Source organism: Nocardiopsis sp. iso_238, from assembly GCF_056173325.1.
In genome coordinates this window covers 3,649,764-3,700,636 of record NZ_CM149668.1, presented here as the reverse complement: position 1 = coordinate 3,700,636, position 50,873 = coordinate 3,649,764, and the positions used below count along the sequence as shown (strand labels likewise).

At 68.8% G+C, this 50,873-nt stretch carries 88 protein-coding genes (2 of these 88 cut by a window edge); 79 read left to right on the top strand and 9 right to left on the bottom strand.

The window, feature by feature from the left end; genetic code table 11:
- Both AC0VYL_RS16885 and AC0VYL_RS16880 read right to left on the bottom strand, forming a co-directional pair.
- Positions 1-402, bottom strand: partial view of a hypothetical protein gene (locus tag AC0VYL_RS16885; protein ID WP_475480786.1) — the 5' portion only. The gene continues 72 nt to the left of window position 1, outside the view; only the first 402 of its 474 coding nucleotides appear in the window; the start codon lies at positions 400-402; its stop codon lies off the left edge, out of view.
- Between the two features lie 32 nt (positions 403-434).
- On the bottom strand, positions 435-1,790 hold the full coding sequence (locus AC0VYL_RS16880; protein ID WP_475483528.1) for a helix-turn-helix domain-containing protein: 1,356 nt from the start codon (positions 1,788-1,790) through the stop codon (positions 435-437).
- 226 nt (positions 1,791-2,016) lie between these two features.
- On the opposite strand from AC0VYL_RS16880, the gene AC0VYL_RS16875 reads away from it, so the two are divergent.
- Positions 2,017-2,427, top strand: coding sequence for a hypothetical protein (locus tag AC0VYL_RS16875; protein ID WP_475453921.1), 411 nt, complete (start codon positions 2,017-2,019; stop codon positions 2,425-2,427).
- A gap of 281 nt (positions 2,428-2,708) precedes the next feature.
- Here AC0VYL_RS16875 and ppgK read toward each other — a convergent pair whose 3' ends face one another.
- Positions 2,709-3,464, bottom strand: coding sequence for a polyphosphate--glucose phosphotransferase (gene ppgK, locus AC0VYL_RS16870; protein WP_475453919.1), 756 nt, complete (start codon positions 3,462-3,464; stop codon positions 2,709-2,711).
- A 197-nt stretch (positions 3,465-3,661) separates the two neighbouring features.
- Between ppgK and AC0VYL_RS16865 the strand changes: the two genes are divergently transcribed.
- Together AC0VYL_RS16865 and arc are read left to right on the top strand one after the other, a co-directional pair.
- On the top strand, positions 3,662-4,624 hold the full coding sequence (locus AC0VYL_RS16865; RefSeq protein WP_475480785.1) for a tRNA (adenine-N1)-methyltransferase: 963 nt from the start codon (positions 3,662-3,664) through the stop codon (positions 4,622-4,624).
- A 299-nt stretch (positions 4,625-4,923) separates the two neighbouring features.
- On the top strand, positions 4,924-6,693 hold the full coding sequence (gene arc, locus AC0VYL_RS16860; RefSeq protein ID WP_475453915.1) for a proteasome ATPase: 1,770 nt from the start codon (positions 4,924-4,926) through the stop codon (positions 6,691-6,693).
- Between the two features lie 222 nt (positions 6,694-6,915).
- On the opposite strand, the gene AC0VYL_RS16855 is transcribed toward arc, so the two are convergent.
- On the bottom strand, positions 6,916-7,200 hold the full coding sequence (locus tag AC0VYL_RS16855; protein ID WP_475480784.1) for a hypothetical protein: 285 nt from the start codon (positions 7,198-7,200) through the stop codon (positions 6,916-6,918).
- A 209-nt stretch (positions 7,201-7,409) separates the two neighbouring features.
- Entirely contained in the window at positions 7,410-8,135 is a 726-nt protein-coding gene (locus AC0VYL_RS16850; protein ID WP_475480783.1) for a helix-turn-helix domain-containing protein, read from the bottom strand.
- A gap of 186 nt (positions 8,136-8,321) precedes the next feature.
- Between AC0VYL_RS16850 and AC0VYL_RS16845 the strand changes: the two genes are divergently transcribed.
- From AC0VYL_RS16845 to AC0VYL_RS16805, 9 genes are all read left to right on the top strand, one after another.
- A complete protein-coding gene (locus AC0VYL_RS16845) occupies positions 8,322-8,609 on the top strand; it encodes a hypothetical protein (protein ID WP_475480782.1) in 288 nt (95 codons plus the stop codon).
- Positions 8,599-8,763 carry a hypothetical protein gene (locus tag AC0VYL_RS16840; protein WP_475480781.1) on the top strand — a complete coding sequence of 55 codons (165 nt, stop codon included), beginning with the start codon at positions 8,599-8,601 and terminating at the stop codon, positions 8,761-8,763. Before AC0VYL_RS16845 ends, AC0VYL_RS16840 begins: the two co-directional genes overlap by 11 nt.
- Positions 8,753-9,001, top strand: a complete 249-nt coding sequence (locus AC0VYL_RS16835; protein ID WP_475480780.1) for a hypothetical protein — start codon at positions 8,753-8,755, stop codon at positions 8,999-9,001. Before AC0VYL_RS16840 ends, AC0VYL_RS16835 begins: the two co-directional genes overlap by 11 nt.
- A 10-nt stretch (positions 9,002-9,011) precedes the next feature.
- The gene (locus tag AC0VYL_RS16830; protein WP_475480779.1) at positions 9,012-9,293 is read left to right on the top strand and encodes a hypothetical protein; all 282 of its coding nucleotides are present in this window, start codon (positions 9,012-9,014) and stop codon (positions 9,291-9,293) included.
- A 37-nt stretch (positions 9,294-9,330) separates the two neighbouring features.
- Positions 9,331-10,149 (top strand): hypothetical protein, encoded by an 819-nt coding sequence (locus AC0VYL_RS16825; RefSeq protein ID WP_475480778.1) that lies wholly within the window; start codon positions 9,331-9,333, stop codon positions 10,147-10,149.
- Positions 10,150-10,224: 75 nt separating this feature from the next.
- Entirely contained in the window at positions 10,225-10,575 is a 351-nt protein-coding gene (locus AC0VYL_RS16820) for a hypothetical protein (RefSeq protein ID WP_475480777.1), read from the top strand.
- Between the two features lie 150 nt (positions 10,576-10,725).
- Positions 10,726-11,076, top strand: coding sequence for a hypothetical protein (locus AC0VYL_RS16815; protein WP_475480776.1), 351 nt, complete (start codon positions 10,726-10,728; stop codon positions 11,074-11,076).
- 38 nt (positions 11,077-11,114) lie between these two features.
- The gene (locus tag AC0VYL_RS16810) at positions 11,115-11,564 is read left to right on the top strand and encodes a hypothetical protein (RefSeq protein ID WP_475480775.1); all 450 of its coding nucleotides are present in this window, start codon (positions 11,115-11,117) and stop codon (positions 11,562-11,564) included.
- Positions 11,561-11,875, top strand: coding sequence for a hypothetical protein (locus tag AC0VYL_RS16805; RefSeq protein WP_475480774.1), 315 nt, complete (start codon positions 11,561-11,563; stop codon positions 11,873-11,875). Before AC0VYL_RS16810 ends, AC0VYL_RS16805 begins: the two co-directional genes overlap by 4 nt.
- A 2-nt stretch (positions 11,876-11,877) precedes the next feature.
- Here AC0VYL_RS16805 and AC0VYL_RS16800 read toward each other — a convergent pair whose 3' ends face one another.
- A complete protein-coding gene (locus AC0VYL_RS16800) occupies positions 11,878-12,102 on the bottom strand; it encodes a hypothetical protein (RefSeq protein ID WP_475480773.1) in 225 nt (74 codons plus the stop codon).
- Between the two features lie 144 nt (positions 12,103-12,246).
- Here AC0VYL_RS16800 and AC0VYL_RS16795 point away from each other — a divergent pair, with 144 nt between their 5' ends.
- The 15 genes from AC0VYL_RS16795 to AC0VYL_RS16725 all read left to right on the top strand — a co-directional run bounded on the left by AC0VYL_RS16795 (position 12,247) and on the right by AC0VYL_RS16725 (position 22,507).
- A complete protein-coding gene (locus AC0VYL_RS16795; RefSeq protein WP_475480772.1) occupies positions 12,247-13,284 on the top strand; it encodes a hypothetical protein in 1,038 nt (345 codons plus the stop codon).
- A gap of 87 nt (positions 13,285-13,371) precedes the next feature.
- Positions 13,372-13,959, top strand: a complete 588-nt coding sequence (locus AC0VYL_RS16790; protein ID WP_475480771.1) for a hypothetical protein — start codon at positions 13,372-13,374, stop codon at positions 13,957-13,959.
- A 74-nt stretch (positions 13,960-14,033) separates the two neighbouring features.
- Positions 14,034-14,495, top strand: coding sequence for a hypothetical protein (locus AC0VYL_RS16785; protein ID WP_475480770.1), 462 nt, complete (start codon positions 14,034-14,036; stop codon positions 14,493-14,495).
- Between the two features lie 54 nt (positions 14,496-14,549).
- Positions 14,550-14,789, top strand: a complete 240-nt coding sequence (locus AC0VYL_RS16780) for a hypothetical protein (RefSeq protein WP_475480769.1) — start codon at positions 14,550-14,552, stop codon at positions 14,787-14,789.
- Between the two features lie 70 nt (positions 14,790-14,859).
- Entirely contained in the window at positions 14,860-15,816 is a 957-nt protein-coding gene (locus AC0VYL_RS16775; RefSeq protein WP_475480768.1) for a hypothetical protein, read from the top strand.
- Positions 15,816-16,403, top strand: coding sequence for an ATP-binding protein (locus AC0VYL_RS16770; protein ID WP_475480767.1), 588 nt, complete (start codon positions 15,816-15,818; stop codon positions 16,401-16,403). Before AC0VYL_RS16775 ends, AC0VYL_RS16770 begins: the two co-directional genes overlap by 1 nt.
- On the top strand, positions 16,400-17,743 hold the full coding sequence (gene dnaB, locus AC0VYL_RS16765; protein ID WP_475480766.1) for a replicative DNA helicase: 1,344 nt from the start codon (positions 16,400-16,402) through the stop codon (positions 17,741-17,743). The genes AC0VYL_RS16770 and dnaB overlap by 4 nt, the downstream gene beginning before the upstream one ends.
- Positions 17,743-18,561, top strand: a complete 819-nt coding sequence (locus AC0VYL_RS16760) for a hypothetical protein (protein WP_475480765.1) — start codon at positions 17,743-17,745, stop codon at positions 18,559-18,561. The genes dnaB and AC0VYL_RS16760 overlap by 1 nt, the downstream gene beginning before the upstream one ends.
- A gap of 113 nt (positions 18,562-18,674) precedes the next feature.
- Complete coding sequence (locus AC0VYL_RS16755) at positions 18,675-18,935, top strand: hypothetical protein (protein WP_475480764.1); 261 nt, start codon at positions 18,675-18,677, stop codon at positions 18,933-18,935.
- A gap of 169 nt (positions 18,936-19,104) precedes the next feature.
- Positions 19,105-19,623, top strand: coding sequence for a single-stranded DNA-binding protein (locus AC0VYL_RS16750; RefSeq protein WP_475480763.1), 519 nt, complete (start codon positions 19,105-19,107; stop codon positions 19,621-19,623).
- Between the two features lie 100 nt (positions 19,624-19,723).
- Complete coding sequence (locus AC0VYL_RS16745; RefSeq protein WP_475480762.1) at positions 19,724-20,221, top strand: hypothetical protein; 498 nt, start codon at positions 19,724-19,726, stop codon at positions 20,219-20,221.
- Between the two features lie 70 nt (positions 20,222-20,291).
- The gene (locus AC0VYL_RS16740; protein ID WP_475480761.1) at positions 20,292-20,597 is read left to right on the top strand and encodes a hypothetical protein; all 306 of its coding nucleotides are present in this window, start codon (positions 20,292-20,294) and stop codon (positions 20,595-20,597) included.
- A 90-nt stretch (positions 20,598-20,687) separates the two neighbouring features.
- The gene (locus AC0VYL_RS16735) at positions 20,688-21,206 is read left to right on the top strand and encodes a hypothetical protein (protein WP_475480760.1); all 519 of its coding nucleotides are present in this window, start codon (positions 20,688-20,690) and stop codon (positions 21,204-21,206) included.
- Positions 21,207-21,328: 122 nt separating this feature from the next.
- Positions 21,329-21,598, top strand: a complete 270-nt coding sequence (locus AC0VYL_RS16730; RefSeq protein ID WP_475480759.1) for a hypothetical protein — start codon at positions 21,329-21,331, stop codon at positions 21,596-21,598.
- A 63-nt stretch (positions 21,599-21,661) separates the two neighbouring features.
- On the top strand, positions 21,662-22,507 hold the full coding sequence (locus AC0VYL_RS16725) for a hypothetical protein (protein ID WP_475480758.1): 846 nt from the start codon (positions 21,662-21,664) through the stop codon (positions 22,505-22,507).
- A 295-nt stretch (positions 22,508-22,802) separates the two neighbouring features.
- On the opposite strand, the gene AC0VYL_RS16720 is transcribed toward AC0VYL_RS16725, so the two are convergent.
- Positions 22,803-23,192, bottom strand: a complete 390-nt coding sequence (locus tag AC0VYL_RS16720) for a hypothetical protein (protein ID WP_475480757.1) — start codon at positions 23,190-23,192, stop codon at positions 22,803-22,805.
- 48 nt (positions 23,193-23,240) lie between these two features.
- Entirely contained in the window at positions 23,241-23,579 is a 339-nt protein-coding gene (locus tag AC0VYL_RS16715; RefSeq protein WP_475480756.1) for an SHOCT domain-containing protein, read from the bottom strand.
- A 139-nt stretch (positions 23,580-23,718) separates the two neighbouring features.
- Here AC0VYL_RS16715 and AC0VYL_RS16710 point away from each other — a divergent pair, with 139 nt between their 5' ends.
- The 30 genes from AC0VYL_RS16710 to AC0VYL_RS16565 all read left to right on the top strand — a co-directional run bounded on the left by AC0VYL_RS16710 (position 23,719) and on the right by AC0VYL_RS16565 (position 38,466).
- Positions 23,719-23,940, top strand: coding sequence for a hypothetical protein (locus AC0VYL_RS16710; protein ID WP_475480755.1), 222 nt, complete (start codon positions 23,719-23,721; stop codon positions 23,938-23,940).
- An 80-nt stretch (positions 23,941-24,020) separates the two neighbouring features.
- A complete protein-coding gene (locus tag AC0VYL_RS16705; RefSeq protein WP_475480754.1) occupies positions 24,021-24,929 on the top strand; it encodes an ATP-binding protein in 909 nt (302 codons plus the stop codon).
- On the top strand, positions 24,913-25,506 hold the full coding sequence (locus tag AC0VYL_RS16700; protein ID WP_475480753.1) for a hypothetical protein: 594 nt from the start codon (positions 24,913-24,915) through the stop codon (positions 25,504-25,506). The genes AC0VYL_RS16705 and AC0VYL_RS16700 overlap by 17 nt, the downstream gene beginning before the upstream one ends.
- Positions 25,507-25,636: 130 nt before the next feature.
- On the top strand, positions 25,637-25,837 hold the full coding sequence (locus AC0VYL_RS16695) for a hypothetical protein (RefSeq protein WP_475480752.1): 201 nt from the start codon (positions 25,637-25,639) through the stop codon (positions 25,835-25,837).
- A gap of 88 nt (positions 25,838-25,925) precedes the next feature.
- Positions 25,926-26,390 carry a hypothetical protein gene (locus AC0VYL_RS16690; protein WP_475480751.1) on the top strand — a complete coding sequence of 155 codons (465 nt, stop codon included), beginning with the start codon at positions 25,926-25,928 and terminating at the stop codon, positions 26,388-26,390.
- 67 nt (positions 26,391-26,457) lie between these two features.
- Complete coding sequence (locus AC0VYL_RS16685; protein WP_475480750.1) at positions 26,458-26,784, top strand: hypothetical protein; 327 nt, start codon at positions 26,458-26,460, stop codon at positions 26,782-26,784.
- Positions 26,785-27,005: 221 nt separating this feature from the next.
- Positions 27,006-27,317 carry a hypothetical protein gene (locus AC0VYL_RS16680; RefSeq protein WP_475480749.1) on the top strand — a complete coding sequence of 104 codons (312 nt, stop codon included), beginning with the start codon at positions 27,006-27,008 and terminating at the stop codon, positions 27,315-27,317.
- Positions 27,304-27,726, top strand: coding sequence for a hypothetical protein (locus AC0VYL_RS16675; protein ID WP_475480748.1), 423 nt, complete (start codon positions 27,304-27,306; stop codon positions 27,724-27,726). Before AC0VYL_RS16680 ends, AC0VYL_RS16675 begins: the two co-directional genes overlap by 14 nt.
- Entirely contained in the window at positions 27,723-28,013 is a 291-nt protein-coding gene (locus tag AC0VYL_RS16670; protein ID WP_475480747.1) for a hypothetical protein, read from the top strand. Before AC0VYL_RS16675 ends, AC0VYL_RS16670 begins: the two co-directional genes overlap by 4 nt.
- Before the next feature lie 753 nt (positions 28,014-28,766).
- On the top strand, positions 28,767-29,192 hold the full coding sequence (locus AC0VYL_RS16665) for a hypothetical protein (protein ID WP_475480746.1): 426 nt from the start codon (positions 28,767-28,769) through the stop codon (positions 29,190-29,192).
- A gap of 64 nt (positions 29,193-29,256) precedes the next feature.
- Positions 29,257-29,526 (top strand): hypothetical protein, encoded by a 270-nt coding sequence (locus tag AC0VYL_RS16660; RefSeq protein ID WP_475480745.1) that lies wholly within the window; start codon positions 29,257-29,259, stop codon positions 29,524-29,526.
- On the top strand, positions 29,523-29,759 hold the full coding sequence (locus AC0VYL_RS16655) for a hypothetical protein (protein WP_475480744.1): 237 nt from the start codon (positions 29,523-29,525) through the stop codon (positions 29,757-29,759). The genes AC0VYL_RS16660 and AC0VYL_RS16655 overlap by 4 nt, the downstream gene beginning before the upstream one ends.
- Complete coding sequence (locus AC0VYL_RS16650) at positions 29,756-30,112, top strand: DUF2493 domain-containing protein (RefSeq protein ID WP_475480743.1); 357 nt, start codon at positions 29,756-29,758, stop codon at positions 30,110-30,112. The genes AC0VYL_RS16655 and AC0VYL_RS16650 overlap by 4 nt, the downstream gene beginning before the upstream one ends.
- A 129-nt stretch (positions 30,113-30,241) precedes the next feature.
- The gene (locus tag AC0VYL_RS16645; RefSeq protein ID WP_475480742.1) at positions 30,242-31,030 is read left to right on the top strand and encodes an RNA ligase family protein; all 789 of its coding nucleotides are present in this window, start codon (positions 30,242-30,244) and stop codon (positions 31,028-31,030) included.
- Positions 31,031-31,094: 64 nt separating this feature from the next.
- Positions 31,095-31,679 (top strand): 3'-5' exonuclease, encoded by a 585-nt coding sequence (locus AC0VYL_RS16640; protein WP_475480741.1) that lies wholly within the window; start codon positions 31,095-31,097, stop codon positions 31,677-31,679.
- Positions 31,676-31,870 carry a hypothetical protein gene (locus AC0VYL_RS16635; protein ID WP_475480740.1) on the top strand — a complete coding sequence of 65 codons (195 nt, stop codon included), beginning with the start codon at positions 31,676-31,678 and terminating at the stop codon, positions 31,868-31,870. Before AC0VYL_RS16640 ends, AC0VYL_RS16635 begins: the two co-directional genes overlap by 4 nt.
- Positions 31,863-32,111, top strand: a complete 249-nt coding sequence (locus tag AC0VYL_RS16630; protein WP_475480739.1) for a hypothetical protein — start codon at positions 31,863-31,865, stop codon at positions 32,109-32,111. The genes AC0VYL_RS16635 and AC0VYL_RS16630 overlap by 8 nt, the downstream gene beginning before the upstream one ends.
- Positions 32,111-32,692, top strand: coding sequence for a hypothetical protein (locus tag AC0VYL_RS16625; protein ID WP_475480738.1), 582 nt, complete (start codon positions 32,111-32,113; stop codon positions 32,690-32,692). The genes AC0VYL_RS16630 and AC0VYL_RS16625 overlap by 1 nt, the downstream gene beginning before the upstream one ends.
- Positions 32,637-33,107 (top strand): helix-turn-helix domain-containing protein, encoded by a 471-nt coding sequence (locus AC0VYL_RS16620; RefSeq protein WP_475480737.1) that lies wholly within the window; start codon positions 32,637-32,639, stop codon positions 33,105-33,107. The genes AC0VYL_RS16625 and AC0VYL_RS16620 overlap by 56 nt, the downstream gene beginning before the upstream one ends.
- The gene (locus AC0VYL_RS16615; protein ID WP_475480736.1) at positions 33,097-33,444 is read left to right on the top strand and encodes a hypothetical protein; all 348 of its coding nucleotides are present in this window, start codon (positions 33,097-33,099) and stop codon (positions 33,442-33,444) included. The genes AC0VYL_RS16620 and AC0VYL_RS16615 overlap by 11 nt, the downstream gene beginning before the upstream one ends.
- Positions 33,444-33,728, top strand: coding sequence for a hypothetical protein (locus AC0VYL_RS16610; RefSeq protein WP_475480735.1), 285 nt, complete (start codon positions 33,444-33,446; stop codon positions 33,726-33,728). Before AC0VYL_RS16615 ends, AC0VYL_RS16610 begins: the two co-directional genes overlap by 1 nt.
- A gap of 370 nt (positions 33,729-34,098) precedes the next feature.
- Positions 34,099-34,611: a hypothetical protein gene (locus AC0VYL_RS16605; protein WP_475480734.1), complete on the top strand. Its 513-nt coding sequence runs from the start codon at positions 34,099-34,101 to the stop codon at positions 34,609-34,611.
- A complete protein-coding gene (locus tag AC0VYL_RS16600) occupies positions 34,608-34,877 on the top strand; it encodes a hypothetical protein (RefSeq protein ID WP_475480733.1) in 270 nt (89 codons plus the stop codon). The genes AC0VYL_RS16605 and AC0VYL_RS16600 overlap by 4 nt, the downstream gene beginning before the upstream one ends.
- 62 nt (positions 34,878-34,939) lie before the next feature.
- Positions 34,940-35,200 carry a hypothetical protein gene (locus AC0VYL_RS16595; RefSeq protein WP_475480732.1) on the top strand — a complete coding sequence of 87 codons (261 nt, stop codon included), beginning with the start codon at positions 34,940-34,942 and terminating at the stop codon, positions 35,198-35,200.
- Positions 35,201-35,266: 66 nt separating this feature from the next.
- Positions 35,267-35,656: a hypothetical protein gene (locus AC0VYL_RS16590; RefSeq protein WP_475480731.1), complete on the top strand. Its 390-nt coding sequence runs from the start codon at positions 35,267-35,269 to the stop codon at positions 35,654-35,656.
- Positions 35,649-36,917, top strand: coding sequence for a hypothetical protein (locus tag AC0VYL_RS16585; RefSeq protein ID WP_475480730.1), 1,269 nt, complete (start codon positions 35,649-35,651; stop codon positions 36,915-36,917). Before AC0VYL_RS16590 ends, AC0VYL_RS16585 begins: the two co-directional genes overlap by 8 nt.
- Positions 36,917-37,207, top strand: a complete 291-nt coding sequence (locus tag AC0VYL_RS16580) for a hypothetical protein (RefSeq protein ID WP_475480729.1) — start codon at positions 36,917-36,919, stop codon at positions 37,205-37,207. The genes AC0VYL_RS16585 and AC0VYL_RS16580 overlap by 1 nt, the downstream gene beginning before the upstream one ends.
- Positions 37,208-37,285: 78 nt before the next feature.
- Entirely contained in the window at positions 37,286-37,504 is a 219-nt protein-coding gene (locus AC0VYL_RS16575; RefSeq protein WP_475480728.1) for a hypothetical protein, read from the top strand.
- 31 nt (positions 37,505-37,535) lie between these two features.
- Entirely contained in the window at positions 37,536-37,730 is a 195-nt protein-coding gene (locus AC0VYL_RS16570; protein ID WP_475480727.1) for a hypothetical protein, read from the top strand.
- A 19-nt stretch (positions 37,731-37,749) separates the two neighbouring features.
- Positions 37,750-38,466, top strand: a complete 717-nt coding sequence (locus AC0VYL_RS16565; protein ID WP_475480726.1) for a hypothetical protein — start codon at positions 37,750-37,752, stop codon at positions 38,464-38,466.
- Positions 38,467-38,473: 7 nt separating this feature from the next.
- Here the strand turns inward: AC0VYL_RS16565 and AC0VYL_RS16560 are convergent, their stop codons facing one another.
- Positions 38,474-39,388, bottom strand: coding sequence for a hypothetical protein (locus AC0VYL_RS16560; protein ID WP_475480725.1), 915 nt, complete (start codon positions 39,386-39,388; stop codon positions 38,474-38,476).
- Between the two features lie 181 nt (positions 39,389-39,569).
- Here AC0VYL_RS16560 and AC0VYL_RS16555 point away from each other — a divergent pair, with 181 nt between their 5' ends.
- The 22 genes from AC0VYL_RS16555 to AC0VYL_RS16450 form a co-directional block, all read left to right on the top strand.
- A complete protein-coding gene (locus tag AC0VYL_RS16555) occupies positions 39,570-40,238 on the top strand; it encodes an N-acetyltransferase family protein (protein ID WP_475480724.1) in 669 nt (222 codons plus the stop codon).
- 235 nt (positions 40,239-40,473) lie between these two features.
- Positions 40,474-40,656: a DUF6221 family protein gene (locus AC0VYL_RS16550; protein ID WP_475480723.1), complete on the top strand. Its 183-nt coding sequence runs from the start codon at positions 40,474-40,476 to the stop codon at positions 40,654-40,656.
- Between the two features lie 10 nt (positions 40,657-40,666).
- Positions 40,667-41,281: a hypothetical protein gene (locus tag AC0VYL_RS16545; RefSeq protein WP_475480722.1), complete on the top strand. Its 615-nt coding sequence runs from the start codon at positions 40,667-40,669 to the stop codon at positions 41,279-41,281.
- Between the two features lie 460 nt (positions 41,282-41,741).
- Positions 41,742-42,605: an endonuclease domain-containing protein gene (locus tag AC0VYL_RS16540; protein ID WP_475480721.1), complete on the top strand. Its 864-nt coding sequence runs from the start codon at positions 41,742-41,744 to the stop codon at positions 42,603-42,605.
- Between the two features lie 57 nt (positions 42,606-42,662).
- A complete protein-coding gene (locus tag AC0VYL_RS16535; RefSeq protein WP_475480720.1) occupies positions 42,663-43,052 on the top strand; it encodes a hypothetical protein in 390 nt (129 codons plus the stop codon).
- A gap of 36 nt (positions 43,053-43,088) precedes the next feature.
- Positions 43,089-43,298, top strand: a complete 210-nt coding sequence (locus AC0VYL_RS16530) for a hypothetical protein (RefSeq protein ID WP_475480719.1) — start codon at positions 43,089-43,091, stop codon at positions 43,296-43,298.
- An 87-nt stretch (positions 43,299-43,385) separates the two neighbouring features.
- On the top strand, positions 43,386-43,754 hold the full coding sequence (locus AC0VYL_RS16525; protein ID WP_475480718.1) for a hypothetical protein: 369 nt from the start codon (positions 43,386-43,388) through the stop codon (positions 43,752-43,754).
- 117 nt (positions 43,755-43,871) lie between these two features.
- The gene (locus tag AC0VYL_RS16520) at positions 43,872-44,279 is read left to right on the top strand and encodes a hypothetical protein (RefSeq protein ID WP_475480717.1); all 408 of its coding nucleotides are present in this window, start codon (positions 43,872-43,874) and stop codon (positions 44,277-44,279) included.
- A 181-nt stretch (positions 44,280-44,460) separates the two neighbouring features.
- Positions 44,461-45,036 carry a hypothetical protein gene (locus AC0VYL_RS16515; RefSeq protein ID WP_475480716.1) on the top strand — a complete coding sequence of 192 codons (576 nt, stop codon included), beginning with the start codon at positions 44,461-44,463 and terminating at the stop codon, positions 45,034-45,036.
- A gap of 143 nt (positions 45,037-45,179) precedes the next feature.
- On the top strand, positions 45,180-45,536 hold the full coding sequence (locus tag AC0VYL_RS16510; RefSeq protein ID WP_475480715.1) for a hypothetical protein: 357 nt from the start codon (positions 45,180-45,182) through the stop codon (positions 45,534-45,536).
- Positions 45,537-45,660: 124 nt separating this feature from the next.
- Positions 45,661-45,852: a hypothetical protein gene (locus tag AC0VYL_RS16505; protein WP_475480714.1), complete on the top strand. Its 192-nt coding sequence runs from the start codon at positions 45,661-45,663 to the stop codon at positions 45,850-45,852.
- A gap of 80 nt (positions 45,853-45,932) precedes the next feature.
- Entirely contained in the window at positions 45,933-46,304 is a 372-nt protein-coding gene (locus AC0VYL_RS16500; RefSeq protein WP_475480713.1) for a hypothetical protein, read from the top strand.
- Positions 46,305-46,371: 67 nt separating this feature from the next.
- Positions 46,372-46,845, top strand: coding sequence for a hypothetical protein (locus AC0VYL_RS16495; RefSeq protein WP_475480712.1), 474 nt, complete (start codon positions 46,372-46,374; stop codon positions 46,843-46,845).
- A gap of 64 nt (positions 46,846-46,909) precedes the next feature.
- On the top strand, positions 46,910-47,494 hold the full coding sequence (locus AC0VYL_RS16490; RefSeq protein ID WP_475480711.1) for a hypothetical protein: 585 nt from the start codon (positions 46,910-46,912) through the stop codon (positions 47,492-47,494).
- Positions 47,495-47,710: 216 nt separating this feature from the next.
- Entirely contained in the window at positions 47,711-47,905 is a 195-nt protein-coding gene (locus tag AC0VYL_RS16485; RefSeq protein ID WP_475480710.1) for a hypothetical protein, read from the top strand.
- Positions 47,906-48,016: 111 nt separating this feature from the next.
- Positions 48,017-48,217 carry a hypothetical protein gene (locus tag AC0VYL_RS16480; RefSeq protein ID WP_475480709.1) on the top strand — a complete coding sequence of 67 codons (201 nt, stop codon included), beginning with the start codon at positions 48,017-48,019 and terminating at the stop codon, positions 48,215-48,217.
- Positions 48,218-48,589: 372 nt separating this feature from the next.
- On the top strand, positions 48,590-48,763 hold the full coding sequence (locus tag AC0VYL_RS16475; RefSeq protein ID WP_475480708.1) for a hypothetical protein: 174 nt from the start codon (positions 48,590-48,592) through the stop codon (positions 48,761-48,763).
- A 70-nt stretch (positions 48,764-48,833) separates the two neighbouring features.
- Positions 48,834-49,112 carry a hypothetical protein gene (locus AC0VYL_RS16470; RefSeq protein ID WP_475480707.1) on the top strand — a complete coding sequence of 93 codons (279 nt, stop codon included), beginning with the start codon at positions 48,834-48,836 and terminating at the stop codon, positions 49,110-49,112.
- Between the two features lie 84 nt (positions 49,113-49,196).
- Positions 49,197-49,868 carry a DUF3560 domain-containing protein gene (locus tag AC0VYL_RS16465; RefSeq protein ID WP_475480706.1) on the top strand — a complete coding sequence of 224 codons (672 nt, stop codon included), beginning with the start codon at positions 49,197-49,199 and terminating at the stop codon, positions 49,866-49,868.
- A 100-nt stretch (positions 49,869-49,968) separates the two neighbouring features.
- Positions 49,969-50,319 (top strand): hypothetical protein, encoded by a 351-nt coding sequence (locus AC0VYL_RS16460; RefSeq protein WP_475480705.1) that lies wholly within the window; start codon positions 49,969-49,971, stop codon positions 50,317-50,319.
- 68 nt (positions 50,320-50,387) lie between these two features.
- Positions 50,388-50,702 carry a hypothetical protein gene (locus tag AC0VYL_RS16455; protein WP_475480704.1) on the top strand — a complete coding sequence of 105 codons (315 nt, stop codon included), beginning with the start codon at positions 50,388-50,390 and terminating at the stop codon, positions 50,700-50,702.
- A 73-nt stretch (positions 50,703-50,775) separates the two neighbouring features.
- Positions 50,776-50,873, top strand: partial view of a hypothetical protein gene (locus tag AC0VYL_RS16450; protein ID WP_475480703.1) — the start only. Its footprint extends 352 nt past the window's final position; the window shows 98 of its 450 coding nt (coding positions 1-98); its start codon is at positions 50,776-50,778; its stop codon lies beyond the right edge, outside the window.

Genomic DNA, 50,873 nt, shown 5'->3' with positions numbered 1-50,873 from the left:
GGCGGTACCGCCGGGGCCCCGGGCGGGTTCCCCGTCCCAGACCGCGACCAGCTGGTCGCACCGCTCGACGAGGAGGCGTCCCGCCGCCATGTGGGCGCGGGGGTCGGACTCTTCGTGCGGCAGCGCGTGGACCAGGACGGCCTGTCCCAGGAGGCGGTCGTACACCGGGTGGTGCTCGTCCGGGAGCGCCTCCCGGTAACCGGTCGCGGGGACGATGGCCTCCAGCGGGGCACCGGTGGCCACCACGGCCTCGGCGAAGACGACGTCGGCGCCGTCCGCGAGACAGGACAGGCCCACCATCTCGCATCCGTACGGTTCCAGGTGAGCCCTGACCAGACCGGCGACGGCGCCGCTCACGTCAGGGGTCAGGTTGCGGTGTCCGGTGATCCCGATGCGAATCACATGACCTCCCTGCTGCTCGGCTCCCCGACTTTCTACCCACTCAGGGGGATACCGGTAACCAGTGAGGAAAGCCTGTCGTCGAGGTCCTCGACGCAGTGCGCGCGGGGGCCCTGGTAGCGCCTGCGGAAGGAACGGACCCGGCCCACCACGCGCTCGGAGTCGAAGCGCACGCCGGTGGTCAGGGCCTCCTGGGCGAGCCGGAAGGCCTCGTCCACGTCACCGGCCTCCGCGTGGGCGGAGGCCAGCTCCACCTTGAGCAGCGCCGACTGCTTGACGTTGCGCGGGGCCGGGGCGACGGCCTCCGCGAAGGCGGCCCGGGCGTCGTGCGGGCTGCGCAGCCGGACCCCCACCAGGGCGCGGTATCCGGCGACCTTGGCCTGGTCGAAGGCGAACACCCACGGCCAGGGCGGCTGGGCGTTGTCCGGGCTGTCCACCTCGCGCTCGGCGCGCCGGATGGAGCGGGCGGCGGAGACGCGGTCGCCCAGTCCGGCGTGGGCGAGCGCGCCGATACAGGCGAGCCAGGCGCGCGCGGTGGGGTGGGCGGCGGGGCCGAGCACGTGCTCGGCTTCCTGGACCAGCCCGAGGCCCAGTTCGGGGTCCTCCGCGACGTCGATCTCGAAGGCGGCCAGGGAGCCGAGCATGTAGACGTCCAGGAGGCGCATCCCGGCCTGGCGCGCCCGGACCACGGCGGTCCGGTAGTGCATGCGCGCTGACCCCATGTCCCCGAGGTCGGCGCTGAGCCACGCGGCGAAGCCGGAGGCCTCGCTCGCGGCCGCGCTGAGCTCCGTGTGGAAGGTGGTCCCGCGCGCGTTCCCGAGCATCTGTTCGGCCAGGTGCACGTGCGCGACGGCCCCGGGCAGCAGGTGGCGCGCCGGGGAGGTGGCGTCCATGCGGCGCTGGCCGCCGGTGATGGAGCGCAGCGCGGGGGCGGTGGTCTCGTTGATGCCGTGGTATCCCTCGTACCCGTCCGCGGGGCGCACGCCCGCGAGGGCGGAGGGGCCGGTGGTGACGCTCCGCCCGGGGTCCCGGCGTCTGGAGGGGTTGCGACCCGCACCGGCGGGCTCCTCACGCGCGCCCCGGCCCAGCCCCCGCGTTCCCACGTCGTCCGGTTCCCGCGTGCCGTCCAGCACGCCGGACCCCCGCTCCGCGCCCGGGCCCTCCGTACTCCCCGCGCCGCCGAACCGCAGCAGGTGGAGCGGGATGCCCAACCGCCGGGCGAGGTCGTGGACCTGGCTGACGGTGAGGGACTGCTGCCCGTTGACGACCCGGGAGACCCAGCTCTGTGAATAGGTCAGCGCCTGGGCCAGCTCCCCCTGGGACCACCCGCGGGCCGAGCGCACGCCCTCGATGACCGTCGGCATGTCGCAGGTGGCCAGGGCTGCGGCCATCCGCGGGCGGGTCCACAGGTCCTGGGGCAGTTCACCGTCTCGTTGGGGCATGCAGCTTAGGTTAGGGATTCCGTGAGCGCTTGGTGGCTATGTGTGAAAAAGAAAGTGTGATGCGTGATCCGCATACGGGTGCCCGTCCCTGCTCAGGGTGGTGCAGAGTTGGTGTGGTCGTTGGTCCGGCGTACGACGTGTCGCGCCGGGCCCGTGAGGAAGGCAGGGAGGCCGCGTGACCGTTGAGACACCACCGGCGGGGAGTCCGAGCCTGGCCGGGAGTGGACGCGAGCATCGTGGCACCCCGCCCATGGGCGTGTTCGGCGCCCAGGCCCCCGCCGAGGCCGTGTGCCGGGTGGACCTGGCCACTCTCGCTCTGCGGGGCATGGCCGCCGAGCTCCGTGCGCGCGGGGTCGAGGCGCGTGAGGACGGGGTGTCCGGCGTGGTGGACGCCGGCCCGGCCGCCCGCCCGCAGCGTGCCCTCCTGCGCCCCCACCGGGGCGACCTCTGGTGGTGGATGCGCTGGCCCCGCCAGGACGGACTCCCCTCGGGGCTGCACGGGGTCCCGCTCACCCCGGTCGACCGCACCTCCGACGCGGCACGCAGGATCGTCGGCGCCCTGACCACCTCGGCGGAGGGCGGCTGACGGACGCGTCCGGGTGCGGCCGCGGCCTCGTCCGGACCCCAGAGCGGGCTGTGCGCGCGCACGGTCCCGGGTGTCGGAACGGTGTCTGGGGTGTGCCCGCGCCCCAGTCTCCCTCTGCGCGGGCCCCAGACCCGTTCGGCACCCGAAGCGGTACCGCCCCCGCCGGTCACTCCTTCTGACCGGTGGTCCCGACGAGGGTCGCGGTGTCCACCCCCGAGGGGCCCCGGCCCTGCCCCGGGACCGGGGCCCCTCACCCCCCGACGGTCCGCCGCGGAGGACCCCTAGACCTCCGCGGCGGACAGGGCCGCGCCGACGATCCCGGCCGTGTTGCGCAGCTCGGCGGGCACGATCGGCGTGCGGATGTGCAGGTGGTGGAGGAACTTGTCGGCCTTGCGGCTCACTCCGCCGCCGACCACGATCAGGTCCGGCCACACCAGGTCCTCGATGGTGCGGTAGTAGCGCTGGAGCCGGTGCCTGGCCCAGTCGTGGTAGGAGAGACCCTCGCGTTCCTTGGCGCCCGAGGAGGCGCGCGACTCGGCGTCGTGGCCGTCGATCTCCAGGTGGCCGAACTCGGTGTTGGGGACCAGTCGGCCGTCCACGACCAGTGCGGTGCCGATCCCCGTGCCCAGGGTGGTGAGCAGGACGGTGCCGTCCACGTTCCGGGCCGCGCCGTAGCGGTTCTCCGCCAGGGCGGCGGCGTCGGCGTCGTTGAGCACCCGCACCGGTCGGCCCGCGGCCTCGGAGAACAGGGCGCTGGCGTCGGTGTCCACCCAGCTCTTGTCCAGGTTCGCGGAGGTGCGCACGATCCCGCCCTGGACCACCCCGGGGAAGGTGACGCCCAGGGGGAGGCCCTCGGTCTCGGGGAAGTGCGCGGCGATCTCGGCCACGATCTCGGCGACGGCGGCCGGTTTCGCCGGGTCGGGGGTGTGGATCTTCAGGCGGTCCCGCAGGAACTCACCCGAGCCCAGGTCGACCGGTGCGCCCTTGATCCCGCTGCCACCGATGTCGATTCCCAGGCCCGTGGTCTGCTGTGACATGGGTCGTGTCTCCCGAGGTCCTCGTGTTCCGGATGGGCGTGGTGCTGGTCCACACGCCTGATACTGCCCAACGGGCGGGCCTTTCGCACGCCCGCCCGGTCCCGTCCGGCGGGCCCGACGGTTCGTCGCGGTGCCCGGAGGCCGATACGCTGGGCGACTGCCCTGACCAAACGCGACGTGGGAAGACGAGAGCGACGTTGACCGGTATCCATGGCCGCCGCGGCCCCTTCACCGACGGCGACACCGTGCAGTTGACCGACCCGAAGGGTCGCATGCACACCATCACACTGCGCGAGGGCGGGACCTTCCACTCGCACAAGGGCAAGGTCGAGCACGACGACCTCATCGGTGAGCCCGACGGCAGCGTGGTGCGCTCCAACACCGGCACGGCCTACGTGGCGCTGCGCCCCCTGCTCATCGACTACACGCTCTCCATGAAGCGCGGCGCGACCATCGTGTACCCCAAGGACGCGGCCCAGGTCATGGTCGAGGCCGACATCTTCCCGGGTGCCCGGGTGGTGGAGGCCGGCGCCGGTTCCGGCGCCATGTCCAACTGGCTGCTGCGCGCGGTCGGGGAGCAGGGCATGGTCCACTCCTACGAGCGCCGCGAGGACTTCGCGAAGATCGCCCGCAAGAACGTCGAGAACTTCTACGGGGGTCCGCACCCGGCCTGGAAGCTCACCGTGGGCGACCTGGTCGAGGAGCTCGACGAGACCGACGTGGACCGGGTCTTCCTCGACATGCTCGCCCCCTGGGAGTGCCTGGACGCGGTCGCCGGGGCGCTGATCCCCGGCGGGCTGGTGTGCTGCTACGTGGCCACGACCACCCAGCTCTCGCGCGTGGTGGAGGAGCTGCGCGGGGACGACCGCTTCTACGAGCCGCGCTCCTGGGAGACCATGCTGCGCACCTGGCACGTCGAGGGCCTGGCGGTGCGTCCGGACCACCGGATGATCGGCCACACGGGCTTCCTCGTGGTCGCGCGGCGACTGGCCGACGGTGTGGAGGCCCCCGAGCGCCGTCGCCGCCCGGCCAAGGGCGCCTACGGCAAGGACTACGAGGCCGCCAAGGCGGCGGCCGACGCCGGTGCGAAGGCGGCGGCTCCCGCGTCCGCCGCGACGGCCGACACCGAGCCCGCGAAGGTGACCGAGGGCGGCGAGTAGCACCCGCGCGCGCCCGACCGTGAAGGGGCCCTCCGGAGACGATCCGGACGGGCCCCTTCCGCGTGTTCGAGGGCGACCGGAAAGGGCCGCGCCCGGCGGCACGCGGGTGTCGCGCTGTCGGGAAGGTGCTTGCCCCAGCCCCGCCACGGAGGTTACTTTCTCATTACGTCGGGCCCTTCGCTACCACCGTGACCTGGTCTTACGCAAGATCCCATAATGAGGTGCACGACACTCGTGCGGGGTTACAGGTTAGGAAATGGGCATGGGTAGGTAGGTTCCCGAGTAGTTCCTACAGGGAGGTGGCGGACGTGGCCGAACGCGAGGACGAGCGTCAGGGCGATCGGGACCGTGAAGTCGCTGAGCTCACGGCCCAGGTGGCCTACATGGAGAAGGAACTCAGCGTGGTCCGGCGCAAACTCGCCGACTCACCCCGACATGTGCGTCTGCTCGAGGAGCGGCTGCGGGAGGCCCAGGCCAGCCTCGCGGGCGCCAACGGGCAGAACGAACGGCTCGTCTCCACGTTGAAGGAGGCGCGCGAACAGATCGTCGCGCTCAAGGAGGAGGTCGACCGGCTCTCTCAGCCGCCCTCGGGCTTCGGCGTCTACCTCGGCTCTCGCGAGGACGACACCGTCGAGATCTTCACCAACGGCCGCAAGATGCGGGTCAACGTCAGTCCCTCCGTGGACCTGGACCACCTGCGTCCGGGCCAGGAGGTCATGCTCAACGAGGCGTTCAACGTCGTCGAGGTGGAGTCGTTCGAGACCGTCGGCGAGGTCGTCATGCTCAAGGAGCTCCTTGAGGACGGCGAGCGCGCGCTGGTCATCTCGCACCACGACGACGAGAAGATCGTCCGCCTGGCGGAGCCGCTGCGGGACGAGCCGATCCGGCCGGGCGACTCCCTCCTGCTGGAGCCCCGTTCCGGGTACGTGTACGAGCGGATCCCCAAGTCGGAGGTGGAGGAGCTCATCCTCGAGGAGGTCCCCGACATCTCCTACACCGACATCGGCGGCCTGACCGGGCAGATCGAGATGATCCGCGACGCGGTCGAGCTGCCCTTCCTCCACAAGGACCTCTTCCGCGAGCACCAGCTCACCCCGCCCAAGGGCGTGCTGCTCTACGGCCCGCCCGGCTGCGGCAAGACGCTGATCGCCAAGGCGGTCGCCAACTCGCTGGCCAAGCGGGTCGCGGAGCGCACCGGCAAGGACGTCGGCAAGAGCTTCTTCCTCAACATCAAGGGCCCGGAACTGCTCAACAAGTACGTGGGTGAGACCGAGCGGCACATCCGCCTGGTCTTCCAGCGCGCTCGGGAGAAGGCCTCCGAGGGAACTCCCGTCATCGTGTTCTTCGACGAGATGGACTCGATCTTCCGCGTCCGCGGCTCCGGTGTCTCCTCCGACGTGGAGAACACGATCGTCCCGCAGATGCTCAGCGAGATCGACGGCGTGGAGGGGCTGGAGAACGTCATCGTGATCGGCGCCTCCAACCGTGAGGACATGATCGACCCGGCGATCCTGCGGCCGGGCCGCCTGGACGTCAAGATCAAGGTCGAGCGGCCCGACGCCGAGGGCGCGCGGGACATCTTCGGCAAGTACGTCACCGAGGACCTGCCGCTGCACGAGGACGACCTGGTCGAACACGGCGGGTCGGCCAGGGCGACGGTGGACGCCATGATCCAGCGGGTCGTGGAGCGGATGTACACCGAGGGCGAGGAGAACCGCTTCCTGGAGGTCACCTACGCCAACGGTGACAAGGAGGTCCTGTACTTCAAGGACTTCAACTCCGGCGCGATGATCGAGAACATCGTCTCGCGGGCCAAGAAGATGGCCATCAAGGACTTCATCGACCAGCAGTCCAAGGGCCTGCGCGTCTCCCACCTGCTCCAGGCCTGCGTCGACGAGTTCAGCGAGAACGAGGACCTGCCCAACACCACCAACCCGGACGACTGGGCGCGGATCTCGGGCAAGAAGGGCGAGCGCATCGTCTACATCCGGACTCTCGTGACCGGGAAGAAGGGGGCCGACTCCGGTCGGTCCATCGACACCGTCGCCAACACCGGCCAGTACCTGTAGGAACGCGCGTCCTTTGATGCGGAGAGGGGCCAACCAGAGTTCTGGTTGGCCCCTCTTAGTTCCGGCGGTTTCCGACGCGCGTGATGACATGGTGATGACAGTCCTGCGAGTTCGCTGGAGGGTCGTTGAACGGGAACCCTGGCTTGACTGGGTTTACGGAGCGTGATCGTCATGACGAAGGCCGGGCGGGGACGGCCGCCCGGCCTTCACGTCGATGTTCGCCTACACACAGGCGAGGATTCGGTCCTCAAGCTCGGTGGGGAGGCGCAGGCTCTCCGGGATGTCCTCGGCCCTGCACGGGGTGTTCGGGTCGAGGTGGTCCCACGGGTTCGCGTCCCAAGGGAAACCCCATGGGGTGACCCAGGCGCGGAGGACGTCCGCATCGAGTTCGCCCGTGAACAGGGCGGCCAGCTCGTGGTACCGGGCGCCTTCGCGGGCGACGATCACGGTCCACGGCAGTCCTTCGCTCAGTACGAGGTAGGGGGAGTGGAGCCGTGTGCTCGTCATGACACGCACTTGCGGGCCGGGGTCTCCCGGTTCTTCCATCACTGACTGTCACCGTCCCAGGGTCAGGTGTATGCGGGGGAGAGTCACCGTATCGGGTCCGACCTGGGATGGGTAGCCCCAATTTTGGGGTGTATCCGCCGGTTGGTTATCACGCACGGTGACTCGTCACATGTTAGGACGTGTGTCCAACAGTGTTGGTTTACATTGACTCAGGTTCTCTCCGACATCCGGCGAAGCTTCTCGGTGAGGTCCTGGCCTAGGCGAAGGTCCTCGACTGCCTGTTCGGGTGAGAGCGAGGACCGGGTGATGGAGAGGCCGTACCGTTCCCCGTCTCCCACCAGTGTGTAGTCCCTGCGCCCATCCGGGTGTTCCACCCAGGTGAGGGTTCCGTCCACGGTGGTCATCGACCCGACCATGCGGAGCTGCTGGTCCACGGACGGGACGGGGATCGGGACCGGGCCTTCGGTTTTGCCGTCGAGGATGGCCTGGTAGGTGCCGGGGTCCCATCCGAGGGTCGTCTCCAGGCGTTCGAGCGACCCTTCGCGGTGCCCCCCTTCTCCGCTTCGCAGGTTGTAGAAGGTGCGGCGGCTGAGTCCGGCCTTCGTTGCGAACGCGGTGACGCCGAGGCCGAGTTCGGCTAGTCCTGCGTCGATCTGGGCGGCGAGTTTGTCGGCGGGGGTGGTGGGTGTGTCCGTCTCTTCGGTGGAGGACGGATGCGGGGGCTCCGGGGTTGTGGCCCTGCGTAGTTTCCAGTAGGTGCCGCGGTCCCATCCGAGGGCGTCTTCGAGTTTTGAGACGTGTTCGGGGCGTGGGGTGGTGCGGGCGTAGCGGAGGTTGGTGCCGCTGCTTTCGCTGATGCCGACGATCTGCCAGAGGTGGGTCCAGGTCCAGCCTCTGGCTCGTCTGTCCTGGTCAATGGCGTCGTTTACGTTCATGGTGTCTCCAGGGTGGGGTGTGGTCAGCCTACCTTGGCTGCTCACAATTGGGGGAAATTTGGGGTTGCCTTGGGGGTTGAAACCCTCTATGGGGGCGCCGAAACCGTGACTTGTGAGACCCCAGACACATGCCGAAGCCCCGCGCCCGGATTCCCAAAATGCACACAATTGCGGTAAATTAGGGGCATGACCACACGGTTCCCCATCAGTGGCTCCGCCCTGCGCCGCACCCGTATCCAGCACGGCTACCCCTCTGCCCGCCTCCTCGGCAACGCCCTCGGCCTCAGCATCGGCCAGGTGTACGACCTGGAACACGACCGCACCAACATCTCCGCAGACACCTACCAGGACCTTCTGGACCTTTTCGGTCTCCCCGACGGGGCACTTAAGGTCTCCGAGATCGCCTGCCCCTACTGCGGTCACCCCGAAACGGAGGACCGAAAGTCCCTAGGAGTGGTGCCCGATGCCGCTTGATCCCGTCGCCCTGGAAGCCGCCCGCCGGGTGTGGGGAGACGGGCCCCCGCTCTCCGTCTCCGCCCTGGAAGCGATTCGACCCATCTGGCTCCCCGCCTACCGGGCCGCGTGCATCGAACCGGACCCGGTCGAGGAGCTGCCCGATGCCGCGTAGCCACCCACGACCCCCGGACGTGCGCGTCATCGACCCGAACTCCGTGCCCGTGATCGACAGCGTCCAGGCCGTCACCGGCGGGGATGCCCCGTACTGCCGCCGCTGCGGTGGCCCGGACACGATCGCTCCAACTGTGCTGGCAGGGCTGATCGACCACATCCCCGACCACGTCTGTGAGACCGACGTCCCCGTGGAGCCCCGCTTCATCGTCGGCGCCCTCGCTTCCCCCTTCCTCTAGGAGCCTCCCTGTGACCACCGCCGCCCTCACCGCACTAGCCGTCATCGTCCTCGGCATCGCCTACACCGCCCACCGCACCTACAAGCTTTTCCGCACCCTCATGTTCTCCACCCTGTCCGACCAGATCGCGCTCCACGCCCGGTTCCTACGCCGTCTGGAGAAGCGGGCCCGAGCGGAGGCCAACGCCGGGGACGTGTTCGCCGTGGTCGTCCTGGACGAGATCGCCACCCACCACGACGCCATCCGCGAGTCGAGTTCGGCAGCGGACAAGGCCCGCCAGGCCGCCAAGTAACCCAACCGCCACACCCTTCCCTGAATCGAGAACCCCCATGACTGCTCTGCCCACCGCCTCCGGCCCCTTCACCATCACCCCCGACACCGCCCGCGCGTGGCTCCGCGACCGCAACAAGGGCAACCGGAACCTGTCCCTGCCCGCTGCCCAGCAGTACGCCGACACCATGCGCGAGGGCCGCTGGAAGCTCACCCACCAGGGCATCGCGTTCGACAACGAAGGACTCATCCTCGACGGTCAGCACCGCCTCCTCGCGGTCACCCTGGCCGACGTCCCCACGACCATGTTCGTTTTCGTCGGCATGGACCGGGACACCTTCACCGTGCTCGATGTCGGCCGCCGCCGCCAGGCCGGACACCTCATCCAGTCCACCCCCTACGGGCTCCTCGCGGCTGCCGCGTGCAGGTTCCTCGGCGTTGTCGACGGCACGTTCCAGGACGGGAAGAGCAGCTACATCATCGGCAAGGGCGATAACGACGCTCTCCTGGGCGTGTTCAAGAACTGGGAGGACGAGCTGACCCAGTGGGCGAAGCAGGTCAACGAGACCCGCAGGACTTCGCGGGTGTTGCCCGCTCCGCACCTGGCGGTCCTCGCGCAGGCCTCCCGCACCCAGTACGCGGACCGGATCGACGGCTGGTTGGAGGGGCTGAGGACCGGGGCCGGGCTTGAGGCGACGGATTCGCGTCTGCACCTGCGGAACCGGTTCATCGCGGACCGTAAGGGGTTCCTGGGAACCACGGGTCGTGACCAGGCGTACCGGCTGACCGTGAAGGCGTGGAACGCGCACGCGGAGTCGAAGCCGATGCGTCTCCTGCGGACCAAGGACGGCGAGCAGGTCCCGACCGTCGTCCAGTAGAACCCCCGGGCCGGGCCCTTCGCGAGGGGTCCGGCCACCTTCTTCCCCTTCTCCCCGCTCCCGAAGGGCACCCCAGTGACAACCCCAGAGAACACCCGCCGTGTCCTCCACCTCGCAGACCTCTCCCGCGAACTCGACCAGGCCGTCACCGACCTCGGCCGGTACGAAGCCGTGGCCGTTGACGCCGAAGCGGACTACAAGCTCGCGCACGCGCACGCCTTCAAGGACGCCTCCGGTTCCGTGGATGCACGCAAGGCCGCCGCCACCGTGGAATGCGATGACCTGTTCCGCACGTGGGGCAAGGCCGCCGCCCTGGTCAACATGCAGAAGGCGCACATCCGCGCGTTGCACACCCGCATCGACGTCGGTCGCACGATCCAGGCGACCGCCCGTGCCGAGGTCAACCTCGCCGGGTTGGGCACATGAGCCCCCGCCAGCGGTACGAGGCCGCGGACTCCCTCCTCGCCGTGTACGAGCTTTGCGGCAACCCCCGCCTGTTGGCCCTCGCGGAGCATCACGTGGCGGTCGCTGAAACGCACCTGTCCACTTGCCCGAACGCTGCCTTGGAGGTGTCCGGTGTCTGACCGCGAACAGCTCGCTGACCGGATCGACCCCGTCAATGCGGGGATGGCTTCCACGCTGCGTGCGACCTCCGATGACTGGTGGTCGCGCGCCTCCCGCGCTGTGGACTACCTCGCGTCGACCGGCCGCCCGTTCACCGCCTACGACCTCGTCCAGGAGTGCGGGATCGAGGAGCCCGACCGGCCAGCGTCGCAGTGGGGGGCGTTGTTCTCCGCGAAGCGCGCCCAGGGCGTCATCGAGCACGCGGGGTTTGTTCGGTCGCCGCGCCCCACGGTGAAGGGGTCCGCGTGCTCCCAGTGGGTTGGTAGGGCCGCCCCCATCCAGTCAGAGGGGGTGGCTGCGTGAGCACGTGGGAGATCGCCTTGGAGCCAGGGTTGCCAATGATGAACAGCAACCACCGGCCGCACCGTATGGAGCGCGCCCGGCAGACCAAGCAGGTGCGCACCGCTGCCCAGTACGCCGCGCTCCGGTCCGGGATGCCCCGGTTGGAACGTGCGTGGGTGATCGCGTACATCCACCCTCCGAAGAACTACGCGCGCTGGGACCCCCCGAACTACTGGCCGATGGCGAAGGCGGCCGTCGATGGGGTGGTGGACGCCGGGCTTCTCGCGGACGACTCCCACCAGCACGTGTCCGGCCCCGACATGCGGCCCGCCCCGAAGGTCCCGAAGCTCGGTCAGTTGCGTCTGGTGTTCGCCGCGCCGTGGCGGTGCCGGTGCGGCCACGACGTCCTAGAGCACCTGCCCGGTACGTGCCTTCGGCCCGGGTGCGGGTGCGGCACGTACCGGGATGGCGACGACCAGGCGCAGCCGGTGTTGGGGGTTGCGGCGTGAGCCGGTACGGGGAGTGCGCGTGCTGCGGGCGCCTCGGTGAGCTGACCGGCCGAGGTCTGGTCCGCCCGTGCCACCGCCGCTTCCGGGAGGCCGGCGTCCTGGACGAGTGGCCGACCGAGTGGGAGCTGGTGGAGGAGGACGTGCGGATGGTGTTGGCCACGGGTGCATCCCACCGGGTGACCGCTGCCCGGTGTGGGACGACGCCGCGTCAGGTGCTGCGGATTCTGGCGCGGTGGCGGCTGGGTGTGGTGGACGGCGACGGGCCGGTACAGGGGTTGGCGCGGGCGGTACCCGAGGCGGCCGCGGCGTGAGGTCACTTCTTGTCGAGGACCTTCTCCCACAGGCGCAGGTTTTCGCGGTTGGTGCCGAGGGCGTCAGCGAGCTTCAGCTGTTCGACTTCTTGTTCGCGGGCGGCCCGGATGGCTCGCGCGCGGGCCAGCTTGGCCTCGTGGATGATCCGGGCGGCTTCCTTCTTGGCTTCGTCTACGCCTCGGTGGGCGTCGATGACCTGCTGGATCAAGGGGTTCTCCGTCGTCATGGGGGTGAGCTTACCGGGGTGGTGCGATTTCATCTTAGGCCAAAAGCGCTTTGGCCAAAAGGTTGCGTGCCAAAGTCACTTTGGCATAGGCTTGAGTCATCGGCCAGGGCGCACCGCCCCACCGAAACCCGAAAGGACACCCCCATGAACAAGCTCCCCGAGAAGGCCCTCAACGAGCTCGTCGCCGCCGTGAAGCGCGCCGCCCACCCCTACTCCTTCGCCACGGTCCCCACCCTGGCCCGCACCCTCCACGCCTCCACCCGGGAAGCCATCATCCGCCGCGACCTGGTCACCGCCACCGACACCGGGCAGTGGGCGCTGACCGACCAGGCCATCGAGATCGCTGAAAACGAGATGGAGCGCCGGGAGCACGACGCGAACGAGCAGCGGCACCAGGCGGACAAGGACAACAGGGCGCAGCAGGAGAAGGCTGTGGCCACGGACCGCCCCGAGACCCATGCCGACCGTGCCGCTGCACTCGTGCCCGGCCCGTTCGGGGTGTTCGAGGACGGCCTGTGCGTCGAGGACGTCGACACCCGGGACGAGGGTCAGGAACTCCTCGTCACCTACCGCGAGGGAAGCCAGTGCGACTACCAGCTGCGCCCTCTGTGCCTCGCCCACCCGGACGCCCAGCAGCCCCGTGGGGACTGCGACGACTGCGAAGAGGTGGAGGACGGTCCTCGGGGAGTGCTCACGGGCAGCGCCGTGAGCGAGATGTACAACCACCCCATCCCCGCCTCGGTCACCCCGGCGGTCGTCGGGTTCGAGACCCCGGCCGGAGTCGTGGACTTCAACGAGACCGGCCCCTACCTCGACGGCGTCGCCTACCCCGCCACGGCGGAGGGGTTCGCCCGGTTCGCTGACGACCTGGAGGCCCGCGCGGAGAACGTCGAGCTCGGCGCTTACGCGTCGCTGGTGGCTGAGTACATCGCCGCTTCGCGCACCTTCTCGAAGACGCACCGAATCGCCGCGAGCCTGGACGACGACGCTGCGGAGGCCCTGATGTCTGTGACCAACACCGGCCGCCTTCACGGCCAGCTGGACAGCCTCCGGGCCCTGGTCGCGAAGGAACTCGCGGAGGAGTACGAGGAGCACGGCCGCCCCGTGTTCTACCGGTCGCCGCTCGGGGTGGGCGTGAGCAGGGCTCGTGCCCAGCTGGACGCCGCCCGCGCGACCGCCTGAACCTGACACACAACGGCGGGGCCGGTCTCACCCTCAATGAGACCGGTCCCGCCACCCCTCAACCTACAACCCCGAGAGGACGCCCCCGTGTCCCGCTACACCGACTTCATCACCGCCCGCCTGGACGAGAACACCGACACCATCCCGACCGCCGCCGTCACCGCCCTCCGCTCCCTGACCGCCATGCACGACGGTGACCCGCACTGCTACGGGTGCGGCCGGGACGGATACGACGAGTGGGTGCGCGCGGAGGCGTGCGAGCAGGCCCACGAGATCGCCCAGATCTGGGCGGACCACCCCGACTACCCCGGGGCCCCCGCCCACCGGGTTCGGCTGCTCGACGCCGCCCCGGACGGCCGCCTGCACGACCTCGCCGTGAACCCCCTGATCGGCGCCGGGTTGGCCCGCCGCACCCCGGCCGGGGTGTACCTGACCCCACGCGGTCGGGAACTGCTTCCCACCGACCACAAGGCTGCTGGGCGGCTGTCCAGGATCGACTTCGACTGGGGCCGCGACCCCTACCCGCACCCCGCCACGGTGCCGACCGTGGCGCACGTCCGCGCCTACCCCGCCTACTACATCTGCGGCCCCGGCCGGGAGCTGGCGCAGAACACCCGCTGCCCGCACGACTACTTCCTTACGGACTCCTGCCCCGGCTGCGACAACGACGACTAACCCGACCAAACCCATGGGTGGGGTCGGCCTCCAGGGCCCACCCCACCCGCCCCCAACCCCCACAGGAGACCCAGATGTACGCACAGAACATGCAGGACGCACTCGTCCAAGCACTCGCCCTACACGACGCCGGACAACCCGCCCGCATCATCGCCATGTCCGGCCCCAAACAAACCATCCGCCACCGCGGCCTCGCCACACCAGACGAGGACGGCCACCTCGTCCTCACCCGCAGGGGGATCAACCGCGCACGGCAGATCAAGGCCGACCCCGAGTACCGGCCCGACACCCGCCCCGAGTTCACCCAGCACCTCGCCCAGCTGATCCGTGATCAGGTGTGCAACTGCAAGGCACAGCGGGTCCAAGACCGGGTGACGCTGCGCATGTACTCCGAGAACCAGGCCAACGCCCGCGCCTACCTCGACCGCGCCCGGTCCCTGATGGCGGACACCGTTGGAGTTGAGCTGACCGGCCGCGAACTCGTTCGCCCCTCGGGACGCCGGTTCGTAGCCGAACTGGACCTCACCCTCACCTGACCGACCGATGTCACGCGTGACCGTCCCACGTGACCCAGCCCCGAGGAGACCCCCGTGACCCCGATGGACCGACACCACATCGCCCAGCAGATGCACGACACCGCCCTGGCCGAACGCGCCGAGGCCGCCGCCGACCTCGCCCCCGACCCGAACACCACGGTCGAGTACCTGGAGTTGCTGCGCGCAGACCTCCACCGCCGGGTGGACGAGGTTATCGACAACGCGCAGCTCAGTCGCCCTTCCGCGACCCGGCCCGTGTTGCGGACCCGACGCCACCGCGAACTGTCCCCGTGACCGGCCCCTGTCACGCGTGACGTCACGCGTGACCCGTTTTGTGACCGTCACCAGGCACCTAAGGAAGACCGTGAAACACCCCGGCCTGTTCGTCCCGCTCGACGTGAATTACGTCAGCGACGAAGGTATTCGCCGCGCGGGGATCGCTGCTGAACTCCTCTTCATCCGCGCCCTGGTCTACGCCAAGCGCACCAACTCCCACGGGTTCATCCCGGACTACGACCTGCCCGTGATCGCGGTCGGGTTGCACCCGGACGGGGTCCCGCAGTCAGTGGCCGCGCTCCTGCACTGGGAGCTGTGGGTGGAAGCGGAGGGTGGTTGGCAAATCCGCAGTTGGGAGCGTTGGAACAGCGCCCCGGACGAAGCGGAGAAGGAGCGGAAGAAGGCGCAGGCGAGGGAGCGCAAGCGCCGCCAGCGGGAGCGGGAAGCGGCCGAGAGGAAGGCCGTCGAGGAGTCGGGGGAGGTCGCGCCGGGGCAGCTGAAGTTGGTGCCGGGCGGGGCAGAGGACACCCCGGTTCCCACCCCGGATGTCACGCCAGATGTCACGCGTGACGGTCACGGTGTCACGCCCCCTAAGAGAAGAGAAGAGAAGAGAAGTAGTAACTACCTTCCCTCTCCTGACGGAGAGGACCCGAGCAGGGACTCCAGCGACGACGGTGACTCGAAGGCGAAGCCCTCGGTGAAGAAGAAGGTCGACTACACCGAACAGACCCCGGACTTCGTCCGCTTCTACACCGCCTACCCCCGCAAGGCCGACCGTAAGGACGCGTGCAAGGCCTGGCACCAGGCCCTCGTTGCCGGTGTCGACCCGGAACACATCATCGCCGCGGCCGAACGCTACGCGACCACGTGGAACCCCGAGGACCGCAAGCACACGAAGTACCCGGCGGTGTGGCTGCGCAAGGGCTCCTACGACAACGAACCCGAACAGCTCGCCCCCGCCGCCGGTGACTCTCGGTTCAAGGGCGGACCCCGACAAGCCACCCCGAGCCGGAACGACTACACGAACGGACAGGTCAACATCTGATGACCCCGCACGACCATGACGCGAACGACCAGGCGGCCCGCGACCACTGGGCGCGAACCCAGGCCGAAGCCCGGCTCGCCCGGTTCATCGCCCGCCAACCCCGGGTGTTCGACAAGCCCGGCACCCTCCACCCCCAGGTGGCCGCCTGGTGCGACCAGTACGCGGCCGGGGAGCCCGGCAACCTCATCCTCGTCGGCCCGGTCGGTGTCGGGAAGTCCTGGCACCTGTGGGCGCTCGCCCGCTACCTGATCACCACCCACCACTGGCGCGGCAGGTTCGAGGCCGCGACCGCGTACACGATGCAACGCGCCATCGCCCCGCCGTTGGATGAGGACCTGATCGGCCGGTGGATCAACGCCGACCTCCTCGCCCTGGACGACCTCGGCGCCCAACGCATCAGCGAGTGGGACGCCGGACACCTCGCCGGGATCGTCAACGACCGTTCCGAAGACCAGAAACCGGTGCTGCTGACCTCCAACGAACTCAACCTCGCCGGGCTGCTCGACGAACGCACCGCCTCCCGCATCCGTGACAACGCCACCGTCGTCCTCCTGGACGGCGACGACCGTAGGAAGCTCCGCCGATGACCTCCGCCCTTGAACCCGCCCCCGCCCAGACCGACCCCCACGATCTGCCGTCCGAGGAGATCGTGCTCGGCCTGTGCCTGATCTCCAAGTACGCGGTGGAATCAGTCGGGGAACTCGGTCTCCTCACCCAGGATTTCTACCGCCCCGCCCACCAGCTGATCTACGACGCCGCCCGCCACCTGGCCGACAGCGGCGACCCCATCTCGCAGGCGTCCGTGAACGCCGAGCTGATGCGGCGCGGCCAGTCCATCGCCACCGGCGGCCCGGTCAAGCTGATCGAGTTGTCCTCGAACACCATGAGCCCGGGGTCCGCCACCTACTACGCCAACCTGATCATCCAGCAGGCCCGCCTACGCCGCGCCCTGGAAGGTGCCCGGCGTGCCGCCCAGATCGCGTTTGAGGGCCGCGGGGACGTGGATGAGCTGATCGGGCTGATCGACGCGGAGATGCAGGCCGCCACCGCCCCCCGGGGGACGGACGTGGACGGGTTCGTGGACCTCGGTGACGTCCTCCCGGAGGTGATCGACGACCTCCAGAACGCCCCGGAGGAGGGTGACCGTGTCGAACTCCCGTACAAGGACCTCGACGCGCTCACGTCAGGCATCGAACCGGGGGAGGTGTTCGTGGTGGCCGGCCGCCCCGGCATGGGCAAGACCACCCTGGGTTTGGACGCGGCCCGCCACACTGCGATCCGCCACAACCTGCCGGTGGCGTTCTTCTCCCTGGAGATGTCCCGCAAGGAACTGACCATGCGGATGCTGTGCGCGGAGTCCCGGGTACCGCTTCACACCATGAAGGAGCGGCTGATGACGGAAGACGACTGGGCGCGGATGTCGGACGCCCGGTCGCGGATGGCCGAAGCCCCGCTGAAGATCGACGACTCCGCGAACACCACCACCGCGCACATCCGCGCCCGCCTGCGTGGAATGCAGCGCGCCGGGGCCCCGGCCCGGCTCGTGGTCGTGGACTACCTCCAGCTGATGAAGGCCCCGGGCCGGTCCGACAACCGGCAGCAGGAAGTCTCCGACATCTCCCGCGAGCTCAAGTTGATCGCGAAGGAGTTCGAGGTTGGTGTCATCGTCGCGGCCCAGCTGAACCGTGGCCCTGAGCAGCGCACGGACAAGCGCCCCATGGTGTCCGACCTGCGCGAGAGCGGCAGTGTCGAACAGGACGCGGACGTGGTGATCCTGCTGTACCGGGAGGACGAGTACGACCCCGAGACACCGCGGGCCGGGCTCCAGGACCTGATCGTGGGCAAGCACCGGGCGGGTCCGACGACGACGGTCGAGGTGGGATTCCACGGTCACTACTGCCGCGCGGTTGATCTGGCGGAGGGCTGATGGGCGCCGACATGATCCCGCATGGCGAGTACAGCGGATACAAGTACCACGGATGCCGGTGCGAACCCTGTGGTCAGGCCCTGCGCGACTACCAGAACAACGTCACCCGGCTCAAGGCCTACGGCCAGTGGGACCGGTACGGCGACGCTGACCGGGTTCGCGCCCACATCCGGACCATGCGGGAGCTGGGTTGGACCTCGACCCAGATCGCCCAGGCGTCCGGGGTGGCGTTGTCCTCGATCACGACCGCCTACAACAACTCCGACCGACGTGTGTACGCCGACACCGCCACCCCGATTCTCCAGGTGGACCCGCACGGTCCGCGCCCCGATCGGGGCAGGTTCCGGGCGTTCGGTGCGACGAACAGGTTGCGGTGCCTGGCCGCTCTGGGTTGGTCGCCGTCGCGGGTGGCTCGGGAAGCAGGACTGTCTGTGGAACTTTCTACTCGGCTGGCCCGTGGAGGTCAGTCGGAGGTCGCGGCTGAAACGCACGGTCGGATCTGTGAGGTGTACGGCCGCCTGTGGTCGGTGCGTCCTGAGGGGTGGTTGGCCGACCGTGTGCGCCGGGAGTCCGTCGGGAAGGGGTGGGCGCCCCCGGCGGGTTGGGACGACGGTTGGTTGGATCTGTCGCCCGAGGAGCTGGATGCGGAGTTGGCCCGGGAGGTGGCTCGGATGGACCGGGCAGATCTGGTGCGGAACTACCGGGCGGTCCGTGAGCAGGGTGAGTTGTCGCCGTTGGCGTTGGCTGCGGCGAGGGAGTTCAACAGGGTGCGCGCGGCGGAGGCTGCTGCGCGAGTGGTGCGACGGGAGGCGGCGTGATGAGGCGGCGGAGGATGACGGGCCCGGACAGGGCCACCCGCACGCTGGTGTGGGAGCGGGATGGTGGGGCGTGCGCGTGGTGCGGCGGCCCGGTGTCCCCGGAGGATCACAGCTTGCAGCACAGGCGGGCGCGGGGCATGGGCGGCACGAGGCGGGCGGACGCGAACAGCCCGGCGAACTTGCTGTTGGTGCACGGGTCCGCGACGACCGGATGTCACGGCCACATCGAGTCGCAGCCCGCGGAGGCCGCCAGGCGCGGGTTCCGGATCGGGCAGTGGGCGGACCCTGCCGAGGTGCCGGTGCTGTACGTCGGGGCCGTGTGGGTGCGTCTGGGCCACGCGGGGGAGTGGGAGGCGCAGGTCAAGACGGTCTGACCCCCTGGTTGTGAAGAGTCCCAGAGCACACTCATGTCTTCAGATCCCCTAAATGCACACAATTATGGTAATATTGGGGTATCCCAAGGGGGAGGAAACCTCCCCCAAGCCAGGGGGTGACCTGCGCGAACGCGATACCAGGCACCCACGAGAAGAGAAGGCTCCCCCTGTGGCAGGCGAAACCCAGATCACCCTGGTCGGCAACCTCGTCGACGACCCCGAACTCCGCTTCACCCCGAGCGGTGCGGCCGTCGCGAACTTCCGCGTCGCGTCCACCCCCCGCCGGTTCAACAAGCAGTCGGGCGAGTGGGAGGACCAGGAGGCCCTGTTCCTGTCCGGCACCGTGTGGCGGCAGTACGCGGAGAACGTTGCCGAGTCCCTGCACAAGGGCGACCGGGTCATCGTTCAGGGCTCTCTTAAGCAGCGGTCCTACGAGACCAAGGAGGGTGAGAAGCGGACCGTCTTCGAGATCGACGTCGAGGAGATCGGTCCGGCGCTGCGCAACGCGACCGCGTCGGTGACCCGGAACCAGCGCCAGAACGGCGGCCAGCAGCAGCGTCAGGGCGGCGGGTACGGGCAGCAGTCCGGCGGCCACCAGGGCGGAGCCCCGGCCCAGGACCAGTGGGCGACCGGCGGCGGGGGTGGCGGTTTCGGTGGCGGTGCCACCTCTGACTCGCCCCCGTTCTAGACCACCCCACCCCACCCCACCCGGGGCCGACCCCCACCCGCTCGGGGGTCGGCCCCCACACCCCCACGCTCGAAAGGACACCCCCACCGTGGGCTACGACATGACCTGGGAAGACGCCTCCCAGCACGGCGACCCGTACTTCCGCCTGAACATCTTCGGTATGGCCCGCTTTGCGGACGCCATGCACCGTCTCGGGATGCTCTACCCCGCCGAACCCGGGAGGTTCCCACAGGCGCACGAGCACGGCACCACCTGGGAACACGTGTGGACGGTCGGAGACGAAGCGGCCCCAGACCCCGACGCCGACACTCCGAAGCTCACCGAGGAGCAGGCCAAGGCCGCCCGCGACTTCGCCACCCGGCTGGAGACCCACCTGTCCCAGCACCCCGGCGACACCCCCGGCATTCCCGACTTCAAGTTCTCCACCAACGACGGATGGCTCGTCACCCCCGAGGAGTGCAAGGCCGCCGCCCACGCCGCCCGCGCGGCCACCCCCACCCAGCTCGACGCGAGTGTGGGGCCGGAGCGCGAGTACTGGGGCCGGTGGGTGGAGTACCTGGAGAAGGCCGCTGAGCACGGCGGGTTCCGCGTCAACTGACGATCCCCTTCGGGCCGACCCGCGCCCGCCCGCACGGTCGGCCCCTCACACCCACCAGGAAGGCCACACCATGTCCGCCACTGAGAAGACCCACACCATCCCGCTGGACACCGCCGAAGCCCTGTGGGAGCTCAAGGACTACGGCGACCCCCACGGCGGCTACACACCCATCCACGACGAGCAGACCGGTGACAGCCGGTGGTCCACCTTCCACCAGGTCATCATCCGCCGCGACTCCGACGACACCCTGTGGTCGCTCCCGTATGAGGAACCCGCCACGGAATACCAGGACTGCGACAGGTTCCAAGGCGACCCGGTCACCGTCCACCGCGTGCGTGCCGAGGAGTACACGGCCACCCGCTACGTGACCGCCTAAGACCCTCTCCCCCACAGGGGCGGCCGGGCCACTCCCGTGCCTCGCGGCACGACCGGTACCACCACAACTCACCACCCTCGGAGACACCGCATGAGCATCCCCACCCCCGAGTTCGACGTCAAGGTCGTCGGCCCCGACGACTACGCCGCGATGATCCTGCTCGGCAAGGACGGTCACGCCAGCATCCGCACCGGGGCCGGGACCGATGCCCAGGAGGTGGGGGACCTCCTCACCTGCACCACGGGCCAGTTCCACCAGCGCAACAACCTCGCCCTGTTGGTCACCGACGAGATCCGCACTGGGCTGTCGGCCGCCGGTTGGGCGCCGCCGTTCGACCCCGCCGACCACGAACTCTCCCCGCACGACTGGGTGGAACTCGCCCAGTTCGACGGCAAGTGCCAGTCCGAGGGGTTCGGCTACGCCGCCGACGAGTACCCGCCGAAGTTCAAGGACGAGGCGCTGTCCGCCGCGATCAGGCACGCCCCCATGGACCGGCTCAAGAAGCTCGTCGCCCACCACCAGGACGCGATCGACGCGTGGTGGGAGCAGCCCGACGCGATCGACCTGATCAACGCCCACCAGGCCGCGCAGCGCGCCGACCGCACCTGACCCCCGTTCCGCCTGCCGTGGCCGTGACCGCCTGCCCGGCCACGGCAGGCCCCACCCCCCTTTGGAAGGACCCGATGACCGCCGTCACGAAAACCTGCCGGAAGTGTCGCCGCACCCTCCCCTTGACCGAGTACCACCGCAGCGGCGGATGGGGGCGCCGGGCTGACTGCCGGGACTGCGTGAACTCTGCCAAACGCACCCCGGGGGCGCCCGCTCGACGCGACATCCCGCCCCCCGAGCACGGCACCCCGGCCGCTGGTCACCGCCACTACCGGGCCGGTGAGAAGCCGTGCCCGCCCTGTGCCCGCGCGCTCGCGGACAAGCAGGCCGAGCGGGACCGTGCCCGCCGCGCCCGCGAGAAGGCCGCCAAGAACCTCCAGGCCGCCGCGTAGCCCCGGGGCCGCCCCACCACCGGGGCGGCCCACACCACCCCGCACACCGGAACGGAACCCGCGATGTCCCACCCCACCCCAGCCGCCCAGCTCCTCACCGAGATCAGAGAGCGGGCGTCACAAGGCCCCAACCCGGACGCCCCGCTCAACCTCGCGGCCCGGGACCGGCTGCTCCTCCTCGAACTGGTCGATCAGCTCACCCGGGAGAAGGAGGACGCCGTCCCGTCCATGCGCGCGCGGGCTGCCGAGATCGCGGCAGACGGCGAGTGGTCGCGGCTAGAAACCCCGGCTGACCGCATCCGCGCCCTGCCGCTGCTCCCCGGCGACGCCGTCGAGAGCGAGCCCGACGTACACGTGGCCACCCCGGAGGGCATCACCCCTTGCGGCCAGGGCACCCGCGACGTCACCGTTACCCCGCTCATCCGCGAGGCGACGTGCCTGGGATGCCTGCGCAGCCTCGCCCAGGCCACCCACGGCGACACCCTCCCTGAGGAGGACCTTATTGAACCCGGGGACGAGGTGCCGACCCTGTGCGAGCTGGCCGACCGGGTGGCTGCCCTGGAGGACCGCCTGTCCCCGCCCACCATGAAGGCCGCGGTGAACCCCTCGTGTCCGACCGCGACGTTCACTCTCAAGACCGAGCACGTCACCCTCCTCCAGCTCAAGGACGACCACGACCCGGACGCGAAACGCCCCTACGGGAGCAGCAGTGTCCCCCAGGACGTGGCCGAACTCCTTGGCTGGAACTCGGACGCGTTCGACGATCTCCCCGAGGCATGGGACATCGCCCGGGACCTGCACCACGAAACCAGTACGGCCCTGGCCGTGATCCTGTCGGCCGGTACCACCGCACCAGGCACGTACCACCAGGACCACAACGGCACCTGGTACCCGGCCGGTGCGCGGTGACCCGCCGGAACCGGCGCCCTGCCGCTGACCCGGACCTCATGGCCGTGCTCGGGCTCGCTGTCCCGGGACCCGAGCTGGTGGACGCCGCCCGAACCCGCGCGCACGTGCGCCGCCTACTCGCGGCCGGGTGGGGGTCCCGCACCATCGCCGCCCGCTCCGGGGTGGACCGGCGCGCGGTCCGAGCGTTGTGGGCCGGAAGGAACGCCGGGCTACCGCCCACACGCCGGGTTCACGAGGACACCGAAGCCCGGATTCTCGCGATCCACCCCGATGATCCGAAACCGGACCCGGATGGTCAGCGGGACCGCGAGCCCGGGACACCGTCCGCGTTGGGGTCGTGCAGGTGAACGTCTCCGAAGTCGCGGCCCATCACCACCGGCCCCTCGGGGGAACCGTTGATCGTGTTGTTGACGGTCTGGTTGCCGTATGGCGTACCGACCTCTTCTGCCCACGCTCGCGCCTCTTCCACCGCCCTCTTCCTGGCCTCTCGGCCCCACTTGTGAGAGAGGAGCCTGCACGAGTACCACGCAAAGGCAAAGGTGCCGAGGCCCAGAGGCAGAGTGACCTCGGGTACGCGCATCTGGGGGAACAGCTCCAGGAGGAGGCCGAAGGCGCCGATGATGACGAGGCCCGCCCCTATGAATCGCAGGGGGTGTTGTTCGGGGGCGAAGGAGTTCATGTTCATGCGGTGAGCGTACTGACGGGCGGTCGCGCACCGTGGTGGAACCGTGAATCACAGCCCGAGCAGCTTGACCTTCTTGGCCTGGAACTCCTCGTCGGTGATGAGGCCTTCATCGCGGCGGTCCGCCCACTGCTTCAGTTCCTCAGCGGGGGAGAGGGAGGCCGGCGTGGAGTTCTTCGGCTTGGGGCCGCGGGCGGGGCGTCCTGCGAGGTGTTCGCGGGCGAGGGCTTTTTCTTCGGTGGTTCCGTCGCGTTCGATGTCGGCCATGGCGTGCTCGATGAGGCGGGCGCTGCTGTTGGTCCCCTGGCGTTCGTATACGGCGTCGAGGGCGCCCATGAACTCTTTGGAGGGGAAGCGGATGGTGCGGGGGAAGGTCTTGCCGATCGGCATGGTGTGGGCCTCCTGGGGTGGTTTTCGTATGTACGTAATCATGCCACAGCCTGTGCTGTATGTACGAAACCTGTGGTAAACTGTACATACGAAACGGGGGAGGGAAGCCCCCGAATCCCACCACCGAAAGGCCCCTCAGATGCTCGCCACCCTCGCCCCCGCCCCGGCCGCCACCCTCCCCACCTTCGAGGAGATCGACCTCCCCCAGGTCATCACCGTCGACGGGTTCGGCATGGCGTCCTGCGCCGAGTGCGGCGCGGACATCTGGGACGCCCCGCACTGGACGGTGGACTTGGCCGACCAGGCCTGGGACGACCACCTCGCGGACCCCGACACCCCCCGCGCCTGCTACCGGGACTAACCCGGCCCGGCCGCCCCGGCCCCGCTCCCGGGGCGGCCCCGCACACCACCACCCATCCCGCTCATGGAACAGGAACACCGTTGATCCACAACATGCAGTTCGCCCCCGCCACCAAGGAACTCGCCCGCGCCCGCGTCGCCCTCATCGGCCCGCCCGGCTCCGGCAAGACCTACACCGGCCTCAAGCTCACGACCACGTTCGCGGACGGGGAACGCCCCGCCATCATCGACACCGAACGCGGGTCCGCGTCCAAGTACGCCGACGAATTCGGATTCGACACCCTCAACCTCACCGACTTCCACCCGCAAGCCCTGATCAACGCCCTCCAGGTGGCCGCGAACATCGGCTACAAGGCCGTGTTCATCGACTCCATGTCCCACTTCTGGAGCGGTGCCAACGGCATGTTGGAGCAGGCCGACTCTCGCGCGAAGGGCAACAACTCGTTCTCCGGGTGGAAGGAGGTCCGACCCCTCGAACGGCAGATGATTGACGCCCTTCTCGACTACCCGGGGCACGTCGTCGTCGCGATGCGCTCCAAGGTCGCCTACGAGATCCAGACCAACGACCGGGGCAAGAAGGAACCCGTCAAGCTCGGCACGAAGCCCGACCAGCGCGAGGGCATCGAGTACGAGATGGACCTCGTCGCGGACATGCACGACGGCACCATGACCGTCACGAAGTCGCGGGCGGTCGCGTTGACCGGCGCTGTGGTCCACCACCCGGGGGAGGAGTTCGCGGCGGAGGTTCTGGCGTGGCTGCGTAACGGTGTCGCGTCCCCGGCCGGTACCGAGATCGCGACGAGGGCACTCGCGGATGACGTCACCGTGGATGTGCTCCGCCAGCTTCACGCTGACGCCCGGTCGCGCGGTCTGCTGGGCGCGGTCGTGGAAGGCCCGACCGGAACGACGGCGCTGGGGCTGCTGATCACCCAGCGCGGCAAGGCGCTCGCGGAGGCCGAGAAGGCGGGTGCTGGTGACGCCGCCGCGTGATGACGCCGGGCAGGCCGGGGGCACCGACGCCCCCGGCCCGCTCGGGCCTGCTGAACTCCAGGTGCTCTTGCTGTTCTCCAACACCCTGGTCAAGAGGGTCCGGGACCAGGTGGACGAGTACAAGCACCGACTGGTGACCGGCACGGGTGACCCAAACCTGGACATGACGCCGGGAGAAACGAAGAACGTCCACCTCCAGGACGAGGACGGGAACTGGCACAAGATCGGCAGCGTGCGGGCGGACAAGGCCCCGGTGAACGCGGTCGTGACCGATGAGAAGGCGCTCACGCGGTGGGTGGAGGAGAACATGCCCACCGAGATTGAGCGGAGCGTCCGCAAGTCGACGCTGAACAAGATGAAAGAGCAGATGAAGGAGTTCGGCGGGGTGGTCCTGACCACGGGTGAGGTGGTCACGGTGCCCGGGTTGGAGTTGGAGGTGGGGGGTCCGAAGGTCGTGGTGTCTCCGGCGCGGGGGGCTGCGGCTGTGTTCGGGGCGGTGTATCGGGATGGGCGGTTGCCGCAGGTGGGTGCGGTGTTGGGGCGGGCGTTGGAGGTGGGGGAGGCGCCCCCCGAATAACCGGAGTTGTGTACATACGAATTAGGGTGTATTCTGTACATACAGAACGGGTTGAGGTTCAACCCGCTCCCCGGGCCCGCCCTTCCCGTCCTGTCGGGCGGGCCCACCCCACTCACCAGGAAGGCCACACATGACCGCCAACGCCCCCACCATCTACGACATCAAGCCCGGCGACATCGTCGCCCTCACCGACTACAAGGGCCGCGAGGAAACCGTCGTCGTCACCCGCACCTTCGAGTACGACGGCGTCATGTACCTCACCGACCAGACCGGGTGGGAGCACAACCGCGACGACACCGACACGTTCCGGTTCATCCACCGCGCCCGCTAGGAACCGCCGCCCGCCGGAACCGGCCGCACCCCGGGTTCAACGCCCGGTGCGGGCACCACCCCACACCACCACCAGAAGGGCCACACCCATGTCTGAAACCGCCAGCCCCGAAGCCGTACAGGCCCTCCGCGACGCCTACACCATCGACGCGAAGGCCTCCGAGACCGCAATCCGGTGGGCGTCCGAGGACCTGGCCCGGCACGGCGTCCGCGCCGCGATCATCCCCCTCCCCGAGAACCCGGCGCCCTCCCCCGGCACCCACACGTTCGCGAGCACTTCGGATGGTGTGCGGTTCTACAACCCGAAAGACCCCTGCGGTCCTGTCACCACGGTGCCGTGGGACGAAGCGCCCTTGCTGCTGACACAGCTCGCTCAGCTCGTGCAGGACCGCGAGGTCGCCCAGGCTGCTGCCCGGGAGCGCCGCATCAGAGAGTACGCCGCTGCCATGCACGCCGCGTCGGACCTGTGTCTACGCAACAAGACCTCGGAGGACTGCGGGTTCTGCGTGCAGATGGCGACCTACGCCATCGACAACCCGCCCCCGTCCGCCTGACCCCCTATCGCCCCACGGGGCGGCCACTCGCACGGCCGCCCCACCATCCCCCTGACTGGAGCCCCCTATGACCCACGTGCGCCCCACCACCTACAGCGTCAGCGCCCTCCCCCCGACCCACCCGTGGGCGCCCCTCTACACCCTGCACGTCACGGCCGATGAGAAGGCCCCCGGCCGGTGGTACGTGACCCGGTGGGGGTTCCGGTACCTGGAGGACGGCAGCACGGTTTTCCAACCGCCCATGGGCAGCCAGGACGAGAAGGACCGCGCCCGGGAGGCGAGCCTCATGTCCTTCAACGAGGCCATGGCGACCGCGAAACGTCTCGCCCCCACCCTGACCGTGGACATGGGCCGTGGCCGCCAGCGCCCCGATCAGGTCCCGGCCACCGTCTGATGGGTTCCCACCGCCGCCCGGACCCACGCCTCACAGCCACCGTGTGGCGTGTGTCCGGGCGGTACCCCGACCGTCGGGCAGCCGTCGAAGCGTCCCTGCCCCCCTGCCCCCCGCCCGCCACCTACCGACCCCGCCACACACGACAGGAGCACCTGATGAGCACTCGCGCCGAACTCGAAGAGGAAAACGCCGCCCTAGCCTCCCGCGTCAGCGAGTTGGAGATGCGCGCTACCCAGAACGCGGTGGACGCCGCCCGCAAGGACCGCAGCATCTGGGAGGCCGCCACCCGCACCGCCGAACAGAAGATGCTAGCCGCCTTCGACACCCACTGGTCTCTCGCCTTGAGGGAGGCCAAGCGTCCCCTGGACGTGCTCATCAACCGCGCCGCCTACCTCAGCCCCCGCCCCGACAAGGCCCACGTCGATGCCCTGGTCGAAGCCGCGCAGATCGCCCGCTACGCCCTCGACCAAGCACTGAAAGACACCCCCCGCCACGCGAAGCAGACGGAGACCACCCCCGATGAGCAGCAGTAAGAACCTGATCAGCATCACCGAGTTCCGGGAACGCCACGGCCTCCCCGAAGGCACCCAGTACTGGATCACCGCCGACCGGAGCCGCCCGCACCCGAAGGGGGTGTTCGTCCCCGACACCTCCGCCGCGTACCCCCGGGGGTGGACCCGTGACGGGTGGGGACCGGAAGGGTACATGCCGCTCGTCCCGGACAGCCGTACCCGGGAGGGTAAGGCCGCCCACGACGATCTCCGATCAGTGGAGGTCGCTGTGGAGGTCATCCATGCGACCAGCACCGACGACGAGGACATCGTAGACATGCTGCTCACCGCCGCCGACTACATGGGCCCGGTCAAGGTCATCCGCGCGGACGGGTCCACGGTCGTGTTCACCCCCAGCCCCACCACCACGACTGGTCCGAGGTTCCCGTGAACGACACCCCCGAGACTCACTGGAGCACCGTGAACGACCACGCCGCCCCGGCCGACACCAGGCAGCTAGCCCGAGAAGCGTTCGACCGTCAGCGGCTGGTCCACGAATACCGGGGTGACTGGGCGGTGGACCCCGCTACCGTCGCCAGCATCCCCCGGGATCGGTGCCCGGTGTGCGGGGACCGTGCGGCCACCCCTTCCGCGTGGGCGGCTCACATGGCCGATCACAAGGGCGAGGGGCTGGCGTGGCTGGCCCGCTGGCAGGAAACCCACCCGGCCGCCGCGTGACCCAGCAGGAAGGGCCCGCCCGGGGTGAATTCAGCACCCCGGGTGGACCCACCCGAACCCTACCCGGAGGCCCCCGTGACCCCCAGCAGGCCGCCGCGTGGTGAGGCTGGCGTTACAGCACGGGCTTGTCTCGGTCCGCCTTCATATCCGACTTGGTAGGTCTCGCCGAATATCGAGCCCAGAGCGCCCAGAACGGCACGGAAGCAGTCAGCGGGAACAGTGCCATCACCATGGACCGGGCTCGCGCGTTCTTGCATATGTCCTGGAACTCAGTCGTCCATTCCTCTCCCGTGTAAAGGGTTGTGGATGGGCAGTCAGGGCGGGGAGTTTCCATCACGATGGCGGGTTGCGGAGGTGGGGCCAGCAGTATCCAGATGGCCACTAACCATAGTGAAAGAGCTGGAATAAGGACAAAATTGTGGAACTTCAAGACAGTCCCGTCTTTGGGGGAAGGACCATTTAGAATCTCACGCCCATATTTCCATGTCAGCCCTTTGGCCCGATCTGGCCAGTCAGGCTTTGAAGAAAGGTCCACCCCCGTGACCCCCCAGCAGGCCGCCCGCGCCCTCACCCCCACACCGACCAGATCAGCATCCACGCCCGCGCCCTGGACGAAGCCCTGACCGCCACGGACGAGACCGGCGCCCCGATCGGCCCCGCCGGGGCCCACCTCCGCCAGATCATCGCCGCAGCCGAAGCCGGGCTGGCCGAACTCCGCCCCCGCCTGACCACCGCCGCCTGAAAGGAACCACCGTGACCGAGCAGACCGAGTTCACCGTCAACCTCATCACCACCGCCGACATCACCATCCACGTGACCGCGACCGACGTCGAAGACGCCATCGAGAAGGCCCACGACGCCGTCCCCATCCTGTGCGCCCACTGTGCCGGGTGGGACCAGAATCGGTCTCTCCATCTCGGTGAGGAACCGGAGTTGCTGAATGTGACCGTGGACGGCGAGGAGGTGGAGACCGGCCTCACCATGGTGGACAAGCTGAGGGAGACCGCTCGTGAGGCTAAAGCGAGGGCCGACACGCTGTCCGCCGAGTTGGCTGCCGCCCAGGCCCGCATCAAGGAACTGGAGGAGACCGGCGGGGTCGTGAGCAACGTGTCCGGCGACGTCGCCCCCGGCGCGTTCCACATCCAGAGCCGCGACTTCACCGGCAACATCCACCTTTGACCCCACCCCGGGGTGGGGCGCAACCCAACGCACCCCACCCCCAACCCCAGGAAGGCCCCACCCGATGACCCAGCACGACCCGCAGAACCTCGACCACATCCGCCCCGGCCAGGTGTGGACCTCCGCCGCCCCCCGCGACAACATCACCGTCCGCGTCGTCTCCATCCAAGCCGGACGGGTCTCGGTGGTGGACGCTTACGACGGGAAACGACCCCGCCCCATCTGGGCGCACCAGTTCCACGCGTCCCCGACGACCCGCACCGGCCGCGACCGCAAGAGCGGCTACGTCCTCAAGAAGGACGCCCCCGCCGACCACCAGGAGACAGACCGTTGACTCTCGAAGAGCAGGTAGCCGCTGACACCCGCGCCCTCATCGACCAGGACGACGCGCACACCCAGACCCTCACCCACGCCGCCGACCGTGCGCTGACCCGCCGCATGTTCGGGGTGGAGGGGTGGCTCCGGTACTGGGCGGGGGAGCGGGTCAACCTCGCCGGGGTCATCCCCGCCGAGTACGCCCTGGCCGTGGACACCGCCCGCCTCATCATGGAAGGCCGCACCGCGTGACCCGGCGTGTGATCGTGACCGGCGGCCGACACTACACAGACCGGGCCGCGGTCGCCCGCGCCCTCCAGGAGACCGTCCTCCGGTTCGGCCCCGGCGAGCATGTCACGTTGGTGCACGGGGCGGCGTCGGGCGCTGACCGGCTGGCGGCGTCGGTGGCCGCTCGTGCCGGGTGGATGACCGAACCCCATCCGGCTGAGTGGAAGCGGCACGGGAGGGCGGCGGGGCCGATCCGGAACCAGGGCATGGTGGACGCCGGGGGAGATGTGCTGGTGGCGTTCCGGGGTGGTCGGGGGACTGCTGACATGGTGCGTCGTGCGCGGGCGGCGGGTATCCCGGTGCGGGTGGTGCCCTAACCCCCCCCGAGGGCGGGGGATCTCCTTGCCCAAGAGCCAGTAATTGCACACAATTGTGGTAATATTGGGGGTGTGGTTGGGGGTGAACCCCCCGCCACACCCCGACCCCCATGCCGGAAAGGACCCCCTGTGGCCTTCCTCAACGACCTCTCCAACGCGGTTCTCAACTCCGCCACGAAGTACCCCAAGATCCCCACCTACCACCAGCTCGCGGACAAGGGTCTCCTCACCGACGACCACACCCCGTTCCCCAACGGCCAGGACGTCATCGTCACCGAGAAGGTCGACGGCACCAACGCCCGCGTGATCGTGGACCCGGCAGGTGACCTGTTCATCGGGTCCCGCGAGGAGCTGCTGTACGCCCACGGCGACCGCGTCCACAACCCCGCCGAGAACATCGTCCACACCCTCCGCGACATCGCCCGGGACCTGCCCCGCCCCGGCGCTGGTCTGGCCGTGTACTTCCTGGAGGTGTACGGCAGCGGGATCACCGCCCGGTGGAAGCAGTACACGGGGCACACCAACGTGTTCGGCGCCCGCCTGTTCGACGCCGCCATCATTCCCGCCGAGATCCTGACCGGGCAGGTCGAGCAGATCGCTGCGTGGCGCAACCAGGGAGGGCAGACGTTCGCCACGGAGACGGAACTAGCGGGAATCTCCACGGCGTCCGGCATCCCCCTCACCCCCCGCCTGGCCACCATCCCCGCGTCCGGGGTGCCCACCACGGTGGCGGAGATGCACCCGTACCTGTGCGTGGTCGCGGGGGAGACGCGGGTGGCGTTGGACGAGGACGGTCTCGGTAACGCGGAGGGGGTCGTGCTGCGTACTCCGGACAGGTCGCACGTGGCGAAGGTCCGGTTCAAGGACTACGAGCGCGCCACGAAGACACGCGCCCGCGCCGCGAAGAACGCCGCCTAACCCCCACATCGAACCGGGCGGCCGAGACCACAAACCTCGGCCGCCCCTCCCGGAAGGACATCCCGTGACGAAGATCGTCCACCTCGACTGCGAGACCAACGGACTCCTGCGCATCCACCGGCCGTGGGAGGTCGCCGCCATCGTAGAAGAGCCTGGCAAAGAACCGGTGGAGCACGAATGGATACTGCCCGTGGACCTGACCAACGCCGACCCGCGCGCCCTGGAGATCGGCGGGTTCTGGGACCGGCACCCCCAGGGCACGGGGAAGGCCACCATGGCGCTCCTGAACCCGGCTAAGACCGCCCGCCAGCTGGCCCGCATCCTCGTTGACGCGGTCGTGATCGGCTCCAACCCCACGTTCGACAAGGGGATGCTGGAGCCGTTCCTCGCCCAGCACGGCCAGCCTTGGGCCGCCCACTACCGGATGGTCGACGTCATCACCCTCGGCGCCGGTCGGCTCATGGCGGAACTCCCGCAGAACCTCCCCACCCTCGGCTACCAGACGCCCACACTGCCGTACCGGACCACGGACATCTCCCGAGCCTTCGGGATCGACCCCGACGACTACGACCGCCACACCGCGTTGGGTGACTGCCGGTGGACCAAGGACCTCTACGAAGCCATCACCCACAAGGGGGCCGACCAATGAGCATCCCCGCCATGAACCGGATCACCATCACCTGTTCGTACCTGATCATCGCGATGGCGTTGTTCGGTGCGATCGGGTCCGCTGCTGCTGGCGAGTGGGGTAGCGCCGGGTGGGCTACGACCACCGTGTTCGGGTTCTTCCTCGCGGTCCTGCACATCCCCCGCCCCTCGAAGGGGTCGGCCGGTGCCTGAACTGTTCCTGATGTGGTCGGCCGCGGTCATCCTCGCCGCCGTCGCCCTCATGTGCGTCGTCGTCGCGACCGTCTACGCCTCCGGGCTCCTGTACGGGGTCGTGAACCAGTGGCGCGTCAAGGGGTTGACGAGGGCGGAGGTCATGTACATCCGCCGGGTGACCGCGCGTCTTCGCTACCGCAGCAAGGCCCGCAACAAATGCCACGGCCGCCGTTGGTTCGCTAACCGGGAGTTCCACTGATGCCTGAGATCGCTGAGCGTATGCGGGCGCTGGTCGCTGACCAGACCGGGAACACCGACCTCGCCGCCCTGGTCCACAAGGCCATCGCCCAGGCGTACCGGGTTGGCGCGAACCGGGGTCTGGAGGAAGCCGCGAACGTCGTAGGAACTTTCACCGGGAACGAGTGGTTCGGGTTGAAGCAGTCGTTCGTGACCAGGCTGATCCGCGACCGCAAGGTCTCCGTGGACCCGCCCCCGGCGGACGGTGTCCGGGTGCAGCCCACCACCTACCAGGTGTCGGCCGTCCCCGAAACCCACCCTGACGCCTCTCACTTCACCGTCCAGGTGCAGTACCGGGGCCACGACCTGTGGGCTGTCACCCGCCACGGGGGGTGCCTGTCCTCGGCCGGGGTGTGGGAGTACGAGACCCGCCCGTCCGAGCGCACTGACGAGTGGCTGGCACAGCACCGGTTCCCCTACCCGGAAGCGATGCGCCTTGCCCGGGAGGTCGCCCCCGAGTTGACCGTCATGGGCCGCACCGTTGCCGATGTCCTTCAAGATCTACGAAGTCAAGGTGACGGCCCCGATGCCAGCCAGACCTGAGTTCTCCCAGTGGCTCAAGATGACCAGCCGCGCGACCGGCTTCACCACGAACAGTGCGCTCGCGCAGACCCTCGGCGTCCCCCAACCCACCATCAGCCGTTGGAAATCAGGAGCACAGCCCAGCGTCGAACACCTCGTCAAGATCTCGCGCCTGTTCGGCATCCACCTCGAACACCTCATGGTCCTCGCCGGATACATGGACGCCGAACCGAACGCCCAGGCCCCTGAACTCCAGCTTCAGATCCCGGAGGGGTGCGTTGTCGTGGCTGCTGATGACGTCCTGGCGGTGTTGCACGGACCTGTTGCCTCTGCCCCTGAGGCATACGTGGCCGCCGTGGGCAGGCTGCACCGGGCAGTTCTGCCGGTCGAAGGCCTGGAAGTCGCAGATGAGGAGACCACCACCGATGAAGCCTGAGACCCACGCCTACCTGGAAGCCAACCGCGGCCCCCAGTTCGTCAGCCGAGGCCCGAACGGCGACCGGCTCAAGGTCACCCCCACCCCGTTCGATGGGGTGCTTCCCGTAACCGTGGACGACCACGAGGACAGCGCCGATCACGCGCTCAACCGCGAGGAGACCACCAGATTGCGGGACTGGTTGAACACCCACCTCGGAGACAACCCCGGCGCGGACATGGCCGAGTGCGCCGCCCAGATGGACGGGGACGACAAGCGGACCGTCGCCTACCCGCGCTGTGGGTGGTGCGGGGACGACCACCTCGCCGCACTCGACACCGTGAAGGACCAGACCTGATGACCCCCATCACTCTCGCCCCCGTCACCATCAACGCGGTGCAGTACGACGGCATCAACACCACCTCCGTCGACCACATCCGAGCCCTGGTCGAAGCATCCACCGACCGCCGCCCCGCGTTCCTGCCCGACACCAACATCGAGCAGGCCCGCGTCTACCTGGCCGAGCAGCGGGCATGGGTGGCCCTGTTCGCGGGGCACTGGGTGGTCGAGTTGCCGTCTGGGGCCCTGGTGGTGCTGTCCCCGGACGCCCTGGAGAGCGTCCTCGTGGCGGTGGCGGGCTGATGTTCACCACCACCCACCGCGCCCGCAAACCCCGCACCTGCGACCGGCAGTGCGACCAGCCCATCAAACCCGGCGACCTGGTCGAGTACAAGACCATCCCGCCCGGCCGCCACGAACTCAACAACCAGGGCTGGTTGCGGTCCGTCACCCACGTCGGCAGGTGCCCGATCCCAGGGCCGACCGCCGAAGCGTGGAACGCCGCCTACCCGCCTGGTACGCCGGTACTCGCTGGGCCCGAGCACCGACGAGCCGCTGATCACCCGCACCCGCTCTGTTGCGTGGGAACTGGGGTCCGGTCACCCTCTGGCCATGGTGGACGACTACGCCGGGGGCATCGCCCTCACCCACCTGCAACCGCTGGAGACCGGCCGTGGCTGACCACCTCACCCCCGCCCAGATTGCCATGATCGACGCGATCGTCGATCCGATCCGCCGAGAGCGTGCCGCCGCCCCCGGCCTGGCAGCGGAGTACGACGACGCGTGCGCACGCGTCGCCCAGCTGCACGACGAAACTGTCCTACAGCGCCGCCGCATCGAGGACCTGGAGGGCGCCCTCGCCGATGCGCGGGCTGAGGCGAACCAGTACTGGGTCAACGGCCTCGCTGCCCTCGACCGCCGCGACACCGAGATCGCCCGCCTCCGGTTGGCCTGGAAGTCCGCGCGGCGAGGCCGCGCCCAGCAGCGCGACGCCCTGCGTGCGGCGATGGCCGCCGACCGCGACCAAGCCCGCCGCGCCCGTGACCGGTACCGGGACGAGCGCAACGCCGCCTACGCGGAACTCGCTGACCTCCGCGCCCAGCTCGCCGCGACCACCGCGCCGCACCGCGCCGAGGAACGCCGCGCCGCCGACACCCACCCCGGAACCGACAGGAGCAGCACGTGAGCGCCCCCACCTCCTTGCCCTACCCGCACGCTCGCCAGGACTGCCAGCGCTGCCGCGAACGGGACGCCGACATCGAGATCCTCGACGGGCCGGGCAGCCGGTCCTACACCCGCTACTGCCGGGACTGCATCGGTGAGCGCCTCGTCCTGGGCAGCACCCAGCTGGACCGTGACGCGGACCCGGGCGGCCCCTACATGGTCACGTACCGGCTGCTGTGCCCCGGCGCCCCGGACGGGTCCTGGCCGGGTCACCCCCGCACCACTTAACCCACCTGCCCGGGGCGCACCGACCGCGCCCCGGGCACCCCACCACCGAACAGGAGAACCCCATGGTCCAGACCGTCGCCCTCGTCATCGTCATCGCGTGCGGCATCGGCGTCATCATCGCCGGAGGCTTGACCATCAAGTGGTCCCGCGAGGCCACCGCCAACTGGCAGTGCGCCTCCGAGAACTGGAAGATCGCCGCCGAGAACTGGCAGCGGGCCGCCGAAGACAACGAACGCCGAAACGAGGCCCTGCTCCGGCTCTCCGCCGCCCAGCCATCCGAGGTCCTACGACGCTTCGCAGAGAACCGATCCGGCTCGGAGTAGCAGACCCTCGCCCGGGGCGTCACCACCCAGCGCCCCGGCTCCCACACCACTGAACAGGAGCCCCTGATGGCTGACCAGACCGCCACCCCTGACCTGCGCCACCTCCCCATCCCCACCGGGTTCATCATCGTGTCCCCCCGCGACCAGCACGGCCTGGCCGCGCACACCGCCGAGGACCGGGTGAACGTCAGCGTGGCCGACGAGAACGGGGAAGGCACGCACACCACGCTCACCCCCGCCCAGGCCACGCTCGCGGCGACCGAGCTGTTGCGGATCACCGGCACCAACCTGGCCGAGTGCTACATCACCGAGGACGGGTACCCGGCCCTCCACCACGTCCCGCCCGGAAACGAGGGGGAGGAGGGGCATCTGGTGATGTTCACCGGCGGGGATGACAGCCTCCTCGACCTCGTCACCGCCGCCACCAACCACATCTGCGGGGCCGACCATGAGTAACACCGAACTGGAGTGCGGCAACCTGTGGCCGCACAACGCCCACCAGTACAACGACAGTGGCGTGTACCGGCCCTGCCCCGGCCTCCAGGAGCAGCCGCCCGCCCCGGCCGTGTGCCGGTCTCCCCGCTGCACCCGGCCGGGAACCAGCGGCTCCGGGTGGTGCTGCTACGGGTGCGCCGCCCACACCCGGTTCGGTCGCGAACTGCTCCACAACCTTCCATGCGAAACCGCGAACCCCGGGGCGGAGGAGACCGCGGACCGGTGGATGGCCGACCGCGACCGCGCCCAGACCGCCCTGCAAGCTGAGGTGGACCGAGCGTTTGTCCCCGGCTGTCTTGCCAACGTCAACAACACCGTGGACGTCCTCGCGCCGGTTGTCGCTGACCTGATCCAGCAGGCCCGAGAGAGGCCCCCGGCCGAAGGCGAACACCACCCGCGCACCGAGGTTGAGGCGCACGCCGGGGGAGACCGGGAGCAGCTGATCGCCGCGTGGGAGGCAGACCAGGCCCAGTGGCGGAACCGGGTCAAGGAGGTAGAGGCCGAACGCGACCAGGCCCGGGATGACGGCCGCCGGGAGGGTATGGCCGAGCTCGTCGCCCACCTGGAGAACGTGGCCGCCGGAGCCCGAGCCGGGAAGGCCGAGGCGTACACCGAAGAGGCCGAGTCCTGGGGGCCCAACCGGTGGTGCCTCATCACCGACCAGGCACACCGGCTGGCCGAGGCCTACACCAAGGGCAAGGGGTTGCCGGTACCGGACGCGACCACCCGCGCGAAGCGGTTGGAGGAAGAACTGAAACGTGAACGGGGCCGCCACGCGACCGAGGTCATGAAGTTGAAGAACCAGGTCGAAGCCGCGGTCCTCGACCTTCGGGGTTGGCGGGGGGCGTTCATGGCCGCGAACCGGCGCGAGAACGAGTTGCGCGCCGAGCTGGACCAGGTGTGCGCCACCACCCGCCGCCGGGAACTCGTCCTGGTCGACCGGCTACGCCGCCGGGGTGTGGACCTCGAACGCACCCGCACCGTGCTGACCGTGGCCGAACTCCAGTTGACGCACGTGTCCGAACTCCTCGACCGCGCCACCCGGTTTCAGGTCGGTCCCGTCACCGTCGTCCCGTACCGGGGAGGGTGGCGGTGCTCGTGGCCGGACCCTGCCTGGCCCGGGAACCCTGACCAGGCCCCGGCTCTGACCGAGGACTTCCCCGACCAGTTGGGTGCGATCATCCACGCCGATCACATCCACCACACCGGAGGTACCACCTGATGGACATCACCGAACTGCACCACAGTGTCCACGACCGCATCATGCGGGTCCCCGGCGCCACGGAACGCACCACGGACGCGGTGATGTGGGTGGTGCGCGCGTTCCTGCGCGAGAAGGACAACCGAACCGCCGCCCTGAAGGAGGAGAACCGGCGGTTGCGGGCCGCGTTGGATCACGTCGACGTCGCGTCCCGGAACGGCTGGGGCGGCCCTGACCATCAGGACGTGTTCTCCCAGTGGCGGGAAGCAGTGACGGAGGCCCGCAACATCGCGAACACCCCCAACACCTAACCCACCACACCCCCCGGTACCTGCCCTGACCTGCGGAAAGTGCCGGGGGCGTCACCCCCCCATGGGATCATCGGATGTATGAACCCAACATCCCCCGAAGGGACCCACCCGACCCCAGAACCCGCACCCAGCCGCGACCCGTTCCACCACCTCCGCCGATTCGTCGCCTGGCTACTCGGCATGGGTGCCCTCACCCTGTGGGCGGTCGCGATCTGGGACGCCGACTGGACGTACCTGTGGATGTCCGTCCCCGTCATCATCGCTGCTGCCATCACCGACCCCGGGAAGGGCATGTGATGGCCGCCGAACACGAGCGGAGGGCAGCCCAGTGAATTGGAAGGTCGCTGCCATCACCGCCCTGATCCTCGTCGGGGGGACCGGGTTCTTCGCCGCCTGGGCGCACCTGGCTGCGGCCTCCATCCGGTCCGGTCACCCGGTGGTCGCGCTGGTGGGGGTGGTGGGCCCGCTCATCGCCGCGACCGCTCTGCTCGCCGGTGCCCTGTGGGCTCAACCCGACCACTGACCTGCAAGGAGGATTCCTGATGACCGTGACCCTGTTCCCGTGCGGGCGTGGCCACCGCTGCCCCCAGGCCGTCTACGACCTGGGGGCAGGGCAGAAGTACCCGCCGCGTACCGAGAACCTGTTCTGCCCAGACTGCCGGGCCCACATCGCGGACCGCATCCGTGACCTCCCCACCGTGTACCGGGAGCTGCGCGCCCAGTACGGCATCCAACCGGTCATGGCCGACGACGACGCCCGCGTGCACACCTCCCGGGTGAACCCGTCCATCCCCGTCCGTGAGGACCTGGACGCCCTCCTCACCGAGATCGAAACTACGGTCGCAGCGTATGAGGACCGGGTCCGCCAGCACCTGTCCATGCCCCCCGCCCCCCGAGCGTCGTGGGCAAACCGCGCCACCCGCGTCACCGAGGCGTGCCAGCTCCTCGCCGCCCACGTCCAGACCCTCACCAACCTCCCCATGGAGTGGATGGCCATCGGCGGAGCCCACGACGAACGCGGCGGCCTGGACGCCGGCCTCGACCTCCTCGACCTCCACCACCGGGCCGACCGGGCTGGGGGGAAGCAGCCCGCGAAGTACCTGGTTCCTGTGGTGTGCCCGTCCTGTCACATCCCGGCCGGGGTGATGCGGGAGGCCGGGAAGGACGGGGCCACGTGCGTGTGCGGGTACGTGATCGGTGAAGACGAATACCGGGCGCTGACGTGGGCCATCGCCCAAGTGGCGCAAACAGTAGCGTGAATTCAGGTTAACTGCTGCATGTCTGTGAGGGCGCTGAGGATATGTCAGGTTCTTCCACTGACGAATCCCAGGCGATCGTGTATGTCACGTCCATGACTTCTTCTTCGTAAGCTTCGAATTTCACCTCCCATTTTGGGCGCTTGAAAGATCCATCGGAATCGTAATCGATAGGTATCTGAAAAGTTGCTTGCCTCTCCTCTAGTGCTGAGTAATCTGCGGGGGCTGGGCGCATCCACCACTCTGATTTGTTGTCGCTGGTTGCGAGTAGAGGGAGGTAGTCTTCGCCGATCTCTCTATTGCTGCTGTTTCTGAAATTTCCTAGCGAGGGGAAAGTGATCGTAGTGCACGGTGGGATTGTCTCATGAACTAAGAACTTAGCCTTTTTGTGCTCGGTGGACCATGAGCTCACGGTCAGGCCAGAGTCTTGATGATGGGTGCTATGCCACATGTGTTCATCGGCGAAGTATATTTCGGTTGGGTATCGGTTCGCGTTCTGTATGTGGGTCAGGCCCTGGTCGGAGTCCGGTTCTGTTTCCCACCAAGAGACGTTGGCAGCGTGTCTCTCGCCGCGCTCTTGCTCGGCAATCCTGTGCTGTTCTTGCTGGATTTGGAAAGTCTCATTTGACAATAAGAGAGCCCAGGCTGCAATCAGTGTGGTCACTAGTGCAGACATAGAGTTGGCTCGCTCTCCCCATCCTTTCGATGAAGTCCTACTAGTCGTGCCTAGTCGGTATTCTGGTTTCCCTCTGTCTTCCGGGTGTTCGATATAATGCAAGTGTTTCCTGGCTTTGTGTTTCCAGTTTGACTCTTTGGGAAAAATGATGCTCTTTCGTGCGTTTAAGACATTTGATTCGACTAGGCTTTTCTGCTTTGAGCGCCTCATCGTCGCGATTAAGACAATGGACCGGATGATGAAAGCCATTGAAGCCCTCCCTGGAATGCGTAGAACATACATGAGTTCTCGTGCGAGTCGGGTAAGAACGAGCATCTTGGGTGCAGTGTTGAACGAGGTGCCGGTGTGACTCCAGCGTCCGAAGAACGTCAAAGTGGCAGGACGAGTACCGTGGGCTGACCGTGGCGCTGGCCGATGTGGCGCGCGCCGCATGACCGTCGAGGAGAAGCCCGTGTCCCCGAAGAAGCCCCGCTTGTCCCTGAGTGACGTCCACGATGAGTTCGCCCATGACCCGGCCCAGCCCACCATGGCGGATGTGGACGAGTGGGAGCGCACCGAGGCGCGGAAGACGCGGAAGACGGCCCCGCAATGGCGTATCCGCCCAGCCGTGGACTCCGACTGCGAAGCGATCATCGCGGTTGACCAGGAGTCTGGCGGCCACTTCGATGCCCTCCTCTCTTACGTGAGTGGCCGGATTGGCGATACCTACGAGGTGTTCGTCGTCCTGGACCAATCCGGCGAGGTGGTGGGCTGGCTCGAAGGTAACTCTGATGCCGACCTGTACGGAGAACTCACCCGGCCCACTCACCCCAGACCGCACGCTTACGTCGCGCAGATGCTCGTGTCCCCGCGAGTGCGTGGCCAGGGCGCGGGGTTGGCGTTGATGCGCGAGTTCGTGAGAGTCGCAGCAGCTGCCGGATGCACATGGCTCGCGCTGCGGCCCATGACCGGATACGAAGACGACGCTGCCCGGTTGGCGTTCTTCGCCAGGTGCGGGCTTCACGAATTGGTGGAGGGAGAGCCGAACGAAGGGGGGTTGGCGGCCCCGTTGGTGGACATGGTGGTGTCGCTAGACGCGGGAGCGGGACACAGCGCGTGAGCGTGATGGACGCGAGGGTGGCATGGCTCCGGGGGGCATGGACGAGGACGAGGCCGCGGTGAAGGCGGCCACCCCCGGCCCGTGGTGCGCGGACGGGGGCATGGTGTTCGCGGGGGATGGTGATGATGCTGTGGCCGCGTACTCGGATGTGTGGGGCAACGACGGGCCCGGGGCGGACACAGACCAGCTCTGCCCGGAGGACGCCCGTCACATCGCTCTCCATGATCCCCGCTAGGTGCTCGCGGACATCTCAGGTAAACGCGCGCTCCTCGACCTGTACACCCAGGTTGCCGGATACGACGTGGAGGAGTGGGGTGACGAGGCCGCGACCGGGCGCGCTCACGGACTAGGGGAAGCCGTTCGGGCGCTCGTGTCCGGGTACCGGCACCGGCCCGGATGGGACCCCGCCTGGCCCTAAGCTGGGCGCCATGACCTACCTCCCCGCCCCCGGCAGCCACACCGACCAAGCGTGGGCCCACCACACGGGGGAGAGCGAGAACCCCCGCGACACCGATGCGTTTCTCGTGCGCTTCAACACCATTCTCCACCTGTTCGGGCACCCCTGCCTCGGCGCCGCCGAAATGGAACAGGTGCTGTCCGCCGACGGTAAGATCAGCAGCTACATGACAGCCCTCCACGCTGCCAGCGCTGAGACCGGCCGCGGTTTGACCTGGATCGAATGGTACCGCTCAGGCCGTCTCACAGTTGAATACCAGACGCACACGGACCAGGTGCCGCGCCCGCATCACCGGATCTACGCCGAATTGCTAGACGGGGTTCCCAAGATGATCCCCGAAATGCTGGATGGTGGTGAATTCGGTATCCCCTCTTCCCCGCTGGGTGTCGCCACGGTGATGTTGTGCCGGTTCTATGACATGGTGCCGCGTGGCGAGTTCGAGGCGGGCGACCTTTTGTTGGAGGGGTTGGTCCCGGCTCATGAACGCGAGTTTCACCGGCTGGCGTATGAGTACACGCTGGGGTACACGTTGCGGGCGGCGGACACGGGATCGGCGTGGTTGACGGACGACACCCTGCGCGGGTGACCCAGCGCTTGTAGAGGTGCTGGGCCCGGCCCGGTCACGACCCGGGGTGGGGGTGAGGGGCGCTCTGCCTGCTCGGGTCCCGGAGGGCGTCACCGATCCGGACGAACGCTCGAGTCAGGGCGGTCGGCTCACTCGTCCGCTGGCCTACCTCTTGGACCCGGTGGTCGGTTGCTTCGAGCCCCGTCCGGGTGGCTTGCGCCCACGCCTGCACCATCCTGGTTGCGCTCATGCAGGTTCCTTTCGCTCCCCGTCATGGTCGTCTGCGCGGCTGGTCAGACGCGGGCGGTGACGCCACACTCGTGTCACCGATCCGCGTCGGGCGGCAGCAGCTCCACGTCCTCCGGGTCGATGCCGTCGACCATGAGCGAGTCCGGGGCCCACCCGTGCTCCTGACACAGGTACACCTCAGGCCACCTTGCGCCCACCACGAAATGTCACCGCGCGGTGCCACCATGCAACCATGCCGCGTGTAACGAAACCGATCCCCGCCCGCCTCAGCCGCCCAGCCGACCCGAACCTCAACCCCCACACCCTCGACCAACTCCCCGAACACCGCCAACGCAACCTGCTCTGGCACCTGTCCAGCGACCACACCCGCAACGAGGTTGCCGAACACATGCCGGAGTACTCCGTCCGCCCCTGCCCAACCAGCCCATACCGGCCCCCGTACTTCACCTCCGCAGTCCCCGGTGACGACGGCCTTCACCACCTCTGGCACCCCGAGCACGGGATGGTGTGCGGCATCGAGGAGGACAACCCCGGCGGCCCGTGGAAGCACAAGGCGATCTTCTGGTGGGAGCAGGAGGGGAAGACCCGGCGACGCACGTTCACCACCCGGGTGACTCGAACCGGGGAGGAGGTCGAACCTGAACTCGTGCCCCCGGGAGAGGAATGCTGGATGTCCTACATCGAGGGGAAGTACAACCAGCAGTACCCTCTGGCCTGGCCCCAGTGGATGGGGGCGAACAAGCCCTACACGCGGGCTCGGTGGGAGTTCGTCCAGAAGCTCGGGCGAGGGTGCGCGGTGTGCGGAGGGGCCTTCATTGGCGTTATGGACCATGACCCGTTCACCGGGTGGGTTCGCGGGATGCTCTGCGACCACTGCAATAACAGCATCGACAGGTGCCCGCACCTGAGCGGTTGTGGGTGGGCGGACTACCTCAACGATCCGCCAGCGTGGCACCTGAAGGCCGACTACCCCGGGCTCGGGAAAAAGTACCAGGGGACAGTGGACCGGTTGCGGAAGGCGTTGGACGAGTGGGACCCGATGCTGTTCGCGGAGGTACGGCGCCGCCGGGGCCCGCAGGCAGAAGGGTTGTGGTGATGGCCGAACCCGGCCAACCCACCCCGCCCCCACACCGCCGGACGGTAGGACAGGGGCATGAACGATCTCGACAAGCCCCACGTCCGCGAACTCGTCGGACTCCTCCTCATGCTCCCCAGCGACTGGAAACACCCGGTGTGGCGCAGCATCAACGAAGACAACGACCACCGGAACCTGTTCGGACAGATCAGCCCGCTCGTCAGGATGCTAGGAAACAGGGAAGGCAGGCCCGCGGGCTCCCTCGTGTACGAGGTCCTGGACGTGTTCTCCGACCTGAGTGAGGGAACCCGGCGGCTGATCGGGGAGCAGGTCGGCGGGCTCGGCGCGGGCGTCACGGTGGGGGACGTGTGGGTGGCGGAGTTGTTGACGGTGGCGGTGCGGGTGCGGGGTGGCGCGTTGCCGGAAACTCTCGGGTTGCGGGCTCGGGCGTGGGGCGGGTCGGAGTGAGGTGGGTTCGTCGCCCTGGCCCAGTACGATCGGGGGATGGATGAGTTCGAGGTGAACATGGTTGTCGGCCGCGATGACGAAGCGGTCGCGGAGCTGGGTGGCGCGCACGGGTACACGATCGAGGAGCCGTTGAAGGTCCCGGCCGTGGTGTTGGCGCGGGCCGCCCGTGTTCCGTTGGAGGGGTTGCCGAGGATGCGGTTCGTGACTACGGGTGAGGGGTGGCGTCCGGCTGTTGTGGATGCCTAGTTGCCAATGACGTTAGTTCCTGGTTTAATGGTGTGTGTCGGGAGGGAAGCCCGACAACCGAAAGACCCCAACGTGAAAGGCCACACCATGAGCCACCAGACCACCGAAGACCAGCGCACCCAGCTGACCGCCACACTCACCGACCTCGTGGACGCCCTCGCCGGATGCGACATCATCCTCCCCCCGCCCCACGGCGCCAGCGTTGACGCCGACCTCATCACCTGGATCACCCTCATTGGCCGCGCGGCGGACGTGCTCGCTGACCCCAACGGCCTCGGCGGACGCCACTGGGCCCGCACTCTCGGGGTGGAAGCCGCTGCTCGCGCATGGACCGGCGCGGCCGGGATGCACCACCTCTACCTCCAGATCCAGATGCCCCAGTGGGAGCAGCACTACGAGGACTTCATGGGTCGGGTGACGTCCTCGCTGACCCGTTGGCGTGCGGCGCAGGTCTAGCTCGCCCGGGGGTCGTCCGCACGGGTCGGCCCCCACCTTGCCTTGGGACGTTAGTTCGTGCGATAATAAACGTGTTGGGAGGGAAGCCCAACACCCGCACGAACAGAAAGACCCCACATGACCCTCGCGAACCCCTGGGCCGCCAGCGACCGCCAGCACGACAACACCCACTGGCAGTGGGCCGTCCTCTACGGCGCCATCCGGGAGTTGGCCATCACCCTCCCCACCCCCGTCAACCTGCCCCACCTGCCCTACGACGCGGCCCCGGAAGCGCACACCACCGCCGCCCGCCGCGTGGAACACCTCCGCGACCACCACCTTGGCCGTGACCTCCCCGGCGACATCCTCGCCCTCGCGGACCGGGCTCTCACAGACGCGATCCTCGCCCAGCGAGACAGCGACCCCAACGAGCGCCGCGACATGATCGCGGAAGCCGGGGCGAGGGTCCGCGCCGTGGTCGCGTACATGGGCATCGGACCCGAGGATGCCGGGGTGCACGACACCATGGAGGAAATGATCCTCTGACCAGCAACAACAACCAGAAAGCCCGCCCCGGAACCCCGGTGGCGGGCTTTGCAAGTAGAAAAGGGCGGCCTCTACAGCGTCTAGCGCCGAAGACCAGGCCGAAGCCTGGAACTGGGAAGGCCGGCCGCCCCCGAAAGACCCACCAGGCAACCAAAAAAGTGAACCCAGAAAGGCAGAACCCATGATACAGCCCCTCACCCTCATCGACTACGCGCGAACCCGTGACATCGACCCCACCCAGCTCCTCACCCAGTTCACCGACAACCCCGACGCCCTACCCGAACAGGTCGACACCCGGGCCGGACAACCCACCTACGACCCCGACGAACTCGACCGCGCCCGAGGCGTCACCACCCTCGAAGGGTTCGCCCGGTACCGACACCGGGACGTCCAGGACGTGCGCCGCTGGCCGAAGCTCCAACCCGTCCTGTGGCCCAAACCTGTCGGCAAGATCGTGACCGGTAAGGCCGGGAAGCCCGCGCAGCTGTTCGAGTTGGCACGGCTGGATCAGGTGGCCGCGGCCGAGGCGGCGCGCACGGAACGGGAGGGTGTGTCGGATGATCATGTGACCTTGGCGGGGTTCTCGGATCGCACGGGGGTTCCTGTGCGGACTTTGCGGGACACGTGGAAGCCGCGTTACCCGGATAAGTTTCCGAAGCCGGTGGTGGGGCCGGATGGGCGTCCGTTGAAGGAGGGGCGGGCGTATCTGTTCGAGTTCAAGGAGTTGGAGCGGTTTCGGCGTCGTATGTCGGAGTAGTTCCTGTAGGTGGTTGTTGGGGGTGGGCCCGGGTGGGTCTGCCCCCTGTTTTGTGCGCTTGCCGGGCGACGTTAAGTCGTGCAATAATAGTCATGTCAGGGCGGGGAGGGAAGCCCCGCAGACGCCGAACCGAAAGGCCCATCATGACCAAGGACACCGTCACCGCCGCCCGCATCGCGCTGTTCCGCGTGAAGTCCGCCGCCTCCTCGGCCGCCTACCACGTCGAGGACGTCACCGGCGTTCGCATGGTCCGCGTGGACGAGGTCCACTACGGCCAGGAGGTTGGCCTCATGGCCGACGCGGCCGAGGCCATTCGGTCAATTCCGGCTGTTGAGCGGCCCGAGATCGCGGTTGAAGCCCTGGTGGCGCTGGAGGCCTGGGAGGAGGCCCTGAAGCTTTACGCGGAGGTGGATGCTGCCCCGGAGGGCATGGTGCAGGTGTGGGCGGCCGAGGAGCGCGGCGTGTCCGCGTACTTCCGGGTCAAGGCGCTGGCTGGTTAGGGGTCGGGTGGGGGAGGGGGTCGGTGAAGTTCCCTCCCCTGGCTTGCCTGGTGACGTTAGTTCGTGCGATAATAGAGACATCGCAAGGGGGAAGGGAAGCCCCCAAAGAACGAAAGGCCACACCATGACCGGCATCGAGCGCCCCACTACCAAGGGCGGCACCGAGGTTGACCACTTCGACGGCCGCGACTCCCGCCGCGCGCAGTCCAGCACCGCCGGTCTCGCCTCCACCGTCAAGACCAAGGCTCGCCGCCGCGACCGCCACAACCGCAAGCTGTTCAACCGCCTCTACCGCACCGGCCGCGCCGACTGGTAACCCCCACGGCCGCCCCCACCCGCCCCGGGGGCGGCCCCCACCCCCACCCCCACCTCAAGAACCCAGGAAGGCCCCACACCATGACCACCACCGCCACCCACGTCCCCACCATCGAAACCATCCTCAACTCGCCCCTGTGGCACCGCCGCGAAGGCGCCCGCCGCACCCACATGGCCGCCTGGGTCGACTTCCTCTGGTACCGCGCCATCCACCGGAACAACCGCACCCCCGACACCCGGGCCGCCCGCGAGAAGGCCGAGGACGCGTACTGGGAAACCATGCGGCTGACCAACCACTGTGACGGCTACGTGTGGTCCCGGCTGATCGCTCAGGGCGTGGACGTCGACCAGCTCCCCGCCGACCGTGACGAGTGCCCCCGCTGCAAGGGGGACATCCGCGAGGACTACGGATGCCCGTGCACGAACGTGACGCTCGCCCTCGAACTCGGCTGACCCCCACACCGAACACCCCGGGGGGCGGGAAGGGAAGCCCGCCCCCCACCACCAGAAAGACCTGACCGTGCCCCACACCCCTGCCGCCCGCACCGAGTACCCCCGCCCGGACTTCGTCGGACGTGACGACGAGCTGATCAACTTCGCCGAAGCCGCCCGCCGCGCCCAGATCACGACCGGCGCCCTGTCGAACTGGCGTCGCCGCCACGCCGACTTCCCGAAGGTCGCGAAGCTCGACCACTCCGGCCCCGGCCGCGCCCAGAAGTTCATCCCGGCCGACGAGTTCGACGCCTACCTTGCCCGCCACCAGGAAGGCGACCGGCCTCGCCGCCACCCGGCCGAGGTCGCCTCCCAGAACCTGCGCTACTACACCAAGCGCGTGCAGGAACTGGAGGACCGCGAGGCCGCCCTCGTGGAGGACGTGAACGCGGTCGGTCGCCCCTACGACGTGATGAAGCTGGAGAAGACCCGGGCCGCTCTCACCACGGCCCGCGCCCTCGAAAGCGAAGCCGTGGACCGGCTCACCACCCTGATCTTCTGACCCACCACCCCCGGGGGGCGCGGAAGGGAAGCCGCGCCCCCCACCCACCAGGAAGGCAACCCCCATGAACACCGAGTACGAGACCACCCGTGACGCCTACGCCCACCTCGAATACACCGAGACTTCTCACCGCCTGGCCGTCGAAGCCCTGGCCGACTTCGACCCCGAGGTGGACGACCAGGCCGAGCTGATCTGGGACCTGTACGGGTGCAGGGACCGCGCGCACCTCGCCCGCGTGGAGGCGGCCCGCCTGACCGGGTTCCTGTCCCTGGCGTGCGAGGACCACGGCACGACCCTGTCCGACGTCGTGAACCGGTTCTCCCGCCGACTCATCATGTCCGCGCCGCCCAAGCCGACCACTCCGGAGTTCTGGGGCCCCGAGGCGGGGGATGTGTGGGTGACCCGCCACGGGTGGACGTGGAAGCTGGAGGGTGACGTGATGGTGTCCCGGGACACGGGCGGGGAGTCGAGGGTCCTGCGGGTTGCCGCGTTCCGGGATGAGGACCCGGTGTTGTGGATGCGCGGGGGCGGGTTCGCTCTGTGGGTGCCGGTGCTGCGGAAGCAGCTCCCCGTGGGTGGGCGTGTGGTGGGCCCTATGGGGGGGGGGGGGGGGGGGGCGTGCGACCGTGGCGGTTCCGCCGGAGAGTGAGGTTCGGCCGGGCGTGTTCGGGGCGTGGTGGCCTTCTGGTGGGTGCCTGGAGGGGTCGCACGTTTGGGTGGTCGTGGATGGTGAGGGCCAGGGCGTGTGGGCTCCCGTGGCGTTCTTGGTGGGGTGAGAGGCCGCCTTGCACGGCGACGTTAGTTCGTGCTATAATAAACGTGTTGGGAGGGAAGCCCAACACCCGCACGAACAGAAAGACCCCACATGACCCTCGCCGCCCGCACCACCACCCTCTATGTCGCCTGCATCATCGAGCTCCTGGAGCTGGAGATCGACCTGAACGCCAACGACGGGGTCTGTGAGGACTGCGAAGACGCCCCCGCTGGCGTCTGCGGCGAGTGTGCGGCTCCCGGTGAACAGTGGGAGTACACCACCCCCGGGGGTGTGTGGGAGGTGTAGTCCTCCGGCTCGGGGTTAGCGCCCCGGGCCCACTTTGCACGGTGACGTGAAGTCATGCAATAATAGGCGCACGGCGGGAAGGGAAGCCCGCCCCAACCGAAAGGCCACACCTTGAGCACCATCGAAAAGCTCGACCGCGAAGCACTCCTCCTCGTCGCCGAGGCCGTCGAACTCTTCTTCGAAGCCACCTTCGAGTCTGTCCTGGGCGAAGGCGACGAAGGCGACTATCAGATGACCCGCCGCCGCCTCCACAACCTGTGCGGGGAGCACGGTGTGGATGTCGACGAGGCCATTTCCACCTTCGCCCCGTAGTCCCCATTCTTCGGGGGTCGGGAGGGAAGCCCGACCCCCGGTGCCCCTGAAAGGCCCGATCATGCAGCGCCTCAACTTTGGCGACCCCATCATCTATTTCGGCAGTGTCGAAGCCGCGCGCGGGACCGGCGCGTATACGGGCCCCTGTGACTGCGAGAAGTGTGTCCGGGTGGCCGCGTATGGGCTGCGGGTGGCCCGGCATCGGATTGAGACGGTTGCGGGTCCGGTGTTGCACGTGAGGTCGGTGTCGTTCATCTCGGCGGTTCGGTAGCGGGGGAACTCCACCTTGCATGGCGACGTTAGGTCATGCAATAATAGAGTCATCGGCAGGGAGGGAAGCCCCGCCGAACACCCCAACCGAAAGGCCACACCATGAAGCACCTCATCGCCGCCCTCGCCGACTACACCATGACGCAGAAGGACGCCTACCGCGGCGACGACCTCGCGTGGGACTACCTCGAACGCGACTGGGCCGAGGTGGAGCGCCACGCGCGCCCCCAGGGGCTCACAGCCCCCCAGGCCCTCCGGGCCTACCTCCGGCGGTAACCCCGCCCCGGGGCCCTTCGGGGCCCCACCCCTCCGCCCCGAACACTCCGACCAGAAAGAGAAACACCACATGAGCAACAGCTACTGGGTGACCTACCACGAGAGCCCCGAGATCAGCATCGCCGCCGTGGAAACCACCATCGCCAACCTGCACAGCCGAGGCATCTGCCCTCCCGGCCTCCGCTCGAAGGTCTTCCGACTGATCCAGAACCGGCTCGGCGCGTTTCACTGGGTCCCCGCCGGTGCCTACATCCGGGGGCGTCACGGCCTGGAGGCCCTGCCCTCCGAGCGCATTGAAGAGATCTTCATCGGGGCGTGCGAGGACATCGTCCTCCGCCGCGACCGCTGAACCCGGGTGGCCGCCAGAGTTGGCGGCCACCCGCCCCCGGCCGGGAGGGAAGCCCGGCCGCCCACAACCAGAAAGACCCACACTATGGATGACCGCACCGCCGAACGCATCGACCGGTACAGGCAGTACGCCGAGAACGCCCGAGGTCGAGCGCAGGCCGCCCGACAGTCCTCCGACGCGTACAGCGCCCGGTTTCAGGGCGGACAGCCCATCCTCAACGGCCACTCCTCCGCGCGCGGCGCGCGCCGCGACCGGGGCCGGTCCGACGCGGCCATGCGCCGCTCCATCGAGGCCGAGAAGACCGCGAAGTACTGGGACGACCGGGCCGACGCCGTCGAGCGCCGCGAGATGCAGAAACACGACCCCGGGGTGATCCAACGCCGCATCGCCCGTCTGGAGGCCGAGGAGCGACGCGCCGGGCCCGGGGGCACCGTCCGTTCGGCCGAGGTCGCCGCCCAGCTCGCGGAGAACCGCGCCGAACTCGCTGAATCCGGCGTGAAGGTGTGGGGGAAGGCCGACTTCGTCAAGGGTGACTACGTGTTCCGTGACGGCATGTGGTGGGAGATCGCGCGGGCCAACGACAAGACGGTGACGGTGGGCGCGGTGGTCGGGTACGACCACGCCCGCGCCCGGGTCGGCGGGAAGCGCGTGTACCGGTTGGGAGACAACCCGTACAGCTGGACGGACACGGTCTCCTACACGGAGGTCACGGGTCGGATGTCGGGGGAGGAGATGGCGGCCCGGTTGGGTTCGTGAGGTGTATGAGCCACCTTGCGCGTGACGTTAGTTTCTGAAACAATAGAGACATCGGGGGGAGGGAAGCCACCCGATCCACACCACCGAAAGGCCACACACCATGGACACCACCACCCTGACCACCGGCCGCCGCTACGCCATCACCTACACCACCGGAAAGCGCACCTTCGGCACCGTCCTCGCCGCAACCACCGTGGCCGGCCGCACCCACTACAAGATCGCCCGCCCCAACGGCGGCTGGGTCGCCGCCAACACCGGAAACATCGCCTCCGCCACCCCCCTCGATGACTACGCCGTAGGCGACCGGGTGAGCACCCGCCACGGTCTCGGCACCATCACCCAGGCGCCCTCCCTGATGGCCTCCGGCTGGACCGTCCGCGTCCAGCACGACACCCCGGCCACCGCGTCCGGTCACGCCCGCTACACCGTCACCGACCTCACCCCCGCCTAAACCACACACCCCGGCCGCCCCACCCATACGGGGCGGCCAACCCCCCCGGCGAACCAACGGAGCACACCATGCGCATCACCCCCACCGGCCGCATCACCGGCGACGGCTTCACCCGCGAGGCCCTCCTAACCGTCCTCGACGCCGCCGCCCCCGCGTCCGACTGCAAACTCACCCCGGACGGCCGCCCCCGCCCCGCCGTCAACGAAGAGCGCCTCCTGGCCCGGTTCGTGAGGGCTTTCAACGACGACGCGCCCACCGGATACGTCCTCAATCTCGACCGGGCGGCTATCGAGCCCGAAGGCGACCCCGACCTGTGGCAGCCCAGTCCCCGGGAGATCGAGGACCGCGTCGCCGACGCCGTCACGGACGCCTGGAATCTCTAACCCCCGGGGGCTTCGGCCCCCACCCCGGCCGGGAGGGAAGCCCGGCCACCACCCACCAGAAAGACCACCGGCCATGAGCACCCCCACCGCCGCCCGCCTCACCGCCACCACCCACCGGTGGGCAGACCGCCACCGAGCCGCCCACCTCGACCACCTCCGCCCCGTCCGCAT

Bases quoted from the DNA above. Each gene is read 5' to 3' on its own strand.
- AC0VYL_RS16880 (WP_475483528.1), bottom strand. From the start codon at position 1,790: ATGGCCGCAGCCCTGGCCACCTGCGACATGCCGACGGTCATCGAGGGC.
- ppgK (WP_475453919.1), bottom strand. From the start codon at position 3,464: ATGTCACAGCAGACCACGGGCCTGGGAATCGACATCGGTGGCAGCGGG.
- AC0VYL_RS16855 (WP_475480784.1), bottom strand. From the start codon at position 7,200: ATGACGAGCACACGGCTCCACTCCCCCTACCTCGTACTGAGCGAAGGA.
- AC0VYL_RS16850 (WP_475480783.1), bottom strand. From the start codon at position 8,135: ATGAACGTAAACGACGCCATTGACCAGGACAGACGAGCCAGAGGCTGG.
- AC0VYL_RS16845 (WP_475480782.1), top strand. From the start codon at position 8,322: ATGACCACACGGTTCCCCATCAGTGGCTCCGCCCTGCGCCGCACCCGT.
- AC0VYL_RS16840 (WP_475480781.1), top strand. From the start codon at position 8,599: ATGCCGCTTGATCCCGTCGCCCTGGAAGCCGCCCGCCGGGTGTGGGGA.
- AC0VYL_RS16835 (WP_475480780.1), top strand. From the start codon at position 8,753: ATGCCGCGTAGCCACCCACGACCCCCGGACGTGCGCGTCATCGACCCG.
- AC0VYL_RS16825 (WP_475480778.1), top strand. From the start codon at position 9,331: ATGACTGCTCTGCCCACCGCCTCCGGCCCCTTCACCATCACCCCCGAC.
- AC0VYL_RS16810 (WP_475480775.1), top strand. From the start codon at position 11,115: ATGAACAGCAACCACCGGCCGCACCGTATGGAGCGCGCCCGGCAGACC.
- AC0VYL_RS16800 (WP_475480773.1), bottom strand. From the start codon at position 12,102: ATGACGACGGAGAACCCCTTGATCCAGCAGGTCATCGACGCCCACCGA.
- AC0VYL_RS16795 (WP_475480772.1), top strand. From the start codon at position 12,247: ATGAACAAGCTCCCCGAGAAGGCCCTCAACGAGCTCGTCGCCGCCGTG.
- AC0VYL_RS16785 (WP_475480770.1), top strand. From the start codon at position 14,034: ATGTACGCACAGAACATGCAGGACGCACTCGTCCAAGCACTCGCCCTA.
- AC0VYL_RS16770 (WP_475480767.1), top strand. From the start codon at position 15,816: ATGACCCCGCACGACCATGACGCGAACGACCAGGCGGCCCGCGACCAC.
- dnaB (WP_475480766.1), top strand. From the start codon at position 16,400: ATGACCTCCGCCCTTGAACCCGCCCCCGCCCAGACCGACCCCCACGAT.
- AC0VYL_RS16760 (WP_475480765.1), top strand. From the start codon at position 17,743: ATGGGCGCCGACATGATCCCGCATGGCGAGTACAGCGGATACAAGTAC.
- AC0VYL_RS16745 (WP_475480762.1), top strand. From the start codon at position 19,724: ATGACCTGGGAAGACGCCTCCCAGCACGGCGACCCGTACTTCCGCCTG.
- AC0VYL_RS16740 (WP_475480761.1), top strand. From the start codon at position 20,292: ATGTCCGCCACTGAGAAGACCCACACCATCCCGCTGGACACCGCCGAA.
- AC0VYL_RS16735 (WP_475480760.1), top strand. From the start codon at position 20,688: ATGAGCATCCCCACCCCCGAGTTCGACGTCAAGGTCGTCGGCCCCGAC.
- AC0VYL_RS16725 (WP_475480758.1), top strand. From the start codon at position 21,662: ATGTCCCACCCCACCCCAGCCGCCCAGCTCCTCACCGAGATCAGAGAG.
- AC0VYL_RS16720 (WP_475480757.1), bottom strand. From the start codon at position 23,192: ATGAACATGAACTCCTTCGCCCCCGAACAACACCCCCTGCGATTCATA.
- AC0VYL_RS16715 (WP_475480756.1), bottom strand. From the start codon at position 23,579: ATGCCGATCGGCAAGACCTTCCCCCGCACCATCCGCTTCCCCTCCAAA.
- AC0VYL_RS16710 (WP_475480755.1), top strand. From the start codon at position 23,719: ATGCTCGCCACCCTCGCCCCCGCCCCGGCCGCCACCCTCCCCACCTTC.
- AC0VYL_RS16695 (WP_475480752.1), top strand. From the start codon at position 25,637: ATGACCGCCAACGCCCCCACCATCTACGACATCAAGCCCGGCGACATC.
- AC0VYL_RS16690 (WP_475480751.1), top strand. From the start codon at position 25,926: ATGTCTGAAACCGCCAGCCCCGAAGCCGTACAGGCCCTCCGCGACGCC.
- AC0VYL_RS16685 (WP_475480750.1), top strand. From the start codon at position 26,458: ATGACCCACGTGCGCCCCACCACCTACAGCGTCAGCGCCCTCCCCCCG.
- AC0VYL_RS16680 (WP_475480749.1), top strand. From the start codon at position 27,006: ATGCGCGCTACCCAGAACGCGGTGGACGCCGCCCGCAAGGACCGCAGC.
- AC0VYL_RS16675 (WP_475480748.1), top strand. From the start codon at position 27,304: ATGAGCAGCAGTAAGAACCTGATCAGCATCACCGAGTTCCGGGAACGC.
- AC0VYL_RS16660 (WP_475480745.1), top strand. From the start codon at position 29,257: ATGACCCAGCACGACCCGCAGAACCTCGACCACATCCGCCCCGGCCAG.
- AC0VYL_RS16635 (WP_475480740.1), top strand. From the start codon at position 31,676: ATGAGCATCCCCGCCATGAACCGGATCACCATCACCTGTTCGTACCTG.
- AC0VYL_RS16625 (WP_475480738.1), top strand. From the start codon at position 32,111: ATGCCTGAGATCGCTGAGCGTATGCGGGCGCTGGTCGCTGACCAGACC.
- AC0VYL_RS16620 (WP_475480737.1), top strand. From the start codon at position 32,637: ATGTCCTTCAAGATCTACGAAGTCAAGGTGACGGCCCCGATGCCAGCC.
- AC0VYL_RS16615 (WP_475480736.1), top strand. From the start codon at position 33,097: ATGAAGCCTGAGACCCACGCCTACCTGGAAGCCAACCGCGGCCCCCAG.
- AC0VYL_RS16610 (WP_475480735.1), top strand. From the start codon at position 33,444: ATGACCCCCATCACTCTCGCCCCCGTCACCATCAACGCGGTGCAGTAC.
- AC0VYL_RS16595 (WP_475480732.1), top strand. From the start codon at position 34,940: ATGGTCCAGACCGTCGCCCTCGTCATCGTCATCGCGTGCGGCATCGGC.
- AC0VYL_RS16590 (WP_475480731.1), top strand. From the start codon at position 35,267: ATGGCTGACCAGACCGCCACCCCTGACCTGCGCCACCTCCCCATCCCC.
- AC0VYL_RS16585 (WP_475480730.1), top strand. From the start codon at position 35,649: ATGAGTAACACCGAACTGGAGTGCGGCAACCTGTGGCCGCACAACGCC.
- AC0VYL_RS16580 (WP_475480729.1), top strand. From the start codon at position 36,917: ATGGACATCACCGAACTGCACCACAGTGTCCACGACCGCATCATGCGG.
- AC0VYL_RS16575 (WP_475480728.1), top strand. From the start codon at position 37,286: ATGAACCCAACATCCCCCGAAGGGACCCACCCGACCCCAGAACCCGCA.
- AC0VYL_RS16565 (WP_475480726.1), top strand. From the start codon at position 37,750: ATGACCGTGACCCTGTTCCCGTGCGGGCGTGGCCACCGCTGCCCCCAG.
- AC0VYL_RS16560 (WP_475480725.1), bottom strand. From the start codon at position 39,388: ATGGCTTTCATCATCCGGTCCATTGTCTTAATCGCGACGATGAGGCGC.
- AC0VYL_RS16555 (WP_475480724.1), top strand. From the start codon at position 39,570: ATGACCGTCGAGGAGAAGCCCGTGTCCCCGAAGAAGCCCCGCTTGTCC.
- AC0VYL_RS16545 (WP_475480722.1), top strand. From the start codon at position 40,667: ATGACCTACCTCCCCGCCCCCGGCAGCCACACCGACCAAGCGTGGGCC.
- AC0VYL_RS16540 (WP_475480721.1), top strand. From the start codon at position 41,742: ATGCCGCGTGTAACGAAACCGATCCCCGCCCGCCTCAGCCGCCCAGCC.
- AC0VYL_RS16535 (WP_475480720.1), top strand. From the start codon at position 42,663: ATGAACGATCTCGACAAGCCCCACGTCCGCGAACTCGTCGGACTCCTC.
- AC0VYL_RS16530 (WP_475480719.1), top strand. From the start codon at position 43,089: ATGGATGAGTTCGAGGTGAACATGGTTGTCGGCCGCGATGACGAAGCG.
- AC0VYL_RS16525 (WP_475480718.1), top strand. From the start codon at position 43,386: ATGAGCCACCAGACCACCGAAGACCAGCGCACCCAGCTGACCGCCACA.
- AC0VYL_RS16520 (WP_475480717.1), top strand. From the start codon at position 43,872: ATGACCCTCGCGAACCCCTGGGCCGCCAGCGACCGCCAGCACGACAAC.
- AC0VYL_RS16515 (WP_475480716.1), top strand. From the start codon at position 44,461: ATGATACAGCCCCTCACCCTCATCGACTACGCGCGAACCCGTGACATC.
- AC0VYL_RS16510 (WP_475480715.1), top strand. From the start codon at position 45,180: ATGACCAAGGACACCGTCACCGCCGCCCGCATCGCGCTGTTCCGCGTG.
- AC0VYL_RS16505 (WP_475480714.1), top strand. From the start codon at position 45,661: ATGACCGGCATCGAGCGCCCCACTACCAAGGGCGGCACCGAGGTTGAC.
- AC0VYL_RS16500 (WP_475480713.1), top strand. From the start codon at position 45,933: ATGACCACCACCGCCACCCACGTCCCCACCATCGAAACCATCCTCAAC.
- AC0VYL_RS16490 (WP_475480711.1), top strand. From the start codon at position 46,910: ATGAACACCGAGTACGAGACCACCCGTGACGCCTACGCCCACCTCGAA.
- AC0VYL_RS16485 (WP_475480710.1), top strand. From the start codon at position 47,711: ATGACCCTCGCCGCCCGCACCACCACCCTCTATGTCGCCTGCATCATC.
- AC0VYL_RS16475 (WP_475480708.1), top strand. From the start codon at position 48,590: ATGAAGCACCTCATCGCCGCCCTCGCCGACTACACCATGACGCAGAAG.
- AC0VYL_RS16470 (WP_475480707.1), top strand. From the start codon at position 48,834: ATGAGCAACAGCTACTGGGTGACCTACCACGAGAGCCCCGAGATCAGC.
- AC0VYL_RS16465 (WP_475480706.1), top strand. From the start codon at position 49,197: ATGGATGACCGCACCGCCGAACGCATCGACCGGTACAGGCAGTACGCC.
- AC0VYL_RS16460 (WP_475480705.1), top strand. From the start codon at position 49,969: ATGGACACCACCACCCTGACCACCGGCCGCCGCTACGCCATCACCTAC.
- AC0VYL_RS16455 (WP_475480704.1), top strand. From the start codon at position 50,388: ATGCGCATCACCCCCACCGGCCGCATCACCGGCGACGGCTTCACCCGC.